Origin of the sequence: Pseudomonas sp. NFPP25, from assembly GCF_900116505.1 — a bacterium.
GTDB classification, from domain to species: domain Bacteria; phylum Pseudomonadota; class Gammaproteobacteria; order Pseudomonadales; family Pseudomonadaceae; genus Aquipseudomonas; species Aquipseudomonas protegens.
Genome location: NZ_FPBG01000006.1, coordinates 394,308 through 450,935 on the forward strand (window position 1 = coordinate 394,308; position 56,628 = coordinate 450,935).

Annotated in this window: 50 protein-coding genes (2 of these 50 running past the window's edge); 31 read left to right on the forward strand and 19 right to left on the reverse strand. The window is 61.2% G+C overall.

The window, feature by feature from the left end:
- Together rlmM and tusA are read left to right on the forward strand one after the other, a co-directional pair.
- On the forward strand, positions 1-814 hold the 3' portion of the coding sequence (gene rlmM / locus BM382_RS24960) for a 23S rRNA (cytidine(2498)-2'-O)-methyltransferase RlmM (protein WP_015634804.1). Its footprint begins 260 nt before the window's first position; only the last 814 of its 1,074 coding nucleotides appear in the window; the start codon falls outside the window, past its left edge; the stop codon is at positions 812-814.
- Positions 815-1,005: 191 nt separating this feature from the next.
- Positions 1,006-1,257: a sulfurtransferase TusA gene (tusA, locus tag BM382_RS24965; protein ID WP_011060251.1), complete on the forward strand. Its 252-nt coding sequence runs from the start codon at positions 1,006-1,008 to the stop codon at positions 1,255-1,257.
- On the opposite strand, the gene BM382_RS24970 is transcribed toward tusA, so the two are convergent.
- Positions 1,254-2,663 (reverse strand): MATE family efflux transporter, encoded by a 1,410-nt coding sequence (locus BM382_RS24970; protein WP_019093726.1) that lies wholly within the window; start codon positions 2,661-2,663, stop codon positions 1,254-1,256. The genes tusA and BM382_RS24970 overlap by 4 nt on opposite strands.
- A 190-nt stretch (positions 2,664-2,853) precedes the next feature.
- On the opposite strand from BM382_RS24970, the gene pdxB reads away from it, so the two are divergent.
- Positions 2,854-3,996: a 4-phosphoerythronate dehydrogenase PdxB gene (pdxB, locus tag BM382_RS24975; protein WP_072444155.1), complete on the forward strand. Its 1,143-nt coding sequence runs from the start codon at positions 2,854-2,856 to the stop codon at positions 3,994-3,996.
- Positions 3,997-4,053: 57 nt separating this feature from the next.
- On the opposite strand, the gene BM382_RS24980 is transcribed toward pdxB, so the two are convergent.
- Positions 4,054-4,233, reverse strand: coding sequence for a PA1571 family protein (locus BM382_RS24980; protein ID WP_011060254.1), 180 nt, complete (start codon positions 4,231-4,233; stop codon positions 4,054-4,056).
- A gap of 259 nt (positions 4,234-4,492) precedes the next feature.
- Between BM382_RS24980 and BM382_RS24985 the strand changes: the two genes are divergently transcribed.
- Positions 4,493-6,256 (forward strand): ABC transporter transmembrane domain-containing protein, encoded by a 1,764-nt coding sequence (locus BM382_RS24985; protein ID WP_162470467.1) that lies wholly within the window; start codon positions 4,493-4,495, stop codon positions 6,254-6,256.
- A 203-nt stretch (positions 6,257-6,459) separates the two neighbouring features.
- Here the strand turns inward: BM382_RS24985 and BM382_RS24990 are convergent, their stop codons facing one another.
- Positions 6,460-8,388 carry a transglycosylase SLT domain-containing protein gene (locus BM382_RS24990; protein ID WP_011060256.1) on the reverse strand — a complete coding sequence of 643 codons (1,929 nt, stop codon included), beginning with the start codon at positions 8,386-8,388 and terminating at the stop codon, positions 6,460-6,462.
- A 213-nt stretch (positions 8,389-8,601) separates the two neighbouring features.
- Here BM382_RS24990 and BM382_RS24995 point away from each other — a divergent pair, with 213 nt between their 5' ends.
- Positions 8,602-10,521 (forward strand): ATP-binding cassette domain-containing protein, encoded by a 1,920-nt coding sequence (locus BM382_RS24995; RefSeq protein ID WP_011060257.1) that lies wholly within the window; start codon positions 8,602-8,604, stop codon positions 10,519-10,521.
- A 95-nt stretch (positions 10,522-10,616) separates the two neighbouring features.
- Here BM382_RS24995 and BM382_RS25000 read toward each other — a convergent pair whose 3' ends face one another.
- Positions 10,617-11,054, reverse strand: coding sequence for a universal stress protein (locus tag BM382_RS25000; protein ID WP_011060258.1), 438 nt, complete (start codon positions 11,052-11,054; stop codon positions 10,617-10,619).
- Positions 11,055-11,154: 100 nt separating this feature from the next.
- Here BM382_RS25000 and BM382_RS25005 point away from each other — a divergent pair, with 100 nt between their 5' ends.
- The 10 genes from BM382_RS25005 (at position 11,155) to BM382_RS25055 (ending at position 22,304) form a co-directional block, all read left to right on the forward strand.
- Entirely contained in the window at positions 11,155-11,592 is a 438-nt protein-coding gene (locus tag BM382_RS25005; protein WP_015634809.1) for a hypothetical protein, read from the forward strand.
- Positions 11,593-12,147: 555 nt separating this feature from the next.
- Positions 12,148-14,295 (forward strand): fatty acid oxidation complex subunit alpha FadB, encoded by a 2,148-nt coding sequence (fadB, locus tag BM382_RS25015; RefSeq protein WP_011060260.1) that lies wholly within the window; start codon positions 12,148-12,150, stop codon positions 14,293-14,295.
- A 28-nt stretch (positions 14,296-14,323) separates the two neighbouring features.
- Positions 14,324-15,499, forward strand: coding sequence for an acetyl-CoA C-acyltransferase FadA (gene fadA / locus BM382_RS25020; RefSeq protein ID WP_011060261.1), 1,176 nt, complete (start codon positions 14,324-14,326; stop codon positions 15,497-15,499).
- A 98-nt stretch (positions 15,500-15,597) separates the two neighbouring features.
- The gene (locus BM382_RS25025) at positions 15,598-15,834 is read left to right on the forward strand and encodes a DUF1653 domain-containing protein (RefSeq protein WP_019093731.1); all 237 of its coding nucleotides are present in this window, start codon (positions 15,598-15,600) and stop codon (positions 15,832-15,834) included.
- A gap of 114 nt (positions 15,835-15,948) precedes the next feature.
- Positions 15,949-18,561 (forward strand): type I DNA topoisomerase, encoded by a 2,613-nt coding sequence (gene topA, locus BM382_RS25030; RefSeq protein ID WP_072444153.1) that lies wholly within the window; start codon positions 15,949-15,951, stop codon positions 18,559-18,561.
- 164 nt (positions 18,562-18,725) lie between these two features.
- Positions 18,726-19,250 (forward strand): DUF6586 family protein, encoded by a 525-nt coding sequence (locus BM382_RS25035; protein WP_072444151.1) that lies wholly within the window; start codon positions 18,726-18,728, stop codon positions 19,248-19,250.
- A gap of 50 nt (positions 19,251-19,300) precedes the next feature.
- Positions 19,301-20,335: a hypothetical protein gene (locus BM382_RS25040; RefSeq protein WP_015634812.1), complete on the forward strand. Its 1,035-nt coding sequence runs from the start codon at positions 19,301-19,303 to the stop codon at positions 20,333-20,335.
- Positions 20,335-21,351, forward strand: coding sequence for a hypothetical protein (locus tag BM382_RS25045; protein WP_019095698.1), 1,017 nt, complete (start codon positions 20,335-20,337; stop codon positions 21,349-21,351). Before BM382_RS25040 ends, BM382_RS25045 begins: the two co-directional genes overlap by 1 nt.
- 3 nt (positions 21,352-21,354) lie before the next feature.
- Positions 21,355-21,912 carry a LemA family protein gene (locus BM382_RS25050; RefSeq protein ID WP_072444149.1) on the forward strand — a complete coding sequence of 186 codons (558 nt, stop codon included), beginning with the start codon at positions 21,355-21,357 and terminating at the stop codon, positions 21,910-21,912.
- A gap of 158 nt (positions 21,913-22,070) precedes the next feature.
- The gene (locus BM382_RS25055; protein ID WP_011060267.1) at positions 22,071-22,304 is read left to right on the forward strand and encodes a hypothetical protein; all 234 of its coding nucleotides are present in this window, start codon (positions 22,071-22,073) and stop codon (positions 22,302-22,304) included.
- 106 nt (positions 22,305-22,410) lie between these two features.
- On the opposite strand, the gene sulA is transcribed toward BM382_RS25055, so the two are convergent.
- Together sulA and lexA are read right to left on the reverse strand one after the other, a co-directional pair.
- Complete coding sequence (sulA, locus tag BM382_RS25060; protein WP_011060268.1) at positions 22,411-22,884, reverse strand: SOS-induced cell division inhibitor SulA; 474 nt, start codon at positions 22,882-22,884, stop codon at positions 22,411-22,413.
- A 10-nt stretch (positions 22,885-22,894) separates the two neighbouring features.
- A complete protein-coding gene (lexA, locus tag BM382_RS25065; protein WP_011060269.1) occupies positions 22,895-23,500 on the reverse strand; it encodes a transcriptional repressor LexA in 606 nt (201 codons plus the stop codon).
- A gap of 251 nt (positions 23,501-23,751) precedes the next feature.
- Between lexA and BM382_RS25070 the strand changes: the two genes are divergently transcribed.
- Together BM382_RS25070 and nagZ are read left to right on the forward strand one after the other, a co-directional pair.
- A complete protein-coding gene (locus BM382_RS25070; RefSeq protein ID WP_011060270.1) occupies positions 23,752-24,459 on the forward strand; it encodes a TetR/AcrR family transcriptional regulator in 708 nt (235 codons plus the stop codon).
- Positions 24,460-24,640: 181 nt separating this feature from the next.
- Complete coding sequence (gene nagZ / locus BM382_RS25075; RefSeq protein WP_170866347.1) at positions 24,641-25,639, forward strand: beta-N-acetylhexosaminidase; 999 nt, start codon at positions 24,641-24,643, stop codon at positions 25,637-25,639.
- Positions 25,640-25,693: 54 nt separating this feature from the next.
- Here nagZ and BM382_RS25080 read toward each other — a convergent pair whose 3' ends face one another.
- Genes BM382_RS25080 through mfd form a run of 3 tightly spaced genes read right to left on the reverse strand, consistent with a single transcriptional unit; the run spans position 25,694 to position 32,422 of the window.
- Positions 25,694-28,384 carry a DEAD/DEAH box helicase gene (locus BM382_RS25080; RefSeq protein ID WP_072444145.1) on the reverse strand — a complete coding sequence of 897 codons (2,691 nt, stop codon included), beginning with the start codon at positions 28,382-28,384 and terminating at the stop codon, positions 25,694-25,696.
- Positions 28,385-28,395: 11 nt separating this feature from the next.
- A complete protein-coding gene (locus BM382_RS25085) occupies positions 28,396-28,962 on the reverse strand; it encodes a CsiV family protein (RefSeq protein ID WP_011060273.1) in 567 nt (188 codons plus the stop codon).
- A gap of 10 nt (positions 28,963-28,972) precedes the next feature.
- On the reverse strand, positions 28,973-32,422 hold the full coding sequence (gene mfd / locus BM382_RS25090; RefSeq protein ID WP_072444144.1) for a transcription-repair coupling factor: 3,450 nt from the start codon (positions 32,420-32,422) through the stop codon (positions 28,973-28,975).
- Positions 32,423-32,775: 353 nt separating this feature from the next.
- On the opposite strand from mfd, the gene BM382_RS25095 reads away from it, so the two are divergent.
- Entirely contained in the window at positions 32,776-34,239 is a 1,464-nt protein-coding gene (locus tag BM382_RS25095; protein WP_011060275.1) for a glyceraldehyde-3-phosphate dehydrogenase, read from the forward strand.
- Positions 34,240-34,355: 116 nt separating this feature from the next.
- Here BM382_RS25095 and BM382_RS25100 read toward each other — a convergent pair whose 3' ends face one another.
- Entirely contained in the window at positions 34,356-35,654 is a 1,299-nt protein-coding gene (locus BM382_RS25100) for an MFS transporter (protein WP_019093676.1), read from the reverse strand.
- Positions 35,655-36,036: 382 nt separating this feature from the next.
- Between BM382_RS25100 and BM382_RS25105 the strand changes: the two genes are divergently transcribed.
- Entirely contained in the window at positions 36,037-36,957 is a 921-nt protein-coding gene (locus tag BM382_RS25105) for an FAD:protein FMN transferase (protein ID WP_225368792.1), read from the forward strand.
- A 201-nt stretch (positions 36,958-37,158) separates the two neighbouring features.
- Positions 37,159-38,553 (forward strand): Si-specific NAD(P)(+) transhydrogenase, encoded by a 1,395-nt coding sequence (gene sthA / locus BM382_RS25110; protein ID WP_011060278.1) that lies wholly within the window; start codon positions 37,159-37,161, stop codon positions 38,551-38,553.
- A gap of 42 nt (positions 38,554-38,595) precedes the next feature.
- Here the strand turns inward: sthA and BM382_RS25115 are convergent, their stop codons facing one another.
- Positions 38,596-39,318 carry a glycerophosphodiester phosphodiesterase gene (locus BM382_RS25115; RefSeq protein WP_015634820.1) on the reverse strand — a complete coding sequence of 241 codons (723 nt, stop codon included), beginning with the start codon at positions 39,316-39,318 and terminating at the stop codon, positions 38,596-38,598.
- 50 nt (positions 39,319-39,368) lie between these two features.
- Complete coding sequence (locus BM382_RS25120; protein WP_011060280.1) at positions 39,369-39,956, reverse strand: PilZ domain-containing protein; 588 nt, start codon at positions 39,954-39,956, stop codon at positions 39,369-39,371.
- Positions 39,957-40,050: 94 nt separating this feature from the next.
- Here BM382_RS25120 and BM382_RS25125 point away from each other — a divergent pair, with 94 nt between their 5' ends.
- The 3 genes from BM382_RS25125 (at position 40,051) to BM382_RS25135 (ending at position 43,308) form a co-directional block, all read left to right on the forward strand.
- A complete protein-coding gene (locus BM382_RS25125; RefSeq protein WP_047336178.1) occupies positions 40,051-41,301 on the forward strand; it encodes a lipoprotein-releasing ABC transporter permease subunit in 1,251 nt (416 codons plus the stop codon).
- Positions 41,302-41,308: 7 nt separating this feature from the next.
- Complete coding sequence (gene lolD, locus BM382_RS25130; RefSeq protein ID WP_015634822.1) at positions 41,309-41,992, forward strand: lipoprotein-releasing ABC transporter ATP-binding protein LolD; 684 nt, start codon at positions 41,309-41,311, stop codon at positions 41,990-41,992.
- 71 nt (positions 41,993-42,063) lie between these two features.
- The gene (locus BM382_RS25135) at positions 42,064-43,308 is read left to right on the forward strand and encodes a lipoprotein-releasing ABC transporter permease subunit (RefSeq protein ID WP_011060283.1); all 1,245 of its coding nucleotides are present in this window, start codon (positions 42,064-42,066) and stop codon (positions 43,306-43,308) included.
- A 69-nt stretch (positions 43,309-43,377) separates the two neighbouring features.
- On the opposite strand, the gene BM382_RS25140 is transcribed toward BM382_RS25135, so the two are convergent.
- Both BM382_RS25140 and BM382_RS25145 read right to left on the reverse strand, forming a co-directional pair.
- Positions 43,378-44,739: a heavy metal sensor histidine kinase gene (locus BM382_RS25140; protein ID WP_072444142.1), complete on the reverse strand. Its 1,362-nt coding sequence runs from the start codon at positions 44,737-44,739 to the stop codon at positions 43,378-43,380.
- A complete protein-coding gene (locus BM382_RS25145) occupies positions 44,739-45,419 on the reverse strand; it encodes a heavy metal response regulator transcription factor (protein ID WP_041116967.1) in 681 nt (226 codons plus the stop codon). Before BM382_RS25145 ends, BM382_RS25140 begins: the two co-directional genes overlap by 1 nt.
- Before the next feature lie 157 nt (positions 45,420-45,576).
- On the opposite strand from BM382_RS25145, the gene BM382_RS25150 reads away from it, so the two are divergent.
- Both BM382_RS25150 and queF read left to right on the forward strand, forming a co-directional pair.
- The gene (locus tag BM382_RS25150) at positions 45,577-46,128 is read left to right on the forward strand and encodes a copper-resistant cuproprotein CopI (RefSeq protein ID WP_019093682.1); all 552 of its coding nucleotides are present in this window, start codon (positions 45,577-45,579) and stop codon (positions 46,126-46,128) included.
- Between the two features lie 68 nt (positions 46,129-46,196).
- Entirely contained in the window at positions 46,197-47,027 is an 831-nt protein-coding gene (gene queF, locus BM382_RS25155) for an NADPH-dependent 7-cyano-7-deazaguanine reductase QueF (protein ID WP_072444140.1), read from the forward strand.
- 61 nt (positions 47,028-47,088) lie between these two features.
- On the opposite strand, the gene BM382_RS25160 is transcribed toward queF, so the two are convergent.
- Together BM382_RS25160 and BM382_RS25165 are read right to left on the reverse strand one after the other, a co-directional pair.
- The gene (locus BM382_RS25160; RefSeq protein ID WP_011060288.1) at positions 47,089-47,352 is read right to left on the reverse strand and encodes a DUF4404 family protein; all 264 of its coding nucleotides are present in this window, start codon (positions 47,350-47,352) and stop codon (positions 47,089-47,091) included.
- 122 nt (positions 47,353-47,474) lie between these two features.
- The gene (locus tag BM382_RS25165; RefSeq protein WP_072444138.1) at positions 47,475-48,095 is read right to left on the reverse strand and encodes an HAD superfamily inactivated hydrolase PcrP; all 621 of its coding nucleotides are present in this window, start codon (positions 48,093-48,095) and stop codon (positions 47,475-47,477) included.
- A gap of 204 nt (positions 48,096-48,299) precedes the next feature.
- Here BM382_RS25165 and BM382_RS25170 point away from each other — a divergent pair, with 204 nt between their 5' ends.
- Positions 48,300-48,986 (forward strand): MlaA family lipoprotein, encoded by a 687-nt coding sequence (locus BM382_RS25170; protein ID WP_011060290.1) that lies wholly within the window; start codon positions 48,300-48,302, stop codon positions 48,984-48,986.
- A gap of 65 nt (positions 48,987-49,051) precedes the next feature.
- Here the strand turns inward: BM382_RS25170 and BM382_RS25175 are convergent, their stop codons facing one another.
- Positions 49,052-49,351, reverse strand: coding sequence for a PilZ domain-containing protein (locus BM382_RS25175; RefSeq protein ID WP_011060291.1), 300 nt, complete (start codon positions 49,349-49,351; stop codon positions 49,052-49,054).
- A gap of 276 nt (positions 49,352-49,627) precedes the next feature.
- Between BM382_RS25175 and rssB the strand changes: the two genes are divergently transcribed.
- Together rssB and rssC are read left to right on the forward strand one after the other, a co-directional pair.
- Positions 49,628-50,812, forward strand: a complete 1,185-nt coding sequence (gene rssB / locus BM382_RS25180) for a two-component system response regulator RssB (protein WP_026020041.1) — start codon at positions 49,628-49,630, stop codon at positions 50,810-50,812.
- Entirely contained in the window at positions 50,809-51,291 is a 483-nt protein-coding gene (gene rssC, locus BM382_RS25185) for an anti-sigma factor antagonist RssC (RefSeq protein ID WP_003218919.1), read from the forward strand. Before rssB ends, rssC begins: the two co-directional genes overlap by 4 nt.
- Before the next feature lie 73 nt (positions 51,292-51,364).
- On the opposite strand, the gene tal is transcribed toward rssC, so the two are convergent.
- Complete coding sequence (tal, locus tag BM382_RS25190) at positions 51,365-52,291, reverse strand: transaldolase (protein WP_011060293.1); 927 nt, start codon at positions 52,289-52,291, stop codon at positions 51,365-51,367.
- A 177-nt stretch (positions 52,292-52,468) separates the two neighbouring features.
- Positions 52,469-53,488 carry a tRNA dihydrouridine(20/20a) synthase DusA gene (gene dusA, locus BM382_RS25195; RefSeq protein ID WP_072444136.1) on the reverse strand — a complete coding sequence of 340 codons (1,020 nt, stop codon included), beginning with the start codon at positions 53,486-53,488 and terminating at the stop codon, positions 52,469-52,471.
- 102 nt (positions 53,489-53,590) lie between these two features.
- On the opposite strand from dusA, the gene BM382_RS25200 reads away from it, so the two are divergent.
- The 3 genes from BM382_RS25200 to BM382_RS25210 form a co-directional block, all read left to right on the forward strand.
- On the forward strand, positions 53,591-54,685 hold the full coding sequence (locus BM382_RS25200; RefSeq protein ID WP_072444133.1) for a site-specific integrase: 1,095 nt from the start codon (positions 53,591-53,593) through the stop codon (positions 54,683-54,685).
- Between the two features lie 85 nt (positions 54,686-54,770).
- A complete protein-coding gene (locus tag BM382_RS25205) occupies positions 54,771-55,823 on the forward strand; it encodes a DNA cytosine methyltransferase (protein ID WP_083541082.1) in 1,053 nt (350 codons plus the stop codon).
- Between the two features lie 12 nt (positions 55,824-55,835).
- On the forward strand, positions 55,836-56,628 hold the start of the coding sequence (locus BM382_RS25210; protein ID WP_072444129.1) for an ATP-binding protein. 1,193 nt of this gene lie beyond the right edge of the window; 793 of the gene's 1,986 nt are visible here — the first part of the coding sequence; its start codon is at positions 55,836-55,838; its stop codon lies off the right edge, out of view.

The window sequence follows — 56,628 nt, forward strand, 5'->3', positions numbered from 1 at the left end:
CCTTGCCTACCTGGCCAACTTCCCGCAGTGCGGCAGCCTGTGGCTGGAAGTGGTGGACACCAACGACGGCAAGGAGCTGTCCAACTTCTGCAAGAAGTTCGAAGCCCCCCTGCGCAAGGCCCTGACCGCGGCCGGCAAGCTGGTGGACGACGCGACCAAGCCACGCTTGTTGCTGACCTTCAAGAGCGGTCGGGAAGTCTTTGTCGGCCTGGCTGATGCCGGCAACTCGGCCATGTGGCCCATGGGCATTCCACGGCTGAAATTCCCCCGGGAAGCGCCGAGCCGCTCGACCCTGAAGCTGGAAGAGGCCTGGCACCATTTCATTCCTCGGGACCAGTGGGACGAGCGCCTGCATGGCGACATGACCGGCGTCGACCTGGGGGCTGCCCCGGGCGGCTGGACCTGGCAACTGGTCAACCGCGGCATGCTGGTGACCGCCGTGGACAACGGCCCCATGGCTGAAAGCCTGATGGACACCGGCCTGGTGCAGCACCTGATGGCGGACGGCTTTACCTACAAGCCCAGGCAGCCGGTGGACTGGATGGTCTGCGACATCGTCGAGAAACCGGCGCGCAACGCCGCGCTGCTGGAGACCTGGATCGGCGAGGGGCACTGCCGCGAGGCGGTGGTCAACCTCAAGCTGCCGATGAAGCAGCGCTATGCCGAGGTGAAGCGCTTGCTGGAGCGCATCGAAGAAGGCTTCAAGGCCCGGGGCATTCGCGTGGCCATTGGCTGCAAGCAGCTGTACCACGACCGCGAGGAAGTCACCTGCCACCTGCGGCGCCTGGATCTGAAAAAGCCCAAATCGGCGTAGTACCCGCAACACCGCCCGCTTCCTGGTCGGAGCCGGCTTGCCGGCAAAAAAGGCCCCGCACTGGTGCAAGGCGTGAGGATGCCTTCGCTGGCAGCCAGCTCCTACGGCAGGATCGGGGCCGTGGAACGACAGCAACAGATGAACCGATGGCGGTATTGCGCGACAATGCCGGCCAGTTTCAGGAGTGATTCATGAGCCAGATTATCGATACGCCGGTTGACGGCACCCTCGACGCCACCGGCCTCAACTGCCCGGAGCCGGTGATGATGCTGCACCAGCACATCCGCGACCTGCCGCCGGGCGGGCTGTTGAAGGTGATTGCCACCGATCCCTCCACCCGCCGCGACATTCCCAAGTTCTGCGTGTTTCTCGACCATGAACTGGTAGCGCAGCAGGAAGAGGCAGGTACCTACCTCTACTGGATCCGCAAGAAGCTCGATTAACCCGCCGAGCGGCTGATGCGGATCTGCTTGCGCGCGCTGCGGGTCAGGCGGATCGACAGCATCAGCGCCGCGCAGCTCAAGCCCACGATCAGGCCTTCCCACAGGCCACTCGGGCCCCGCGCCGGGCCGAACCAGTCGGTCAGGCCCAGGGCGTAGCCCACCGGCAAGCCAATCCCCCAGTAGGCGAACAGGGTCAGGATCATGGTCACCCGAGTGTCCTGGTAGCCGCGCAATGCGCCTGCCGCCGTGACCTGGATGCCATCGGAAAACTGGAACAGCGCCGCATACACAATCAGCATCGAAGCGACCTGAATCACCATCGGGTCGGTGGTGTAGATGGTGGCGATGGGCTCACGCAGGAAGAACATCAGGCTCGCCGAAAGGCAGGCGTAGGCCAGTGACGTGGCCATGCCGACGCCGGCGCTGAAGCGCGCATTGCGGGGTTGCTGGCGGCCCAGGGCCTGGCCGACCCGCACGGTCACCGCCATGGCCAGGGAGTAGGGAATCATGAACATCAGGGCGCTGACGTTGAGGGCGATCTGGTGCCCGGCCACCACCGTGGCCCCCAGGCTGCCGATCAGCAGGGCGATCACCGCGAAAATGCTCGATTCGGCGAACACTGCAATGCCGATGGGCAGGCCGATGCTCAGCAAGCGCCCGATCATCGCTCCTTGCGGCCAGTCGAAGCGGCTGAATAACTGGATCTTGCGGTAGGCCGGTGCCCAGAAAATCCAGCCGGCCATGCCCAGCATCATGGCCCACATCACGATGGCCGTGGCCCAGCCGCAACCGACGCCGCCCATGGCCGGTACACCGAAATGGCCATAGATGAAGATGTAGTTGATGGGGATGTTCAGGGCCAGGCCTCCCAGGCCGATGACCATGCTCGGCACCGTGCGGCCCAGGCCATCGCTGAGGCAGCGCAGCACGTAGTACAGCGCTACCGCCGGCAAGCCACTGGCGATGCCGTGCAGGTAGCCCATGCAGGGCTTGATCAGTTCCGGATCGACATTCATCAGGTGCAGCACCGGCTCGGCACTGATCAGTATCAGCAGGGCCGAGATCCCGGCCACCACGGCGAGCCACAGTGCCTGGCGCACCAGCGGGCCGATCTCGTGCAGGTTGCCGGCGCCGAAGCGCTGCGCCACCTTGGGCGTGGTGGCCAGCAGGGTGCCGGTCATCAGCAGGAACACCGGAATCCAGATCGAGTTGCCCAGGGCGACGGCTGCCAGATCCCGCGGGCCGACCCGGCCGGCCATCACGGCATCGACAAAGCCCATGGCGGTGGTGGCCACCTGGGCAATCATGATGGGCAGGGCCAGTACCAGCAGGTCATGCAGTTCACGGCCGACCCGGGCAGGGCGGCTGGTGGCGGTGGCGGCAGGGGAGTCAGTCACGGAATTCACGGGGCGTAGCGTCCATAGGTGGTGTTGCGCAGGACGCGACAGTCTACGCGTTGACATCTCAGTCAGGAAAACATCCCGTGTTGTGGATTTGTAAGCGCCGGGGGGGGTGAAAATGCCGGTTCGCGCGCATGCCGCGCTAGCCCGGCCTGGCATCTGCGCCTACACTGCGGCTCCGCCAGAGGAGCCTGCCATGTTGATTGTTGCCGACGAAAATATCCCCCTGATCGAAGAGTTCTTTGCCGGTTTCGGCGAGATCCGGCGTTTCCCCGGGCGCGCCATCGACCGGGCGACCGTGGAGCAGGCAGATGTGTTGCTGGTGCGCTCGGTGACCCAGGTCGACCGCCAGTTGCTGGAAGGCAGCCCGGTGCGGTTTGTCGGCACCTGCACCATCGGCACCGATCACCTGGACCTGGAATATTTCCAGCAGGCCGGGATCACCTGGTCCAGCGCCCCGGGCTGCAACGCCCGGGGCGTGGTGGACTATGTGTTGGGCAGCCTGCTGACCCTGGCCGAGATCGAAGGCGTGGACCTGGCGCAGCGTTGCTATGGCGTGGTCGGTGCCGGTGAAGTGGGCGGGCGCCTGATCCAGGTGCTGCGCGGCCTGGGCTGGAATGTGCTGGTCTGCGATCCGCAGCGGCAGGCGGCGGAAGGCGGTGACTATGTCAGCCTGGAGCAGTTGCTCGAGCGCTGCGATGTCATCAGCCTGCACACACCCCTGACCAAGAGCGGGCAAGACTCCACCTGGCACCTGCTGGATCGCCAGCGGCTGAACCGGCTCAGGCACGGCACCTGGCTGATCAACGCGGCCCGTGGCCCGGTGGTGGATAACCGGGCCCTGGCGGAGGTGCTGCGCCAGCGCGAGGACTTGCAGGCGGTGCTGGATGTCTGGGAAGAGGAGCCGACGGTGGATGCTTCCCTGGCGGACCTCTGCGTGCTGGCGACGCCGCATATCGCCGGTTACAGCCTGGACGGCAAGCAACGGGGCACGGCGCAGATCTATCAGGCCTACTGCCGTTTCCTCGGGCAGGCCGAGCAGGTCAGCCTGTCGGCCTTGCTGCCGGCGCCCTGGGTGCCTCAGGTCAGCCTGAATGCCAATGCGGACCCGGCCTGGGCCCTGGCGATGATCTGCCGTGCCGTGTATGACCCGCGTCGTGACGATGCGGATTTTCGCCGTAGCCTGTCGGATGATGTAGCTCAGCAGCGCAGCGCCTTCGATGGTCTGCGCAAGCATTATCCGGAGCGCCGCGAGATCGACGGCCTGGAAGTGCGCATCCAGGGCGAGTCCGCGGCCTTGAGCCGGATCGTCCGTGCCTTGGGTGCCAGGGAAGCCTGAAACCGCGCATAAAAAACCCGGCCGCAAGGCCGGGTCAAGAGGACGTGAGGCTGTGTGTCAATCTTGCCGAGCAGGCTTGACCAGTCGCTTTTCCAGTTCGCGGCAGGCGTTCTGGATCATGTCTTCAGTAATAGGTACTTCGCGACCCTGGGCGTCGATGATGGCACACCCCAGAGACTGGTTCGGCTGGGTACGGATCACTTGAATCTTGTCATTGCTGCTGTGTTGCAAGGACATGGCCTGTCTCCTCATCAGGTTGTGTGCTTACTCTAGAATGGCCGGGTGACCAAGCTGTTACAGACCGCCGCGAGGGCTGGCCCGGCGACTTCACTCCAACAGAAATGCCCGGGGAGTGCCAGCCACGGATTAGACCGATAATCTCTAGGCTCTAGTGTCAGCGGTCATAATCAACCTGACTCATTGTGATTTACCAAAGTTCCTGCGAATTCATCTCGTTGCCGTTGCTGCAACGAACGGCTCGCCGGTGCGTCAATGGATGAACAGCATGCTTTCTTCTCGTCACCGCCGGGCGCTGCATCTGGCCAGCCGCTTTGTCGCTCCCTACCGTTGGCAGGCGCTGGGCGCCTTGCTGGCACTGATAGTTACCGCCGGCATTACCCTGTCCATGGGGCAGGGCATTCGCCTGTTGGTGGACCAGGGCTTCATGACTCAATCGCCCCATCTGTTGAACCAGTCCATCGGCCTGTTCCTGCTGCTGGTGCTGGCGCTGGCGGTGGGTACCTTCGTGCGCTTTTACCTGGTGTCGTGGATTGGCGAGCGTTGCGTGGCGGATATCCGGCGCCAGGTGTTCAATCACCTGATCTACCTGCATCCCGGGTTCTACGAAAACAACCGCAGCTCGGAAATCCAGTCGCGCTTGACCGCGGACACCACCTTGCTGCAATCGGTGATCGGGTCTTCGCTGTCGCTGTTTTTGCGCAATGCGCTGATGGTGCTGGGGGGGATCGTGCTGCTGTTTGTCACCAACCCCAAGCTCACCAGCATTGTGGTCATCGCCTTGCCGCTGGTGCTGGCGCCAATCCTGATCTTCGGTCGGCGGGTGCGCAGCCTGTCGCGCCTGAGCCAGGACCGGATTGCCGATGTCGGCAGCTATGTCTCGGAAACCCTCGGCCAGATCAAGACGGTCCAGGCCTACAACCACCAACCTCAGGATGAACGGCGGTTTGCCGTGACCGTGGAGCAGGCGTTCGACACGGCGCGCAAGCGGATTGTCCAGCGTGCCTGGCTGATCACCCTGGTGATCGTCCTGGTGCTGGGGGCGGTGGGGGTGATGCTCTGGGTCGGTGGCATGGACGTGATTGCCGGGCGCATCTCCGGCGGCGAGCTGGCGGCATTCGTCTTCTACAGCCTGATTGTCGGCAGTGCCTTCGGCACCCTGAGCGAAGTGATCGGCGAGTTGCAGCGCGCGGCCGGCGCGGCGGAGCGGATTGCCGAATTGCTGCGGGCGGACAATATCATCCAGCCGCCCGCCGACGGGCTGGTAAGCCTGCCGGCGCGGGTGCGGGGTGATCTGGAGCTGGACGGGCTGCGGTTTTCCTATCCGTCGCGGCCCGACCGCTTCGCGATCGATGGTTTGAGCCTGAGCATCCGGGCCGGAGAGACTCTGGCCTTGGTGGGGCCTTCCGGGGCTGGTAAATCCACCCTTTATGATCTGTTGCTGCGCTTCTACGACCCGCAGCAGGGAAGGATCCTACTGGATGGCGTGGCCCTGACCCAGCTCGACCCGCTGGACTTGCGTCGCTGCTTCGCCCTGGTTTCGCAAAGCCCGGCGCTGTTCTACGGCAGCATCGAGGAGAACATTCGCTACGGCAATCCCGAGGCGACCCTGGCCCAGGTCCAGGAAGCGGCGAAGATCGCCTATGCCCATGAGTTCATCGAACAGATGCCCGAGGGTTACCAGACCCACCTGGGGGATGCCGGGCTTGGCCTTTCGGGCGGCCAGCGCCAGCGCCTGGCGATAGCTAGGGCCTTGCTGGTGGACGCGCCGATCCTGCTACTGGACGAAGCCACCAGCGCCCTGGACGCGCAAAGCGAGCACCTGATCCAGCAGGCCTTGCCCAGCCTGATGAAGAACCGCACCACCCTGGTGATCGCCCATCGCCTGGCCACGGTGAAGAATGCCGACCGGATCGCGGTCATGGACCAGGGCAGGCTGGTCGCGGTGGGTACCCATCAGCAACTGATTGCCAGCAACCCCTTGTATGCGCGCCTGGCGGCCCTGCAATTCAGCGATGGCTGAGCCCACGCACCCCTGAGCTCTGTAGTCGCTGCCGCGCCTGCGAGGCTGCGCACGAGCACGTAGTCCTCGCCAACGTAGCGAGCGCTTTACGGCCACTTCGCGCCCGGTCGCAGGCTCGGCATCGGCTACAGGTATTGGGGGGTGTTGGGGGAGATACAAAAATGCCCGCATTGCTGCGGGCATTTTTTGTTGTGGGTCGGTGCTTACTGATCGTCGAAATAGCGTTCGTGCCAGTCCACCAGGGGCTGCGGCGAATTGAGCTTCTGGCCGTAGATCACCGAGTAGGACAGTACGTTCTGCACGTACTGGCGGGTTTCGTCGAAAGGAATGCTTTCCACCCAGACATCGAAACTCAGGTGGTCGGCCCCCTTGAGCCACTGGCGCACCCGCCCGGGGCCGGCGTTGTAGGCGGCGGAAGCCAGTACCCGGTTGCCGTTGAACTGGCTGTGGACCTGGCTCAGGTAGGCGGCGCCCAACTGGATGTTCTTGTCCGGGTCCAGCACTTGCTGGGGCGAGGCCAGGGGAATGCTGAATTTGCGCGCGGTTTCCTTGGCGGTGCCGGGCATCAGTTGCATCAGGCCGCTGGCGCCGACGCCGGAACGGGCGTCGTCCATGAAGGCGCTTTCCTGGCGGGTAATGGCGAACACCCAGCTGGAATGCAGGCCGCGAACCTTGGCTTCGCGCACCAGGGTGTCGCGGTGGGCCATGGGGAAGCGGATGTCCAGGTCATCCCAGTACTGGGCCTGGCTGATGGTGCGAATGGCCGGGAAGTACCATTTCAGGTCGTAGGCCAGCTTGGCCTGGGCAACCATTTCGTCGCGGTTGAAATGCCGGCTGACGTGGTACCACTCGCGGCGGCCGTCGACGATCTGCCCGCGGGCATGCAGCTCCAGGGCGCGGCGTACACCCGGGGTGTTGCGTACCTTGTTGATCACGGCTTGGCTGAGCATCAGCGGCTGGTTGTTGAGCTGGTAGGGCGCCTTGGCGTGATCGGCGGCAAGGAAACCGTAGAAATCCCGCTCCCGGGCCAGGCCCTTGAACAATACCTGGGCCTGAGGGTTCTTCGGTTCGGCCAGTTCCAGGCTACGGGCCTGCCAGTAGCGCCAGCGGTTGGTGGTGGCCAGGTCCTGGGGCAGCTTGCGGGTCAGCTGGTAGGCGTCTTCCCAGCGCGCCAGGCGCAGCAGCAGGCGCAGGCGCCATTCGGAGACGGTGTTGTCCCGCAGCTCGGGATCGTACTTGGTCATCACGTCCAGGGCGCGGCTGTCGAAGCGCCGTGCCAGGGTCAGGCCGATCTCGCGGGCGATGGCCACTTTTTCGTCACGGGAAAAGTGCATGCTGCTGGCATAGCCATCCAGCAGGGCCATGGCCTTGTCCGGATCCTGGCGCGCCAGGCGGCGCAGGCCGAGGCCAACCACGTCGGACATGGCTTCATCGGCAGGCTGGAAGCGCGAGGGCTGGCTCAGCAGTTCGGGTTTTTGCGCCACGTCCACCAGCAGGCGGCCCTGGGGCGCCAGGGTGGTCATGCTCTTTACCAGGCTGTTGGCCAGGGGGTAGTTGCGGGCCTCGGCGGCCAGTTTGGCTCGCTGCCAGCGCTTCTGTTCGGTCAACTGGCCTTCGGCGGCCCACTGGGCGAACAACGCGTCGCAGGCAGCAGGTTGGGATTTGCCGGTCAGCCAGAGCTTCTCGGTGGCGGCGTAGCCTTCGGCCTTGAGGTTGTGCCCCAGCTGGTACTGGCCATTGAGGCAGTCCAGTTCGGTGAAGTTGAGTTTCGGATCGTAGTACTTGGTGAAGGTCGCCCAGTCGCCGCGTTCGGCCAGCCAGCGCAACCAGCGCAGTTTCATCCAGTTGGCCTGGGGCAGGTCGCCATGTTCGGCGAGGAACTTCTCGATCTCGGGATTGCTGGCGGATTTCAGCCGGGCGGTGAGCTCGTCGTAGGCCAGGTAGGGCTCCAGCGGATAGTCGCGCAGCGCATCGGCATAACGGAAATAGGGGCCGGAATCGCCTTTGGCCAGGGCGCGCTTGGCTTCATCGTAATACTGGCGCTGTAGAGTCAGGTCTGCCGCCTGGGCGCAGTGGACGGCTGTGGTGGAAAGAAGCAGGCAAGATAAAACACTGAAAAGGCGACTGCGCATGAGACATCCGGGCAGAGAAATCATGACAAGTGCCGACAGGGCCAACACTGATTGCTCACTAGCTTAGCCTTTTGCCAGCAACCGGTGAAAGCTTTGCCGGCCTGCTCGCATCAGTTGGCAACAAATGTGCCGCGAGCGCCCTCGTGGGCGAAATACCCGGCCTTCTGCGGGCTCAACTCAGGTAGAATGCGCGCCCGGTTTTTGGAGAAGAACATGACCCTGCTCAAATTCAGCGATGTGTCCCTTGCTTTCGGCGCCATGCCGTTGTTGGACAAGGTGTCCTGGCAGATCGCCCGTGGTGAGCGGGTGTGCATCATCGGCCGTAACGGTACTGGCAAATCCAGCATGATGAAGCTGGTCAAGGGCGATCAGAAGCCCGACGACGGCTCCGTATGGCGCGCACCCGGTCTGAAGATCGGCGAATTGCCCCAGGAATTGCCGGTGGCCGACGAGCGGACCGTGTTCGACGTGGTCGCCCAGGGCCTGGACGGTGTCGGCGAGTTGCTGGCCCAGTACCACCACCTGAGCCAGAACATCGTCACCGACGCCGATCTGGAAAAACTGATGCACGTCCAGCACGACCTCGAAGCCCGTGACGGCTGGCGCCTGCAACAATTGGTGGACAGCACCCTGAGCCGCCTGCAGCTGCCGGCCGACAAGACCCTCGCCGAGTTGTCCGGCGGCTGGCGTCGTCGCGTGCTGCTGGCCCAGGCCCTGGTGTCCGAGCCGGACCTGCTGCTGCTCGACGAGCCCACCAACCACCTGGACATTGGTGCCATCGCCTGGCTGGAAGAGGCGCTGAAGGATTTCCAGGGGGCGGTCCTCTTTATTACCCACGACCGTTCCTTCCTGCAGAACCTGGCCACCCGCATCCTCGAACTGGACCGCGGCGGCCTGATCGACTGGAACGGCGACTACGCCAGCTTCCTGGTGCACAAGGAAGCCATGCTGGCGGCGGAAGAAACCGCCAACGCGCTGTTCGACAAGCGCCTGGCCCAGGAGGAAGTCTGGATTCGCCAGGGCATCAAGGCCCGGCGCACCCGCAACGAAGGCCGCGTGCGCGCCCTCAAGGCGCTGCGTGTCGAGCGCAGCGAACGTCGCGAGCGTACCGGCAAGGCCAATATCCAGCTGGAAACCGCAGACAAGTCCGGCAAGCAGGTGATGGTGCTGGAGAACGTCAGCTTCGCTCACCCGGACGGTCCGTTCCTGGTCAAGGACTTCTCCATGGTCCTGCAGCGCGGCGATCGCATCGGCCTCTTGGGCGCCAACGGTACCGGCAAGACCACGCTGCTCAAGCTGATGCTCGGTGGCCTGGTGCCCAGCAGCGGTAAGGTGGAAGAGGGGACGCGTATCGACGTGGCCTACTTCGACCAGTTGCGCCATCAGCTGGATCTGGAAAAGACCGTGATCGACAACGTCGCCGAAGGTCGCGACTTCATCGAGATCGATGGCCAGAGCCGCCACGTGCTGAGCTACCTCGGCGACTTCCTGTTCAGCCCGCAGCGTGCTCGCACGCCGGTCAAGGCGTTGTCTGGCGGCGAACGTGCGCGGTTGCTGCTGGCCAAGCTGTTCAGTAAACCGGCCAACCTGCTGGTGCTCGATGAACCGACCAACGACCTGGATGTAGAAACCCTCGAACTGCTGGAAGAGGTGCTGCTGACCTTCCAGGGCACTGTGCTGATGGTCAGCCACGACCGGGCATTCCTCGACAACGTGGTGACCAGCACCCTGGTCTTCGAAGGCGAAGGCAAGGTGCGCGAGTACGTCGGCGGCTACCAGGACTGGTTGCGCCAGGGCGGTTCGCCGCGGTTGCTGGGGGTGACCGAGAACAAGTCCGGCAAGGCCGAGCTGAACTCTGCAGTGGTGGCACCGGTACAGGCGGCTCCGGCTCCTGCCCAGGAAGCGCCGGCGGCGAAAAAGAAGCTCAGCTACAAATTGCAGCGCGAGCTTGAGGCTTTGCCGGGGCAGATCGATGCCATGGAGCAGCAGATCGCCGGGGTCGAGGCGGAAATGGCAGACGCTGGTTTCTATCAGCGCCCGGCGGCGGAAACTGCAGCGGTAATTGCCCGCCTTGAGCAGTTGAATGCCGAACTGGAGCAGATGGTCGAGCGCTGGGCCGAACTGGATGCCTGAGTGACCGGTTGCTGATAAAAAAGCCCGACTGCAGAGTCGGGCTTTTTTTCAGTGCGCTTGCCAGCTTTTGGGAGCCGGCAACCCTCGGGGCGGGTTCAGCGTTTGACCAGGTGCACGGCCAGCACGTCGCAAGGCGCGCCGTGCAGGACGTCATTGGCGGTGGAGCCCAGTAGCAGGGCCAGGCCATGTCGGCCGTGGCTGCCGACCACGATCAGGTCGCATTCCTGTTCCTTGGCCAGGTGATGGATTTCCTGGCGCGGCTGGCCGTAGGTCAGGTGGCTGTATTCCTTGGTCAGCTCCGGGTACTTGTTGATCAGCCGATCAAGACGCTCCCGGGCCTGGTCGAACTGTTGCTGCTGCAATTGCGAAAGATCCATGGGGACGTCGCCCCCGAAGGCCATGGCCATGGGTTCGACAATGTGCACCAGGGACAGCTTGGCTCCATTGCTCACCGACAGTTCGCGAGCACGGTGGATAACAGGATCGCACTCTTCGGTTAGATCTACGGCGACCAGAATATGGTGGTAGGGCATGAGGTGCTCCTCCTGAGGGTTGCAATAGCTTCAAGTATGGCTGGTTTCAAGCGGGTTGGTTTGACCCAGGTCCCGCTCATCAAAAATCGAGAGTACAGATATGACGGTCTGGATAGTGGTGTCAATCCTTGCGGTAGTTCTCAGTCCGCTGGCGTGGTTGCGACCTTCTCGTCGCCAGAGCGGGTTGATCGCCTTGCGCATGGAGGCGCGACGCATGGGCCTGGCCATGCAACTGGCCCCTCAGGAGTGGCCGCACTGGCTGGGCCAGGAGCCGCCCAACCCTTGCCCGCAGTATCACCGGCCACGGCGCAGCGGGCAGCCTGTGTGTTGGAGTTATTGGCAGATCGCGCCGGGCAACTGGGTCAACCAGTGGCGCGAGCCCTGTGTCGATGAGCCACTGCTCAAGCACTTCCAGGCCTTGCCGGCAGGGGTGTTCAAGGTCGAGGCGGACAAGCAGATGATTGCCCTGTACTGGAACGAGCGTGGCGAGGTCAGTGTTTTGCAGGATATTGCCTCGGTGCTCAAGGCGTTGGCCTGAGTCATCCAGGGGAGGGTGCGCGCGGCAATCGCGGGCAGCCGGCAATAAAAAGCCCGATATCAGCATCGGGCGGGGATGGCCAGGCAGGCCGGTAATCTCGTGGCTGCCACCCGGGGTGGCCTCTTGCAGAACGGGGCGGTGCCCCTGTCGCACAAACTGTGCGGCTTCTTCAGATATTTTCCCAGCGTAGTCGCTCTTTCTCCCATTCAGTGGGAGATTTAGGGCGCATTTTCTAAATATAGATCCTATGAATGGTTATGAATGCAGGGGCGTGTTGATCGTCCAGGGAGCAATGGAGTGACCGCAAAGTCGCGTTTCAAACAGCATTTTGGACGATTGACAATTGCTGGATTTTCCCTGAATGTGGCGTACCCAAATCAAACGGGCGTATGAAATGAGCGTTTGCATCGCAGGCGGCTCTATACAGAATCCCGACTATCGCGTTGGCGGGTGTGCCTGGCGGATTGGCGTTAGCATCGACGGTGACGTTAGTGCCATGCCAGAAGTCAGCGTCCGACGTGTACTGTTCAGCTTCCATATCGTGGAGATCAGTTGATGATTTACGAAGGTAAAGCCATCACGGTTAAGGCTCTTGAAAGTGGCATCGTCGAATTGAATTTCGACCTCAAGGGTGAGTCCGTCAACAAGTTCAACCGTCTAACCCTGAACGAATTGCGTCAGGCTGTTGACACCATCAAGGCAGATGCTTCGATCAAGGGCGTGATCGTCAGCAGCGGCAAGGACGTGTTCATCGTCGGCGCCGACATCACCGAGTTTGTCGACAACTTCAAGCTGCCGGATGCCGAGCTGGTGGCAGGCAACCTCGAAGCCAACAAGATCTTCAGCGATTTCGAAGACCTCAACGTGCCAACCGTTGCCGCGATCAACGGCATCGCCCTGGGCGGCGGCCTGGAAATGTGCCTGGCGGCGGACTACCGCGTCATGGCTGCCAGTGCCAAGATCGGCCTGCCGGAAGTCAAGCTGGGCATCTACCCGGGCTTCGGCGGTACCGTGCGTCTGCCGCGCCTGATCGGTGCCGACAACGCCATCGAGTGGATTGCCGCCGGCAAGGAAAACCGTGCTGAAGACGCGCTGAAAGTCGGTGCCGTCGACGCCGTGGTTGCTCCCGACAAACTCAAGGACGCCGCTCTGGCCCTGGTCAAGCGCGCCATTTCCGGCGAGTTCGACTACAAGGCCAAGCGCCAGCCTAAGCTGGAAAAGCTCAAGCTCAACGCCATTGAGCAGATGATGGCTTTCGAAACCGCCAAAGGTTTCGTGGCCGGCCAGGCTGGCCCGAACTACCCGGCACCGGTCGAAGCGATCAAGACCATTCAGAAAGCCGCCAACTTTGGCCGCGACAAAGCCTTGGAAGTAGAGGCCGCCGGCTTCGTCAAACTGGCCAAGACCTCTGCTGCGCAAAGCCTGATCGGCCTGTTCCTGAACGATCAGGAACTGAAGAAAAAGGCCAAGGCCTACGACGAAATCGCCAAGGACGTGAAGCAGGCCGCCGTGCTCGGCGCCGGTATCATGGGTGGCGGCATCGCCTACCAGTCGGCCTCCAAAGGCACGCCGATCCTGATGAAGGACATCAACGAACACGGCATCGAGCAGGGTCTGGCGGAAGCCGCGAAACTGCTGGTGGGCCGCGTTGACAAAGGCCGCATGACCGCCGCGAAGATGGCTGAAGTGCTCAACGGCATTCGTCCGACCCTGTCCTACGGTGACTTCGGCAACGTCGACCTGGTGGTTGAAGCCGTGGTCGAGAACCCCAAGGTCAAGCAGATCGTGCTGGCTGAAGTGGAAGGCCAGGTCAAGGAGGACACCATCCTGGCGTCCAATACCTCGACCATTTCCATCAGCCTGCTGGCCAAGGCCCTCAAGCGTCCGGAAAACTTCGTCGGCATGCACTTCTTCAACCCGGTGCACATGATGCCGCTGGTGGAAGTGATCCGTGGCGAGAAGTCCAGCGAACTGGCGGTAGCGACCACCGTTGCCTACGCCAAGAAAATGGGCAAGAACCCGATCGTGGTCAACGACTGCCCGGGCTTTTTGGTCAACCGCGTGCTGTTCCCGTACTTCGGCGGTTTCGCCAAGCTGGTCAGCGCCGGTGTGGACTTCGTGCGCATCGACAAGATCATGGAGAAATTCGGCTGGCCAATGGGCCCGGCGTACCTGATGGACGTGGTCGGCATCGACACCGGCCACCACGGTCGTGACGTCATGGCCGAAGGCTTCCCGGATCGCATGAAGGACGATCGCCGCTCGGCCGTGGACGTGCTCTACGAAGCCAAGCGCCTGGGCCAGAAGAACGGCAAGGGCTTCTACGCCTACGAAACCGACAAGAAGGGCAAGCAGAAGAAGGTGGCCGATCCGTCGGTGCTGGAAGTGCTCAAGCCGATTGTCTACGAGCAGCGTGAAGTCACCGACGAAGACATCATCAACTGGATGATGATCCCGTTGTGCCTGGAAACCGTTCGTTGCCTGGAAGACGGCATCGTTGAAACCGCTGCCGAAGCTGACATGGGCCTGGTCTACGGCATTGGTTTCCCTCCATTCCGTGGCGGTGCGCTGCGCTACATCGACTCCATCGGTGTTGCCGAGTTCGTTGCCCTGGCCGACCAGTACGCCGATCTGGGCGCGCTGTACCACCCGACCGCGAAGCTGCGTGAAATGGCCAAGAACGGCCAGAGCTTCTTCGGTTAAGCGCCCACACTAGAGCGAGAGTGAACATATGAGCTTGAATCCTAGAGACGTCGTGATTGTCGACTTCGGTCGTACTCCGATGGGCCGCTCCAAGGGCGGCATGCACCGCAACACCCGCGCCGAAGACATGTCGGCGCACCTGATCAGCAAACTGCTGGAACGCAACGCCAAGGTCGACCCGGCGGAAGTCGAGGACGTGATCTGGGGCTGCGTCAACCAGACCCTGGAGCAGGGCTGGAACATCGCACGCATGGCGTCGCTGATGACCCAGATCCCGCACACCTCGGCCGGCCAGACCGTCAGCCGCCTGTGTGGCTCGTCCATGAGTGCTTTGCACACTGCCGCGCAAGCGATCATGACCGGCAACGGTGACGTGTTCGTGGTCGGCGGCGTCGAGCACATGGGCCACGTGAGCATGATGCACGGTGTCGATCCGAACCCGCACATGTCCCTGTACGCAGCCAAAGCCTCCGGCATGATGGGCCTGACCGCCGAGATGCTGGGCAAGATGCACGGCATCACCCGTGAGCAGCAGGACGCCTTTGGCGTGCGCTCCCACCAGCTCGCCCACAAGGCGACTGTGGAAGGCAAGTTCAAGGATGAAATCATCCCGATGCAGGGTTACGACGAGAACGGTTTCCTGAAACTGTTCGACTACGACGAAACCATCCGTCCCGAGACCACCCTGGAGAGCCTGGCGGCCCTGAAGCCGGCGTTCAACCCTAAAGGTGGTACCGTGACTGCCGGTACTTCGTCGCAGATCACCGACGGTGCCTCGTGCATGATCGTGATGTCGGCCCAGCGTGCCCAGGACCTGGGTATCCAGCCGATGGCGGTGATTCGTTCGATGGCCGTTGCAGGTGTGGATCCGGCCATCATGGGCTATGGTCCAGTACCGGCCACGCAGAAAGCCCTGAAGCGCGCGGGCCTGGGCATCAACGATATCGACTTCTTCGAGCTCAACGAAGCTTTCGCTGCACAGGCCCTGCCAGTGCTGAAAGATCTGAAAGTGCTCGACAAGATGAACGAGAAGGTTAACCTGCACGGCGGCGCGATCGCCCTGGGTCACCCGTTCGGTTGCTCCGGCGCACGTATCTCCGGGACCCTGCTCAACGTCATGAAGCAGAATGGCGGCACCTTCGGGGTGTCCACCATGTGCATCGGCCTTGGCCAGGGTATCTCGACCGTCTTCGAACGCGTTTAAGCGTTGGGTTGATGGAAGCCGGGGCCCAGTGCCCCGGTTTTTGTTTTTCTGAAGATTTGTTTGTCTTTATTTTGAAAAAATTGCACGAGGGCCAGAGCATGCAGTTACAACCCGGGCTCTATCAGCATTACAAGGGGCCGCAGTATCGCGTTTTCAGCGTGGCGCGGCACTCGGAAACGGAAGAAGAAGTGGTGTTCTACCAAGCCCTGTATGGGGATTACGGCTTTTGGGTGCGGCCCTTGAGCATGTTCCTGGAGTCGGTCGAAGTTGACGGCGAGCAGGTCCCGCGCTTTGCTTTGGTGCAGGCCGAACCCAGTCTTTTTTCACCGGCATGAGTACAGGTCGCGCAGTACCCTGCGCTTGACCTCACCCTGTTGCCACTATATATAGCGGTGCCGCGTCAGGCGCCAACCGCCTTTCACTTCTCGAATTCAGGAATTTTCTGATCCATGGGCAAATCGCTGGTCATTGTGGAATCCCCGGCTAAGGCCAAGACCATCAACAAGTACTTGGGTAACCAATACGTGGTGAAGTCGAGTATCGGCCATATCCGAGACCTGCCCACCAGCGGTTCGGCAAGTGCCGCCAAGGAGCCAGCCGCCAAGCGTGGCAAGGCCGCTGCTGGCGAAACCCCGGCTCTGTCGCCGAAGGAAAAGGCTCGCAAGCAGCTGGTGTCGCGCATGGGCGTCGATCCCGAGCACGGCTGGAAAGCCAAGTACGAAATCCTCCCTGGCAAGGAAAAGGTCATCGAAGAGCTGCGCCGCCTTGCCAAGGATGCCGACACCATCTATCTCGCAACGGACTTGGACCGCGAAGGGGAAGCCATTGCCTGGCACCTGCGGGAAGCCATCGGCGGTGATGACAGCCGCTACAAACGCGTGGTGTTCAACGAAATCACCAAGAAGGCGATCCAGGAAGCCTTCTCCCAGCCGGGCGAGCTGGACATTGATCGAGTCAATGCCCAGCAGGCGCGACGCTTCCTCGACCGCGTGGTGGGCTACATGGTTTCGCCGCTGCTGTGGGCGAAGATTGCCCGTGGCCTGTCTGCCGGTCGCGTGCAGTCGGTAGCCGTGAAGCTGGTGGTGGAGCGCGAGCGTGAGATTCGTGCCTTCATCCCGGAAGAATACTGGGAAGTACACGCTGACCTGGGCACTGCCAAGGGCTCGAATGTGCGTTTTGAAGTGGCCCGTGAAAACGGCGAAGCCTTCAAACCGCTCAACGAAGCACAGGCCATGGCCGCCCTGGAGAAGCTCAAGGCCTCGGCCTACAGCGTCGCCAAGCGTGAAGACAAGCCCACCAGCAGCAAGCCATCGGCGCCGTTCATCACCTCCACCCTGCAGCAGGCTGCGAGCAATCGCCTGGGCTTCGGCGTGAAGAAGACCATGATGATGGCCCAGCGTCTGTATGAAGCCGGCTACATCACCTATATGCGTACCGACTCCACCAACCTCTCGGCCGATGCCGTGGCGATGGCGCGTACCTATATCGAAGACGAGTTCGGCAACAAGTACCTGCCGGCTTCGCCCAATGTCTACAGCAGCAAGGAAGGGGCCCAGGAGGCGCACGAGGCGATTCGTCCGTCCGATGTGAACACCCACCCAAGCAAGCTGTCGGGCATGGAACGTGACGCTGAGCGCCTCTACGAGCTGATCTGGCGCCAGTTCGTCGCCTGCCAGATGCTGCCGGCGCAATACCTGTCCACCACCGTCAGCGTCGCCGCTGGCGACTTCGAGCTGCGTGCCAAGGGCCGCATCCTCAAGTTCGACGGTTACACCCGGGTCATGCCGCAGATGGCCAAGCCGGGCGATGACGATGTGCTGCCGGAAATGGCCCAGGGCGAAGTGCTGAAGCTGATCAAGCTCGATCCGAGCCAGCACTTCACCAAGCCCCCGGCGCGTTACTCCGAAGCCAGCCTGGTGAAGGAAATGGAAAAGCGCGGCATTGGTCGTCCTTCGACCTATGCGGCAATCATTTCGACCATCCAGGATCGCGGCTATGTGACCCTGCACAACCGTCGTTTCTATTCGGAAAAGATGGGCGACATCGTCACTGAGCGCCTTTCCGAGAGCTTCTCCAACCTTATGGACTACGGCTTCACCGCCGGCATGGAAGAGAACCTCGATGACGTGGCCCAGGGCGAGCGCGACTGGAAGAACGTCCTCGACGAATTCTACGGCGACTTCAAGAAGAAGCTCGAAGTGGCCGAGGGCGCCGAAAGCGGCATGCGCGCCAACCAGCCGGTAATGACCGATATCCCATGCCAGACCTGCGGCCGGCCGATGCAGATCCGTACCGCCTCCACTGGCGTGTTCCTCGGCTGCTCGGGCTACAGCCTGCCACCCAAGGAGCGTTGCAAGGCCACCGTCAACCTGGTGCCGGGCGACGAGATCGCCGCGGATGACGAAGGCGAGTCCGAATCCCTGGTGCTGCGCGGCAAGCATCGTTGCCCGATCTGCAGTACGGCGATGGATGCCTACCTGCTGGACGAAAAGCGCAAGCTGCACATCTGCGGTAACAACCCGGATTGCGCCGGCTACGAGATCGAAGAGGGCAGCTACCGGATCAAGGGGTATGAAGGCCCGAGCCTGGAGTGTGATAAGTGCGGCAGCGAGATGCAGCTCAAGACCGGCCGTTTCGGCAAGTTCTTCGGTTGCACCAACCCGACCTGCAAGAACACTCGCAAGCTGCTGAAAAGCGGTGACGCGGCGCCGCCGAAGATGGACCCGGTGAAGATGCCCGAGCTCAAGTGCGAGAAGGTCAACGACACCTACATCCTGCGCGATGGCGCTTCGGGCCTGTTCCTGGCGGCCAGTCAGTTCCCGAAAAACCGCGAGACCCGTGCGCCGTTGGTGCTGGAACTGATCCCGCACAAGGATGAGATCGATCCCAAGTACCACTTCCTCTGCGAAGCTCCGCAGAAGGACCCGGACGGCCGCCCTGCGGTGGTGCGCTACAGCCGCAAGACCAAGGAGCAGTACGTGCAGACCGAAGTCGACGGCAAGCCGACCGGCTGGCGTGCCTTCTACGACGGCGGTAAATGGAAGGTCGAAGACAAGCGCTAAGTGCTTGGCCTGCCGAGGGCTAGCTTCTCGGTGTAGCGACCAACAGGGCCGCATGACTCCTTCAAGGGGGCATGCGGCCTTTCTTTTGCTTGCGGCAAGCTGGAGTGATCCCTGAAACTGTGCCGTCTGCATCTGGTTCTCTTTTCGCAGTGGAGGCTGCCCATATGGCCCACGAGCTCTATACCCGTACCAATCAGAAAATCTACTTTGCCGGTCTGTCGCTCGAAGCCCTGGCACGCGCTGAGGAAGGGCGGGCCATGAATGCCCAGGCGCAGGTCCAGGCGGGGCGCGAGTCGGTGCTGTTCCACCTGTACGGGGCCTTGCTGGGGCTGTGCCATGAAATTGCCGGGTTCTATCGGCTGCCGCAGGCCAATGCGGCCCGGGTCGAGCAGATCCTCAATCGTGAAGTGCTGCAAAGCATTGCCATTCCCGAGCTGGCAGAGCTGGTGGAATTGGTGCACAGCCCGCAAACCTGGCTGGCGCAACTGCTGTCTGCTTACAGCGAGCTGTTTCAGCCGCCACAGGCGCCGCACAAGCCCAAGGGCGACGTAACCCAGCCACTGATTGTTGCGGTCAATCTGGATGAAGAGGAGCCCGAGCCGGCACTGAGTCGGGAAGAGCTGGAAAGCTGGCGGCAGAACCTCAAGGCCCTGGCCATTCGTTTCAGGGATGGCCTTAACGAGTGTTGATCCTGAGCGCTGCTTGATGGGTGGCGTGACTATTTGATCAAGGAAGATTCATGCTGTTCTTCTTGCGTGACCAGGCGCTGCTTCGCCTGCTGAACGATTGCCGGGTGCGAGTGGTTCGTGCCCAGTCCAATACTGACTTGCTGGAAGTGCTCGACAGGCTGGAGATATTCCCCGGCGGTCTGGAATTCGACCATGTGCAGGCAATAACGCTTCTGGTCCTGGCGTTTGCCTCCCTGGCTGTCGCGCTGCTGATGGACGGCATGGGCGGGATGTTCTGGGTGTTTCTGGCTCTGTGTTTCTTTAGCTATTACGTCAGCAAAGGGACCTCTGGTTCCTTGACTGATCTGGCGGCAAGCATCGTGCGCAAGTGCGTAATGTTTCATCATGGCTTGAGCGAGTCCGACAGCAGTGCCGACTGGCGCCTGAAAAGGCTGAACAACGAGTTCAGCGATTACCAGCGGGGTAATGAGCGACGCCATATCCAGGACTCGCTCCTGGGTGTCTACCAGGGGCCTCGCCAGTCCTTGGCGTTCGAGTATCACCATCTGCAGTACGTCAATTCTAGGCAAGAGCCTGGTGCCGGCGGCAGCTATCGCACTGTCTACGACACGTACAACCGCTACAGCCTGGTGCTGGATTTCCCGTGGGTGACAGAGATTACGGTTCGCTCCAGTCCCCTGGAAGTGTCATTGGCGGGGCAGCCGTTCAAGACCGGTCGCGAGGATTTCGACCAGGTCTTTGTACTGCGCGGTAATGATCAGGCCTGTTGCGAACACTTCGCCAGGCCAGCAACCCTGGACCTCCTGATGGAGCTTTCACGCCACCTTTACCGGGTCAATCTGGAGTTTTCCAGTCAAGGGCGGCTCTGTCTGAGCTTTGATAATGCGGACATCATTGCCCATGCCGATCCGGGCTCGCTGAGTGACCTGGCGGTCTTTCGCGAGCGGATCAAGGCGGGTATCGAGTTGCCGAAGCTGTATTCACTGCTGGAACTGGTGCATCGGTTGGCGCAGTTGCATGACAGCCATGCTCTTGCTGCTGTTCCAGATGTTCCTGAGGCTGGCAACTTGATCAAGGAAATGTAATGCAGTTTCTCAAGCACGATGCCGAGTTGGTGAAGTTGTTGGCCACTAGCAATGCAGAGGTGGCTCGAGCCAAGAGCAACGAGGATCTATTGAGGGTCATCGCCAGGCTCCAGTCCTTCAGGGGAGGGTTGGAGTTCGATCATGCCCAGTCCTGGCTGCTGTTGATGCTGGCTATTGTGTCGGCGATCCCGGCCATGGCGGGTGTGGAGCTGATGTGGTTTGCGACGGCCTGCCTGGGTTTTGCCACCTTGTATACCTGGATGGGTCGTAAAGCCGTGTTAGACGAGTTACCGCAGAAAATAGCCCGTAAGTGTTCATTCCTCAGTAACGGCCTTTGGGACCCGGGCGGAACCGCCGATGAGCGTTTCGCGCAACTGAGCAGTGAGTTCGACGACTATGATCGCGGCAATGACAGCCGACGTATCGAGGCTTCAGCCAGGGGGACCTACCAGGGCCCGCGGCATCAGTTGTCCTTTGTCTTCCACCATCTGCGTTACGTGAACTCCCACTACAAACGCAAATCCGATGGCGAGAGCGAGCGGGTCTATGAGAGTTTCGATCGCTTCAGCCTGGTGGTGGACTTTCCTTGGGTCAGAGGGGTGATGGTGCGCAGTGATCTGCCAAATACCAAGAGCAAGAAGCGCAAAGTCTTTGAGACCACTTCCGATGACTTCAACAGAAGCTTCAATTTCACCGGTGATAGTGAGCTGGCTTGCGCGAAGTTCGCAACGCCCACCACCCTGGCTTTCTTGCTGGAACTTCGTCGGCGGCTGAAAAAGGTGAATCTGGAATTCTCCAGCGAGGGCCATTTATGTCTGAGCTTCGATGATGCCGAGGTCATGGCCTACAAGGATCCGGGCACGTTTGACGATCTGCCGAGCTTCTACGCCAATATCGAGCAGGGCCTGCCGTTGCCTAACCTGTTTCCGGTGCTGGCCCTGGTGCATGAGTTGGCGGAGCTGCACGACAACAATTTCGATCTTCCGCTGAAGGTCACTGATGAAATGGAGCAGTAGAGTATGGAGTTGTTGCTGGTCATCGCGATTGCCTTGGGCGTTCTTGCCTATGTGCACTACAACAAGATTGTCGGTGCGCATAACCGTGCCCAGCGGGCCTGGTCGGATGTGCTGACCTACCAGCGCCAGAGGATCAGGGTGCTGGACATGCTGGAGCCGCAAGTGGCTGGCTTCCAGGCCTACGAAAGCCAGTTGCTGGAAAAGATCGTTGGGCTGCGTAGTGCCATTGGTAGCTTGCCATCCGCAGCCGACGGTGATGCGCTCAAGTCGGTAGACCAGGGCACCAAGGCTTTGCTGGGCGGTTTGAATCTTGCGTTTGAGGCCTACCCCGACCTCAAGTCCGTCGAGTTGTTGAGCAACCTGATGCGTGAGGTTGCCGAGCAGGAAGGCAATATCGGTGGGGCGATTACCCTGTTCAACCTGAATGTGGAGCACTTCAACAACTCCATTCAGATGTTTCCCGGCTCCCTGGTCAATCGGTTAGCCCTGAAGAAGTCGCTGATCACGCCGTTTTCCGACAGCCAGGCCTCGGCGGGTTTTGAATACAAGCCGAATTTTTGAAGGGGGCTGGCGCGGGCTTGGGGTCGGTGTGGCTAGGTGTTGATTGCAAGGATCGGGAAGTAATTCCTGGTGAGGGGGCACGACCCCCTTGCAAGATCCTGAGCGGGGCAGGGGTGATGACTGATATAATCCCGCCCTTTCGTGGAGACCAGACCTTTATGCCAACGTCCTTTCTAGAAATTGTCGAGTTGCCAGACGGCCGTATCGAGCTGCGCAGAGCTGAGGACGAGGGTTCTCTGGTTACTTTGGATTTCTCCGAGGATGCCAAAGCCTTTCTGCAAGGTCAGCACGTGGAAGTGGCCAAGGCCATGTTGAGCGTCGGCGTACAGATGGCCGGTCGATTGGTTGAAGGTGAAATTGACAAGGAAGATGGCCCGCGGGTTCTGCACTAAGCCCGTCTATCGGGTTTCTCCGGTCATCCGTCGCATTTGTTCCGGCTTCTCAATCCTGGAGAAGCCTTGTGTCATTCAAGCGTAAATCCCACGCTTTCCCGGTGTTTCATCCCAGGCGAATATTCAGGCTCTGCGCATCGCCAGTACGTGCGGCGCTGATCAGCTGTTGCCGGGCGCTGGCGCTCAACGGGTTCAACCAGCTGACTACGGTATGACTGCGACCCAGGCGCAGGGCCTCGCAGGCGAGCTGTTGCGGGCTTTGATTGCCCCGGGGGTGCAGCAGCAGGATCCCCTCGCGATTCAGGCCGGCGTCCCGTAGCCAGCTTTGGGTCAGGCTGGAGGGCGGGGCGATCAGTGTCAGCCAGCGCGCGTCCTGGTCCTGGCTGAGTTCCCGAAGGATCGGTGCCAATAGGTTCAGGCAGTTCCCGGCGGCGCCGCGTAACGACAGCTCGCTGAAGGCTTCTGGATCTTTGTTCCAGGGCGATTCGACCACTTCCTTGAGGGCGGGCGCCAATGGCTGGGCCAGGAACGCCTCGAACAGTGGCAGTTGTGCTTGCTGTGGTGTGTGGGGGAACTGCATGGAGCCTCCTTTAGCGGCGAATGACGCCGACACTCAAGCCTTCGATCACCAGATCCTGATCTTTCAGGTTGACTTCGATGGGGGCGAATTCAGGGTTCTCGGCAATCAGCCAGACCTTGCTGCCTTCGCGCTTGAAGCGCTTGACCGTGACCTCATCACCGATGCGCGCCACCACGACCTGGCCATTGCGGGCCTCGCGAGTGGTGTGTACCGCCAACAGGTCGCCGTCGAAGATGCCGATGTCCTTCATGCTCATGCCGTGGACGCGAAGCAGGTAGTCGGCGCGAGGGTGGAAGAAGGTCGGGTTGATATTGCAGGACTCTTCGATGTGCTGCTGGGCCAGGATCGGTGCACCGGCGGCGACACGGCCAATGATCGGCAGGGTATCGTCGGCCTTGGCTTCGAAGCCGGGAATGCGGATTCCGCGGGAGGCACCCGGGGTCATCTCGATGGCGCCTTTGCGGGCCAGGGCCTTGAGGTGTTCCTCAGCGGCGTTGGGCGATTTGAATCCCAGTTCCTGGGCAATTTCCGCACGGGTGGGCGGGTAGCCGTTGTCTTCGAGGCAGCGTTTGATAAAAGCCAGAATCTCAGCTTGGCGTGGCGTCAGTTTTAGCATGTCGATCGCTCTGTCTTTTTATACAGTGACTGGGATTATATACAGTGAACGTCGCTTGGCAATCCTCCTTTTGCCTGTGGCGGCCGAGCGGTTGTCATCCGGGGGCCGCAATCCTGCGCCGAAGGCTGGCTACAGTGGCCGGCAGGTGTGATTAAATAGCGCGCCGGACGGCTTGCGCAGAGGCCGGCAGGCTTGACATTGCAAAGCCTGAAACGTATGTTTCAAACAAGTGTTTGTCAGGCGGAGTAGCCATGGCCCAGTCGGAAACCGTTGAACGCATTCTCGATGCTGCCGAGCAGTTGTTCGCGGAAAAAGGTTTTGCCGAAACCTCATTGCGGCTGATCACCAGCAAGGCCGGGGTCAACCTGGCAGCGGTCAACTATCATTTCGGGTCCAAGAAGGCCTTGATCCAGGCGGTATTCTCGCGTTTCCTCGGCCCGTTCTGCATCAGTCTCGATCGTGAGCTTGAGCGCCGTCAGTCCAGGCCGGAGAACAAGCCGAGCCTGGAAGAGCTGCTGGAAATCCTCGTCGAGCAGGCCCTGGTAGTGCAGCCGCGCAGCGGTAACGACCTGTCGATCTTCATGCGTCTGCTGGGGCTGGCGTTCAGCCAGAGCCAGGGGCACTTGCGGCGTTATCTGGAGGACATGTACGGCAAGGTGTTCCGCCGCTACATGCTGCTGGTCAACGAAGCGGCGCCGCGTATTCCGCCCATCGAGCTGTTCTGGCGCGTGCACTTCATGCTCGGCGCTGCCGCGTTCAGCATGTCCGGGATCAAGGCGCTGCGGGCTATCGCCGAAACCGATTTCGGGGTCAATACCTCCATCGAGCAGGTGATGCGCCTGATGGTGCCGTTCCTCGCCGCCGGCATGCGTGCCGAAACCGGCGTCACCGACGAAGCCATGGCCAGCGCCCAGCTCAAGCCGCGCAGCAAATCGGCCCCGGCAGCCGCCAAGGCCTGACCCTCGGGTGGGCGCGACAGCTTACATCCGCTAAGCTAGCCGCCCATGCCGATTCTCGTTCTATATCCCGTGCCTTCCCTGCGCCGATGCTGCTCGGCCCGGCTGCATCCATGCGGATGCGGCTCGATCAGCGTTGCCTGGAAGCCATCGTAGTGCTTAAGGAATTTCTATGACTGCTGGCCTGCAAGGCTCTTTGATGGTGGACGTCGCCGGTACCTGGCTGACGGCCGAAGATCGCCAACTCCTGCGCCAGCCGCAGGTCGGTGGGTTGATCATCTTTGCCCGCAATATCGAACATCCGCGCCAGGTACGGGAGCTGTGCGCGGCGATTCGCGCGATTCGCCCGGACCTGTTGTTGGCCGTGGACCAGGAGGGCGGCCGGGTGCAGCGTCTGCGCCAGGGCTTTGTGCGCCTGCCGGCCATGCGTGCCCTGGCCGACAATCCGAATGCCGAGTACCTGGCCGAGCAGTGTGGCTGGGTCATGGCCACCGAGGTCCTGGCGGTGGGGCTGGACCTGAGCTTCGCCCCGGTACTGGACCTCGATCACCAGCGCAGCGCGGTGGTGGGCAGCCGGGCTTTCGAGGGCGACCCCGAGCAGGCGGCGTTGCTCGCCGGTGCGTTTATCCGCGGTATGAACAGCGCCGGCATGGCCGCTACCGGCAAGCACTTTCCCGGGCACGGCTGGGCCGAGGCCGACTCCCATGTGGCGATCCCCAATGACGAGCGCAGTCTGGATGAAATCCGTGCCAAGGACCTGCTGCCCTTTGCTCGTCTGAGCAAGCGGTTGGCGGCAGTGATGCCTGCGCACGTCATCTACCCGCAAGTCGACCCTCAACCGGCCGGCTTCTCGCGCTACTGGTTGCAGAACATCCTGCGTGGCGAGCTGCAATTTGACGGGGTGATCTTCAGCGATGACCTGTCCATGGCCGGCGCCCATGTCGTCGGGGACGCGGCAAGCCGGATCGAAGCGGCACTGACCGCCGGTTGCGACATGGGGCTGGTATGCAATGACCGTGCTGCCGCCGAGCTGGCCCTGAGTGCCGTGCAGCGCCTCAAGGTGCAGCCTTCGCCACGCATCGCGCGGATGCGTGGCCAGGCCTTCGCCAATATCGAGTACAAGCAGGATCCGCGTTGGTTGGCGGCGCTGGGTGCCCTCAAGGATGCCCAGTTGATCGACTGACGACTTCGCAAGGGGGCTCCGGGCAATTCTGGATGCCCCCGCACGTGGCCGGTCTCAGCGGCCGCCCTTGTTGTCCGGCAGTGGGGCGAACAAGGCTTCGATGTCGTCGCTCTGCAGCTTCCAGTCACCGGCCTTGCGCCCATCAAGCACGCCTGCCGCCAGGTCCGATTTTTCCTGCTGCAGGTGCTGGATCTTTTCTTCCACCGTACCTCGGGCAATCAGCTTGTAGACGAACACGGGCTTTTCCTGGCCGATGCGATAGGCGCGGTCGGTAGCCTGGCTCTCGGTGGCCGGGTTCCACCACGGGTCGTAGTGAATCACCGTATCGGCTTCGGTCAGGTTGAGGCCGACACCACCAGCCTTGAGGCTGATCAGGAAAATCTGCAGCTTGCCGCTCTGGAAGTCCCGTACCGGAGTGCGCCGGTCCCGGGTCTGGCCGGTGAGCAAGGCGTAGGCGATGTTGCGCCGCTTCAGCTCGGCCTCGATCAGGCTCAGCATCGAGGTGAACTGCGAGAACAGCAGAATCCGCCGGCCCTCTTCGAACAGTTCTTCAAGCATTTCCATCAGGCTGTCGAGCTTGCCTGAGGAGCTGCCCCGTGTGGGTGGCGAGTCGTTGACCAGGCGCAGGTCGCAACACACCTGGCGCAGTTTGAGCAGGGCTTCAAGAATGATGATCTGGCTGCGCGCCACACCTTTGCGGGTGATTTCGTCGCGTACTTTCTTGTCCATGGCCAGGCGCATGGTTTCGTAGACATCACGCTGCGCCTCGTTGAGCTCGACCCAGTGGATGATCTCGGTCTTGGGCGGCAGTTCGGTGGCCACTTGCTCCTTGGTACGGCGCAGCAGGAAGGGCTTGATCCGGCCGTTGAGGTGCTGCAGGCGCACTTCGCTGGCGTGCTTTTCAATCGGTACCCGGTAGTCACGGTTGAAGCTCTTGGCATCGCCGAGCCAGCCCGGCAAGAGGAAGTGGAACAGCGACCAGAGCTCCCCCAGATGGTTTTCCAGCGGCGTGCCGGACAGGCACAGGCGCTGCCGGGCATTGAGTTCCCGAGCAGCCTGGGCGGCCTTGCTCGACGGATTCTTGATGTACTGCGCCTCATCGAGGATCAGCACATGCAGGGGCTGGGCCGCCAGCAGTTCGATGTCCTTGGGCAGCAGCGCATAGGTGGTCAGCAGCAAGTCATGATCGCCCAGCTGGGCGAAGTGTTTCTTGCGCCCGGCGCCATACAGCGCCAGTACCTTGAGCTGCGGGGTGAAGTGCGCGGCCTCGTCCAGCCAGTTGGGAATCAGGCTGGTGGGCATTACCACCATGCAGGGGCGGTCCAGGCGCCCGGCGTTCTTCTCGCTGAGTATGTGCGCCAGGGTTTGCAGGGTCTTGCCCAGGCCCATGTCGTCGGCCAGGATGCCGCCCACTTCCAGCTGGCGCAGTGACTGCATCCAGCTCAGGCCTTCGAGCTGATAGGGGCGCAGGGTGGCGTTCAGGCCCTGGGGCGCCGGCGCCGAGTAGTCGCGGATGTCCCGCAGGCGCTGGGCGAAGGTGCGAATGTGTTCGCCGCCTTCCCATAGCAGTGGCAGGTCCTGCAACGGGTTGAGGCGGGTGGCGTCGGCGCTGCTCAAGCGCAGGGTGGTATCGCCGGGTTCTTGCAGATAGAACTCGCCCAGGGTTGCCAGTACCGGCTTCAGGCGGCCATAGGGCAGTGCCACTTGCAGCGGGCCATGCAGGGAGTTGGGCCGATTGGGAATGTTCACCAGGATCAGCTCGTCGTCGCGGCGCTTGGCCAGGCGCTCCGGATTGAGGATCTCGGTGTGCGAGCGCATCAGGTTGAGCAAAATCGGCAGCAGGCTCAAGCGCTCGCCGTTGACGATGATCCCCAGTTCCAGGTCGAACCAGTCGCGGCCCGGGGCCTCGTCGACACTGGCGTACCAGTCGTCCACCGCCGTCAGGTCGAAGCCGAAGCCTTCGTCGATCTGCAGCTCCCAGCCCTGGCTGCGCAGCTTGGGCAGTTCGTTGAGGGTGAAGGTCAGCCAGGCGCTGTCGTTGACCATCTCGAACAGCTCGCCGGCGCTTTCCGGCAGTGCCTTGCTCTGCCGGGTGGCGATCTTGAAGCTCAGGCCTCGCAATTGCTCGCGCCAGCCCTGTTCCAGCTCGGGCTGGCGCTTGATGCGCAGGCTCTGGTGTTCCTGGCGGATGATCACATCGGTGTTCTTCTGCCCGCTGGCGTATTCGCCCCTGTAGTTGAACGACAGTGCGGCGCGGTGCTGGATGTAGCGCTGCATCTTGCCGTTGCGCGGTTCGAAGGCGCTGAACTCGATGCTTGCCAGCCACAGCCGCGGCACCGGGTGCACATCCTCCAGCAGTACCTGGGGCAGGGCAGCGGGGCGACGGCTGTCGAGGACTGCGGAGAGCTTTTCCAGCAGTTCTGCGTCCTGGGCTGCCGCCGGGTAGGCCAGGGTTTCCTCCACTTGTAGCAGCACCGCAGCGATGTGCTTGCAGTTGCTGCGTACTGGGCAGGTGCAGTGGGCGTCGATCAGCAGCAGGTTGCCCTTGCTCGATTCGCGCAGGGTGATGGTCTGCCGGTACATAGTGCCACCGGAGCCTTCGCAACTGGCGGTGATAGCGCTGTCTCCGGCCGTGGCGATGCGCACGCGTTTTTCCAGGGCGTAGCGCCGGCCACGCTCCAAGGCTTGTTCCTTGAAGCGGTTGACCCAGGAGGGGGCCAGGGGTTTGGTCAGGGGCGGGGTCATAGGGACTTCGATCAGTCCGGAATTTCAGTTGGAGCGGGGCGCGGTGCCGGTGCGGTCAGCGAGGTGATCTTGATCAGTAGCGCCAGGTGGCCGTTGTCCAGGTAGTTGAGCTGGCCATTCTTGGTATGGCTCTGCTGTTTCAGGCGCTCGCTGCTGGTGACCAGGCCGTTGCTGTCGATCTGGTTGACCCAGAAGTCCGCGTCCACATCGGTGAAGCGCCCGAGCTTCAGGCTCAGGGTGCCTTCGATGGGGAACTGGCCGAACTGTTCCGGGCCATCGCTGAGGGCAACCTTCACCGGGGTTTCCCCCAGGGTCTGTTGCCAGGCCTTGTGCAACAGCACGCTGTAGCTGCCGCTGGCGCCGAGCTTTTCCACGATGCTGCCCAGGGCTGGGGTACGCAGGCTGTCCGGGCTCAGCCGTTGAGCGCCGGCGGCCCAGTCTTCGGGGGCTGCACGGCTGACGATCAGCGGCTCGGCGTTCTGCCGTACGAGGATCATTTCCACCTGGTACAGGTCATCGGCAAAGGCCGTTGGCGCGACCAGGGCCACGAGCAGGGTCAGGGAGCGGAACAGGCGCATGGGGCGTCCTTCAAGCAGATTTCGGGGTGAGGCGCTCAAACAGTGCCTCCAATGTATTAAAGCGCTCTTCCGGGCGCTCCATCGGCACCATGAACTTGAACAGGGTTGCGCCTTCGAATTTGTAGCGTTTGGGCTGGCCCTGGATCAGTTTGATCAAGGCCAGTGGGTCCACTGGTGTATCTGCGGCGAACTCGATGCGGCCGCCTTGTGGGCCGCCGTCGACCTTCTTGATCCCCAGTTGCTCGGCCTGGAGTTTGAGCAGGGTCAGGCGGATCAGGTTCTTGGTCGGCTCCGGCAGCAGGCCGAAGCGGTCGATCATCTCCACTTGCAGGTCCTTCAGGCCGTCCTCGTCGGTGGCCGACGCGATGCGCTTGTAGAGGATCAGGCGCGCGTGCACGTCCGGCAGGTAGTCCTCGGGAATCAGTGCCGGCAGGCGCAGGTTGATTTCCGGGCCGCCACCCAGGGGTTGGTCGAGGTTCGGCTGTTCGCCCTTGCGGATGGCTTTCACCGCGCGCTCGAGCATCTCCATATAAAGGGTGAAGCCCACAGCCTGGATCTGCCCGCTCTGGCCGTCGCCCAGCAGCTCGCCGGCGCCACGAATTTCCAGGTCGTTGGTGGCCAGCACGAAACCGGCCCCCAGGTCCTGGGTGTTGGCGATAGCTTCCAGGCGCTTTTCGGCGTCCGGGGTGATTTGCTGGCGCGGCGGTGTCAGCAGGTAGGCGTAGGCCTGGTGGTGACTACGGCCGACCCGGCCACGCAACTGGTGCAACTGGGCCAGGCCGAACTTGTCGGCGCGCTCGATGATGATGGTGTTGGCGCTCGGTACGTCGATCCCGGTCTCGATGATGGTCGAGGCGATCAGCACGTTGAAGCGCTTGTGGTAGAAGTCGCTCATCACCTGTTCGAGTTCGCGTTCGCGCATCTGCCCATGGCCGATGCCGATCCGCGCCTCGGGTACCAGTTCCGCCAGGTCGGCGGCGCATTTCTCGATGGTCTTCACGTCGTTGTGCAGGTAGTACACCTGGCCGCCACGCAGCAGTTCGCGCAGCAGGGCCTCTTTGACCGTGCTCTTGTTCTGCTCCATGACGAAGGTGCGCACCGACAGGCGCCGAGCCGGCGGGGTGGCGATGATCGACAGATCGCGCATGCCCGAGACGGCCATGTTCAGGGTCCGCGGGATCGGCGTGGCGGTCAGGGTCAGGATGTCGACTTCGCTGCGCAGCGCCTTGAGCTGCTCTTTCTGGCGGACACCGAAACGGTGTTCTTCGTCGATGATCACCAGCCCCAGGTTCTTGATCTTCACATCGTCCTGCAACAGCTTGTGGGTGCCGATGACGATGTCGATCTTGCCTTCGGCGAGGTCGGCTACCGCAGCATTCACTTCCTTGGTGGACTTGAAGCGGCTCATCACTTCCACGGTCACCGGCCAGTCGGCGAAGCGGTCGCGGAAGCTGTTGTAGTGCTGCTGGGCGAGCAGGGTGGTGGGCACCAGGATCGCCACTTGCTTGCCGCCGTGGACCGCGATGAAGGCAGCGCGCATGGCCACTTCGGTCTTGCCGAAGCCCACGTCGCCGCATACCAGGCGGTCCATGGGCTTGCCCGACAGCATGTCCTCGCGCACCGCTTCGATGGTGCTCTGCTGGTCCGGGGTTTCCTCGAAGGGGAAGCCGGCACTGAAGGTGGCGTAGTCGGCCTTCGGGTCAGCAAAGGCATAGCCTTCGCGGGCGGCGCGGCGGGCATAGATGTCCAGCAGTTCGGCAGCCACATCGCGCACCTGTTCGGCGGCCTTGCGCTTGGCCTTCTGCCAGGCTTCCGAGCCCAGGCGATGCAGGGGCGCGAGGGCGTCGTCGCTGCCGGTGTAGCGGGCGATCAGGTGCAGGTTGGCCACGGGCACATAAAGCTTGGCGCCCTCGGCGTATTCCAGGGTCAGGAACTCGGCGGCCTGGTTGTCGATTTCCAGGGTCGCCAGGCCCAGGTAGCGACCGACGCCATGGTCGATATGCACCACCGGCGCACCTTCACGCAGCTCGGTGAGGTTCTTGATCACCGCGTCGTTGTTGGCATCGGCGCGCTTTTCCCGGCGCCGACGCTGCATTACTCGCTGGCCGAACAATGGGCTTTCGGCCACCAGGGCCAGGGCCGGATCGTCCAGCACCAGGCCTTCGTCCAGCGGGGCGATGGTGATTGCCAGGCGTTCCTTGCTGGCGACGAAGTCCGGCCAGCTGTCGACGGTCTTGGGCCGCAGCTTGAGGCGCTCCAGCAGCTCCAGCAGCACTTCCCGGCGGCCGGCGGATTCGGCGGTGAACAGCACTCGCCCGGGGAAGTCGTCGAGAAAGCCCGAAAGTGCTGCCAGCGGCTGGTTGGCCTTGGCTTCGATGGCCAGGTTCGGCAGCTCGTGGGCCGGGAAGCGTTCGCGGCCGACACCGGTCTCGATGTCCTGCTGGCTGGCCACCACTCGCGGCCAGTTCTTCAGCCGGGCGAAGCAGTCTTCCACTGGCAGGAACAGTTCGGCCGGGGGCAGGAGCGGGCGCGAAGGGTCGACGCGGCGCTCTTCATAGCGGTTGCGTACATCGTTCCAGAAGTTTTCCGCGGCCTGTTCGATGCCCGGCAGGGAAAACACCTGGGTGTCCTGGGGCAGGTAGTCGAACAGGGTCGAGGTCTCTTCGAAGAACAGCGGCAGGTAGTACTCGATACCGGCCGGGGTAATCCCGCTGCTCAGGTCCTGGAAGATCGGGCAGCGGCGGAAGTCCACATCGAAGCGTTCGCGAAAGCGCGCCTTGAAGCGGGTCACCGCTTCTTTCTGCAGCGGGAACTCCTTGGCCGGCAGCAGGCGCACCGAGTCGACCTTGTCGATGGAGCGCTGGTTCTCCGGATCGAAGGTGCGCAGGGTCTCGATTTCGTCGTCGAACAGGTCGATGCGATAGGGCAGCTTGCTGCCCATGGGAAACAGATCGATCAGTGCGCCGCGCACGGTGAATTCGCCGTGTTCGTAGACGGTGTCCACGTAGCGGTAACCACTGGCTTCCAGGCGGGTGCGCATCTGTTCCACATCGAGCTTCTGGCCGACGTCCAGCACCAGGCTGCTGCCCAGCAGGAACTGGGTGGGCGCCAGGCGGTGCAGGGCAGTGGTGATCGGCACCACCAGCACGCCATGTTCCAGCTCCGGCAGCCGATAGAGGCTGGCGATGCGCTGGGAAATGATGTCCTGGTGCGGCGAGAACAGGTCGTAGGGCAGGGTTTCCCAGTCAGGAAAATGCAGCACCGGCAGATCCGGGGCGAAGAAGCTCAGCTCCTGTTCCAGCCGGTCAGCGCTTTGGCTGTCGGCAGTCAGCAGGAGGGTGAAGCGCTTGGCAGCGCTGGCGGCTTCGGCGATGGCCAGGCTCAGGGCGGCACCGGGCAAGTTGCCCCAATGCTGTTTGCCGGCGGCGGCAGGGAGTAGCGGTAGACGCAGGACGGGCACGGACGGTCAAGCTCCAAGCGTTGCGACAAAGTCGGTAATTGTAACGGCCCCGGGCAGCCACTGTCAGTGGCTGATGCGTCTAATACGCTGGTTGGGGCAAATGTAGTGGCTATGACAACAAAATGCGCTTCTTGACCTGAAATGTAGTGCCGATTGTGGCTGGTGTTACGGAGGGTTACAGACAGGCTGGTGTGATGTCCAAAAAATTGACGCTGCTGGAAGCCGCGGTTTTACTGGTCTCCAGCACAGTGGTGTTTTTTTGCAAGGGCTTTTTGTTACGTTCCGCACGACAGGCGCGCATTGCTACGACAGGAACTGGGCGGCATAATGTAGCCCCTTTTTTCTGCCCCTACATGTGGAAGGTTCCCGTGACTCAGAAGCCCGACCAGTGTCTTGGTGAATGGATCGACCGTGAAGCACTCGCAGAAGCGATGATTCCGCTTATCGGTCAGCTCTACCGCAATAACAACGTGGTGAGCTCGATCTATGGCCGCAGCCTGATCAACCAGTCTGTCATCGCGATTCTCAAAGCTCACCGCTTTGCTCGCCACCGTTCCTCCGACGATAGCGAACTCTCCGTCCACGAAACATTCCCTCTGCTTAAAGCCATGAGCGAGCTCAAGCTCGGCGCGGCATCGGTAGACCTGGGCAAGTTGGCGTTCAAATTCCGTAACGAAGGCAATGGCCGCAGCGCCGAGCAGTTCGTTCGCGAAGAAATGGCTGATGTGGTTGGCCAGCAAAATGCTTCGGCCCGCAAAGGCACTGACGTAGTCCTGTACGGCTTCGGTCGTATCGGCCGTCTGCTGGCGCGCATCCTGATCGAGAAAACCGGTGGTGGCGACGGCCTGCGTCTGCGCGCCATCGTGGTGCGCAAGGGCGCCGAAAACGACCTGACCAAGCGCGCCAGCCTGCTGCGTCGCGACTCGGTGCACGGTTCGTTCAACGGCACCATCACCATCGACGAAGAAAACAACACCATCACCGCCAACGGTAACCTGATCCAGGTCATCTACGCGAAGAACCCGACCGAGGTGGACTACACCCAGTACGGCATCAAGGACGCTCTGCTGGTGGACAACACCGGTGTATGGCGTGACGCCGACGGTCTGGGCCAGCACCTGGCCTGCCCGGGTATCGATCGCGTTGTTCTGACCGCGCCAGGCAAAGGCAAGCTGAAGAACATCGTTCACGGTATCAACCACAACGAAATCACCGCTGACGACAAGATCGTGTCCGCCGCTTCCTGCACCACCAACGCCATCGTGCCGGTGCTGAAGGCTGTGAATGACAAGTTCGGCATCATCAACGGTCACGTCGAAACCGTTCACTCGTACACCAACGACCAGAACCTGATCGACAACTTCCACAAGGGCGATCGCCGTGGCCGTAGCGCCGCGCTGAACATGGTGATCACCGAGACCGGTGCTGCTACTGCTGCTGCCAAGGCCCTGCCTGAGCTGGCCGGCAAGCTGACCGGTAACGCGATCCGCGTTCCGACGCCAAACGTGTCGATGGCCATTCTCAACCTGAACCTCGAGAAAGCCGCCACCCGTGAAGAGATGAACGAGTACCTGCGCTACATGGCGCTGCACTCCGACCTGCACAAGCAGATCGACTTCGTCAACTCGCAGGAAGTGGTGTCCACCGACTTCGTGGGCTCGCGTCACGCCGGTGTGGTCGACGCTGAAGCGACCATCGTTCAGGACAACCGCGTTGTTCTGTACGTCTGGTACGACAACGAGTTCGGTTACAGCTGCCAGGTAGTGCGCGTGATGGAAGACATGGCCGGGGTCAACCCGCCAGCGTTCCCACGCTAAGCGACTGCTGAAATGAAAACGCCCCGACTTGTCGGGGCGTTTTTGTTTGTGGCTTGCGCCGGCAAGCCAGGTCGGCGCAAGCCCGTAGGAGCTGGCTTGCCAGCGAAGCTTTTGTCTCAGGCGCCGCGCGCTGTTGCCGCTTGCGCGGTACGCAGTTCGTGGCGATTGCCGCGGAACAGCACCAGGGTGGCGATCAGCCCCAGCACCGCCGCGCCACTGAGCCAGATGCCCGGAGCCGCCTGATTGCCCAGGACGTGGATCAGGTAGGTGCAGGCCGCCGGGGTAAAGCCGCCGAAGGTCGCGGTGGCCAGGCTGTAGGCCAGGGAGAAACCCGTGGTGCGCACTTCCACCGGCATGATTTCAGTCAGGGCCACCACCATCGCGCCGTTATACGAGCCATAGAGGAAAGACAGCCACAGCTCGACGATCAGCAGGTGGCTGAAGCTGGGGTTGGCCACCAGCCAGGACAGTGCCGGATAAGCCGTGAAGATGGCCAGGATGGTCGCCCCCAGCAGCAGCGGCTTGCGGCCGATCTTGTCCGACAGCGACCCCATGACCGGCAGCCAGAAGAAGTTCGACAGACCGATGCACACGGTTACCAGCAGGGCGTCGAAGTCCGACAGGTGCAGTTCGGCCTTGCCGAAGGTCGGGGTGTAGGCGGTGATCAGGTAGAAGGACACGGTGGTCATCACCACCAGAGCCATGCCGGCGATGACGATGCCGAAGTTCTGGCCGATGGAACGGACGATTTCCTGCAGCGAAGGGCGATGCTTGCGGGCCTGGAACTCAGGGGTCTCTTCCAGGGAGCGACGGATCATGAAGATCGCCGGAACAATCATGCAGCCCACCAGGAACGGCACGCGCCAGCCCCAGTCACCCATTTGCTCGGGGCTCAGCCAGTGGTTCAGGCCTACGCCCAGCAGGCCGGCGAAGACCACTGCGGCCTGTTGGCTGGCCGACTGCCAGCTGACGAAGAAGCCCTTGCGGCCCGGCGTGGAGATTTCGGCCAGGTACACCGACACCCCGCCCAGCTCGACGCCGGCGGAAAAGCCCTGCAGCAGGCGACCCAGCAGCACCAGCAAGGGCGCGGCGACGCCAAGGGTGGCGTAGCCCGGCACGCAGGCAATCAGCACGGTGCCCGCGGCCATCAGTGCCAGGGTAATGATCAGGCCTTGGCGACGGCCGTGACGGTCAATGTAGGCACCGAGGAAAACCGCTCCCAGGGGGCGCATCAGGAAGCCCGCGCCAAAGGTCGCCAGGGACAGCATCAACGAGGCGAAGGCGCTGTCCGCAGGAAAGAAGGTCTTGGCAATCGCCGTGGCGTAGAAGCCGTAGACCATGAAGTCGAACATCTCGAGAAAGTTGCCGCTGACAACGCGAAAGATCGCCTTGCCTTTGCCCGTGGTCGTGGACATTTTTTTCACTCACTTTGGCTGTCTTGTTAGCAATCCCTGGTCGTTATGCGTCCCTTACTGCAAAGTCGGGGCTCGAGGCTGCACGCTGAACAGTTTTGTAACGATATGTGTATGAAAGCCATCCGGCAACAAAAACTCTTGGGGTGGCAGGGCGGCTCTAGATCAAGGTTCTGCCCGTAGCCAAGGCGGTGGGACGCCGGGCAGGCGGCCTCCGTCTGTCGCATAATGGCCATTTGCACTGTCAGCTGGCCCAGCAGGGCGGTTGATCGGGAGGAACACCTTGTCGGGTAAGCAACGATCGCGATGGAGCGCTTTGTACGCCGCGCTGGTGCTGTTGGCCGGTTGTGGCGGTGAGCGCCTGGAAAGCCTCTCCGGGCCGACCATGGGCAGCACCTGGTCGGTGCAGTATGTGCGTCACGCCCAGGGGCCGGCGCCGTCGCTGGTACAGGCTGAGGTCGAGGGGATTCTGGCCGAGGTCGACGGGCAGATGTCCACCTATCGCAGCGATTCGGACATCGAGCGTTTCAACGCCTTGCCCGCTGATAGCTGCCAGCCGATGCCGGAGCCGGTGTTGCAGTTGGTGCGAGTGGGTGAGCAGTTGTCCCGGGACAGCGACGGCGCCTTCGACCTGACGGTGGAACCGCTGCTGGATCTCTGGGGTTTTGGCCCTCAGGGGCGAGAGGAAAAGGTTCCCGGCGCGTCAGCCCTGGCTGAGGTGCGGCAGCGGGTAGGGCACGCTCACCTGCGTATCGAAGGGCAGGAGCTGTGCAAGGATGCGCCGGTGGAGGTGGATTTCAACAGCATCGCCGCAGGCTATGCGGTGGACCGCATCGCTGCCCGGCTCACGCAACTGGGGATTGACAGCTTCCTTGCCGAAGCCACCGGTGAGCTCAAGGCCGTGGGTCGCAAGCCCGACGGCTCACCATGGCGGATAGCCTTGGAGGAGCCGCGTGATGACCAGCAGGTAGCCCAGCGGGTGATCGCCCTGGATGGTTTTGGCGTTTCCACTTCCGGCGACTACCGTAATTACTTCGAGCAGGACGGCCAGCGTTACTCCCATACCTTCGATGCCCGGCTCGGCCAACCCATCGCCCACCCGTTGGCCTCGGTAACGGTGATTCATCCTTCGGCGTTGATGGCCGATGGCCTGTCGACGCTGTTGCTGATACTCGGCCCGGAGGCGGGCTGGGACTACGCGGAAAAACACGGCATCGCCGGATTTTTTGTGATGCGCAGCGCTACAGGTTTCGTCACACGCAGCAACCCGGCTTTCGATGCGCTGCTGGCCGGGCAAAAACAATAACCTGGTGCGCTGTTGCGCAGCCTGTAGTGCAGGCAAAAGTAGCCTACGACGCGACCAAGGGTTAATGTGCGCGGCGTTGACGCTTCTATAGACTGTGCCCGGGTTCGTAACCGAGCCAAATTGATCCTTCATGCCGCTGGCCGCGGCATGATTTAGCCGGAGACGCCAGAAGGGTGTCTCGGCCTGTTCTGAGGAGTACGCATGGCTGTCTACAACTACGACGTAGTGGTGCTGGGCTCAGGCCCCGCTGGAGAAGGTGCGGCGATGAACGCCGCGAAAGCAGGACGCAAAGTGGCGATGGTCGATAGCCGTCGCCAGGTCGGCGGCAACTGCACCCACCTGGGTACCATCCCGTCCAAGGCCCTGCGTCACTCGGTCCGGCAGATCATGCAGTTCAACACCAACCCGATGTTCCGGGCCATTGGCGAGCCGCGCTGGTTCTCCTTCCCGGACGTGCTCAAGAGCGCCGAGAAGGTCATCTCCAAGCAAGTGGCCTCGCGTACTGGCTACTACGCCCGCAACCGGGTCGATGTGTTCTTCGGCACTGGCAGCTTCGCCGACGAGCAGACCGTGGAAGTGGTCTGCGCCAACGGCGTGGTGGAAAAGCTGGTAGCCAAGCACATCATCATCGCCACCGGTTCGCGCCCCTATCGCCCCGCGGATATCGATTTCAGCCACCCGCGTATCTACGATAGCGACACCATCCTCAGCCTCGGCCACACCCCGCGCAAACTCATCGTCTACGGCGCCGGGGTCATCGGTTGCGAATACGCCTCGATCTTCAGTGGCCTGGGGGTTCTGGTGGAGCTGGTGGACAACCGCGGCCAGTTGCTGAGCTTCCTGGATTCTGAAATTTCCCAGGCCCTGAGCTACCACTTCAGCAACAACAACATCACCGTGCGCCACAACGAGGAATACGACCGCGTTGAAGGTGTGGACAACGGCGTGATCCTGCACCTCAAGTCCGGCAAGAAGATCAAGGCCGACGCCTTGCTCTGGTGCAACGGCCGTACCGGTAATACCGACAAGCTGGGCATGGAGAACATCGGGGTCAAGGTCAACAGCCGCGGCCAGATCGAAGTCGACGAGAACTACCGCACCTGCGTGCCGAACATCTACGGGGCCGGTGACGTGATCGGCTGGCCGAGCCTGGCCAGTGCCGCCCACGACCAGGGTCGTTCCGCGGCCGGCAGCATTGTCGACAACGGCAGCTGGCGCTTCGTCAACGACGTGCCGACCGGGATCTACACCATTCCCGAGATCAGCTCCATCGGCAAGAACGAGCAGGAACTGACCCAGGCCAAGGTGCCTTACGAGGTGGGCAAGGCGTTCTTCAAGGGCATGGCCCGTGCGCAGATCGCCGGCGAGCCTCAAGGCATGCTGAAGATCCTGTTCCACCGGGAAACCCTGGAAGTCCTCGGCGTCCATTGCTTCGGCTACCAGGCTTCGGAGATCGTGCACATCGGCCAGGCGATCATGAGCCAGCCGGGCGAGCTCAACACCCTGAAGTACTTCGTCAACACCACCTTCAACTACCCGACCATGGCCGAAGCCTATCGGGTAGCGGCATACGATGGCCTCAACCGGCTTTTTTGAGCGGCTCCGGCCGGTGGCCTGAGCCGGCCGGGGAGACCGATTTCAGCGATTCTCGAGGGTGGCGCTGGCCAAACCGGGAAAGTCTGTAATCAGGCTATCTACGCCGAAGTCGGCGAGCCTGCGCATCAGCGCAGGCTCGTTGACCGTCCATACCGACACATGCAAGCCCTGGCGCTGCGCCCGTTGCAGACGCTCTGGGGTGCACAGCGTCCAGTTCAACGCCAGAATCTCGCAGCCATAGCTCTGGGCGACCTTCAATGGGTCGAGCCAGGCGTATTCGGCGACTAGTCCGCGGGACAGGTCCGGGGTCAGCTCCACGGCGGCCTTCAATACTTCCCGAGAACTTGAGGTCACGGTGACCTTGTCCAGCAGGCCGAAACGCTGGGCCATTTCGCGAATCGCCAGCACCGTGGTGGCGGCGCGGGTGCGTGAGGCGCTCTTGACCTCCAGCTGCCAGTGCTCGAAGTCGCATTTCTCGAACAGCTCTTCCAGGCGCGGAATGGGGCAGGGGTTGACCCAGCCCGGGCCGCCCTTGCGCGCGTCGTAGGTCACCAGCTCGGCGGCGGAATGCTCCACCACTTTGCCGCGCCGGTCTGTGGTGCGCTTGAGGGTCGGGTCGTGGATCACCATCAACTCGCCGTCCATGGACAGGTGCAAGTCGAGCTCGCAACGGCGCACGCCGTGCTTGAGGCACTCCTGAAAGCTGGTCAGGGTATTTTCCGGTGCTTCGCCTTTAGCGCCGCGATGGCCATAGATCAGGGTCACAATTGCTCCTTCACGGATGTTGTTCCTTAAGAGAGGGTCGGGCGTACTGCTCAGCCGGCGGCGGGGTCGCTCTGCTCCCGGGCCTGGCGGCGTTGCTGGGCCTGTTTCTGCAGGATATAGCGCGCCAGCAGCTGGCGTTGGGCATCGGTCAATGCTTCGAACTCGGTGCCGATCTCGAAGGTGCCAAAGCTCTGGGGCTCGCAGTGGGTGACCTTGGCCCGCAGCAGCAGGCCCAGGGCCTGCGGCATCAGCAACAGCTTCACCGCCAGATGGCTGCCGGTTGGGTAGCACTGGTGATGGCTGAATTCGATGCCGCCCTCGGACAGAATGACCCGCTGCGGCTCGCCGAACTTGCCGAACACCGTTTGCGCCACCACCTGGCTGAGCAGGTCGATGCGTTTGTTCATGGCCTTGAGGTAGCTGGCCAGGGTGCGATCGCGCTCGCTGACCTGGCGCAGCAGATGCTGGGATTCGAATTCGCTCAGGTGCAGTTCACTGAGCAGATTGAACAGTGGGGACTCATCCTGCAACACTTCCTTGCTCGCCGCGTCGAGGGCGGACAAGGGGCTAATTTCCAGTGCGATCGTGTCCTCGATACGGTAGTATTCGCGGCGATCTTCTTCATCTAATGTCGACATGGCGAACCCATGGTAGAGGCAGTGGTCTGAGTGTAAAGCTGCTTACCAGGCCCCGCCACAAGGACGTCTTCTTTTCCTCTGCACAAGCCCCGACATGTTCAGACCTCTGTTTGCTTTTATCGGCACGCGTTACACCCGTGCAAAGCGTCGCAATCATTTTGTGTCATTCATTTCCCTGACTTCGATGATCGGACTCGCCCTTGGCGTGATCGTGATGATCGTGGTGCTGTCGGTGATGAACGGCTTCGATCATGAGATGCGCACCCGCGTGCTGGGCATGGTGCCCCACGCCACCATCGAATCCGGCGAACCCATCAGCGACTGGCAAAGCCTGGCCGACAAGGTCAGGCAGAACCCCAAAGTGCTGGCGGTGGCGCCGTTCACCCAGATGCAGGGCCTGTTGACCAACAATGGCCAGGTGCAGAAGGTGCTGCTCAATGCCATCGACCCTGAGCAGGAGCGGCAGGTGTCGATCATCGACCACTTCATGCAGCAGGGGCAGTTGGACGCGCTGGCGCCCGGTAGCTTCGGCATTGTCATTGGTGACAAGGCGGCAACCAAGCTGGGTGTCGGCCTGGGAGACAAGCTGACCTTCGTCGCCCCGGAAGTCACGGTGACCCCGGCCGGGATGTTCCCACGGATGAAGCGTTTTACCGTGGTGGGCATCTTCCATGTCGGCGCCGGCGAGATCGACGGCTACCTGGGCCTGACCAACCTCCAGGACCTGGGTCGCCTGCACCGCTGGAAGGCGGATCAGGTACAAGGCCTGCGGCTGAAGTTCGACGACCTGTTCCAGGCCCCGCGCACCGCCTGGGAAATCGCCCAGCAGCTGGGTGAGAACCACTATTACGCCCGCGACTGGACCCGTACCCACGGCAACCTGTACCAGGCCATCCGCATGGAAAAAGCCATGATCGGCCTGTTGCTGCTGCTGATCGTCGCGGTGGCCGCGTTCAACATCATCTCGACCCTGGTGATGGTGGTGAACGACAAGAAGGGCGATATCGCCATTCTCCGCACCCTGGGGGCGACGCCGGGAACCATCATGGCAATCTTCATGGTCCAGGGCACGGTGATCGGCGTGGTCGGCACCTTGATCGGTGCTGTGCTGGGGATGCTGGCGGCGCTGAACGTGAGTGCCGCGATTTCTGCCCTTGAAGGCCTGATCGGCCACAAATTCCTGAATGCCGACGTGTATTTCATCGACTACCTGCCGTCGCAACTGATGGCCGAGGATGTGTTGATGGTCTGCGGCGCGGCATTGGTCCTGAGTTTCCTCGCCACCCTGTATCCAGCCTGGCGTGCGGCGCGCACCCAGCCTGCGGAGGCGCTACGTTATGAGTGAGTTGGGCATGAGTGAAAAAGCAATCCTGAGCTGCCGCGACCTGGGCAAGTCCTATGAGGAAGGCCCGGAATCGGTGGTGGTCCTGTCTGGCCTGCAACTGGAGCTGCACCCGGGTGAGCGAGTGGCCATCGTCGGCACTTCCGGCTCGGGCAAGAGTACCTTGCTCAACCTGCTGGGCGGCCTGGATACGCCATCCAAGGGCAGCGTCTGGCTGGCGGGCGAGGAGCTTTCGGCGCTGGGCGAGAAGGCCCGCGGCCAGTTGCGCAACCGCGCCCTGGGTTTCGTCTACCAGTTCCACCACCTGCTGCCGGAGTTCACCGCGCTGGAGAACGTCTGCATGCCGCTGCTGATTGGCCGCACGCCGATCCCGGAAGCCCGTCAGCGTGCCACCGCGCTGCTGGAGCGGGTCGGGCTCGGCCATCGGCTGGAGCACAAACCGGCCGAGTTGTCCGGTGGCGAGCGCCAGAGGGTGGCCATTGCCCGGGCGCTGGTGAACAAGCCGGGGCTGGTGATGCTCGATGAGCCCACCGGCAACCTCGACTCGCACACGGCCCAGGGAATTCAGGACCTGATGCTGGAGCTCAGTACCTCGATGCGCACCGCCTTCCTGGTGGTGACCCACGACATGAACCTGGCTCGACAGATGGACCGCGTACTGCACCTGCAAGAAGGTCACCTGGTCGCCATCTGATGCGCCCGCACACGGCGTCGGCGGCTGGGCTGTCGATGCCGGGTCATTAATCTTTCCAGGGTGCCTTGCCCATGTTCAGACCTTTATCGATCTTTATCGGCACGCGCTACACCCGCGCCAAGCGGCGCAATCGTTTTGTCTCGTTCATTTCCATGACCTCGATGATCGGCCTCGCCCTGGGCGTGTTGGCGATGATCGTGGTGCTGTCGGTGATGAACGGCTTCCAGCGGGAAATGAGCTCGCGCATCCTCGGCATGGTGCCCCACGCCACTATCGTTGGGGTCAAGCCCATCGATGACTGGCAGCCGGTGGCCGCGGCGGCCCTGAAGAATCCGGAAGTCACCGCCGCGGTGCCCTTTACCGAGATGGAGGGCATGCTCTCCTACAAGGGGGCGATGCAGCCGATCCAGATCAGCGGCATCGATCCGGCCCAGGAAGGCAAGGTGTCCATCGTTGCCCAGCATATTGTCCAGGGCAGCCTGCAAGACCTGAAACCTGGCGAGTTCGGCGTGGTGATCGGCGAGATCACGGCCCGGCGCTTTCGCCTGAACGTCGGCGACAAGCTGACCCTGATCGTGCCTGAAGTGAGCACTGCACCGGGGGGGATCACCCCGCGCATGCAACGCCTCAACGTGGTTGGGGTGTTCAAGGTGGGGGCCGAGCTGGATGGCTCCATGGGCCTGATCCATGTGGCCGATGCTGCAGAAATGCAGCACTGGCAGCCGAACCAGGTGCAGAGCGTGCGCCTGGCGGTCAAGGACCTGTATGCCGCGCCAAAGGTCTCGGCGGATATCGCCAAGGGCCTGGGGGCGGACTTCCGCGCCGATGACTGGACCCACACCCAGGGCAGCCTGTTCAGCGCGATGAAGATGGAAAAGACCATGATCGGCCTGTTGCTGCTGATGATCGTGGCGGTGGCGGCGTTCAACATCATCGCCACCTTGATCATGGTGGTGAATGACAAGGGGGCGGACATCGCGATCCTGCGCACCATCGGCGCCACACCACGGCAGATCATGGCGATCTTCATGGTCCAGGGGACGGTGATCGGTATCGTCGGCACCCTGATCGGCGGGGTGCTGGGGGTAATCGCGGCGCTGAACGTGAGTGAGCTGGTGGGCTGGCTGGAAAGAATCAGCGGCCAGCAGATCTTCAGCTCCGATGTGTATTTCGTCAGTAACCTGCCTTCTGAACTGCAGGGCGGCGACGTGGTGCTTATCTGTGGTGCCGGCTTCGTTCTGAGCTTCCTGGCGACCGTGTATCCGGCCTGGCGCGCGTCCAAGGTCGAGCCGGCCCACGCTTTGCGCTACTCCTGAGACCCGCCTTCGCCGGCCGCCGGCTCCTGTCCGATTGGTGCAGGAGCCGGCTGGCCGGCGAACAGTCCTTCAATCCTGCCTTGGCAACTCGATCACGAAACGGGTCCAGCCCGCTGCCGATTCGCATCGGATCTGCCCGCCGTGGGCACGAATGATCGACTGAGTGATCGCCAGCCCCAACCCCGCATGTTCACTGCTGCCTTCGCGCCGTGCCGGGTCGGCCCGGTAGAAACGGTCGAACAGGCGTGGCAGTACATCCTGGGCGATCCCTTCGCCGGTATTCTCGATGCTCAGGCTCAGGTGCTCGGCACTTTCGTTGATGCGCACCTTGACCGCGCCCCCGGCCGGAGTGAAGCGCAGGGCATTGTCCAGCAGGTTGGACAACGCCCGGCGCAGCATGCTGCGGTCCCCGGCAAAGCCGGCCTGGCCTTCACGGGTTAGTTCGATCTGTGCGTCTTCGGCCAGGGGGCCATAGAACTCCAGCAGCATGTCGGTTTCCTGGGCCAGCTCCAGCGCTTCGCGCCTGGGTGTAAGCAAGCCGTGGTCGGCCTTGGCCAGGTACAGCATGTCGTTGACCAGTTGCGCCATCCATTGCAGCTCCTCCAGGTTGCTGTGCAGGGCTTCGCGATAGTCCTCCAGCGGCCGGGGGCGGGTCAGGGTGACCTGGGTGTGGGTCAGCAGGTTCGACAAAGGGGTGCGCAGTTCGTGGGCGATGTCGGCGGAAAATGCCGAGAGGCGCTGAAACGACTCTTCAAGACGGCCCAGCATGGCGTTGAAGCTGCTGGCCAGTTCCGCCAGCTCGGCGGGCATCTGTTCCTGGGGCAGGCGCTGGGTCAGGGAACTGGCGGAGACCCCGGCGGCCACCGCGCCCATGCGCCGCAACGGGCGCAGGCCGCTGCGGGCGGCCCAGGCGCCGAGCAGGGCAGTGGCCAGGGCCGAGAGGCCCACGGTGAGCCAGATCAGGTGTTGCATGCGCTGCAGAAAGTGCTGGTGATGGGTGATGTCGAGGATCAGGGTCAATTGCGGCGAGGCCGCCTGGCCGGGGTTCAGCGCTGCTGTGTAGAGCCGGTAGGCGGTGCCGGCCTGCTCCAGGCTGCGCAGGCCGGCACCGCCAGGCAGAGAGGCGGGCAGGCCGGGGGCGCTGTCGAACCAGAGCTGGCCATTGACGTCGCCGACTCGTAGCTGCAGGTCCGGCTGGTGGCTCAGTTCGTCCTGCAGCCTGGCCTGGCGCGGGGGGAAGTCCCCGGCCTCGTTGACATCCTGCAAGGCGCTGCGCAGGGCCAGCAGCTTGCCGTCCAGCAGTTGCTGATCCAGTTCGATGAAATGGGCTTCGCTGGCGCGGCTGAACAACACCCCCGCCAACAATGAGACCACTGCGGTGCAGGCGGCGAACAGCAGCGCCAGGCGCCCGCTCAGGGACAGGCGGCGCATCAGGCCTGGCGCTCTTCGAGCACGTAGCCCATGCCGCGTACGGTATGGATCAGTTTGTTCGGGAAATCGTCGTCGATCTTCAGGCGCAGGCGGCGGATGGCTACTTCGATGACGTTGGTATCGCTGTCGAAATTCATGTCCCAGACCTGGGAGGCAATCAGCGACTTGGGCAGGACTTCGCCCTGGCGCCGCAGGAGCATTTCCAGCAGGGCGAATTCCTTGGCGGTCAGGTCGATGCGCTGGCTGCCGCGTTCTACCCGGCGGCGGATCAGGTCCAGGCGCAGGTCTGCCAGTTGCAGGCTGGTTTCCTGGGCCACGGCGCTGCCCCGGCGCAGCAGGCTGCGGACCCGGGCCAGCAGTTCGGAGAAGGCAAAAGGCTTGACCAGGTAGTCGTCGGCCCCCAGTTCCAGGCCGTGCACCCGGTCTTGCACGGCATCCCGGGCGGTGAGGAACAGTACCGGCATCTCCAGCCCGGCGCTGCGCACCGCCTGGAGGATCTGCCAGCCGTCGCGACCCGGCAGCATCACGTCGAGAATCAGCAGAGCGTAGTCGCCGGTCAGGGCCAGGTGCTGGCCGGTGCTGCCGTCGGCCACCAGTTCGGCGTTGAAGCCGGCCTCGCTCAGGCCCTGGCGCAGGTAGTGGCCGGTTTTGGGTTGGTCTTCGACGATCAGCAGTTTCATGGTGGGACTCGTGGCGGTTGGAACCCGGGCTTTATACCGTGCAGCAGGCCAGGGCAGTGCAAGCTGACAAAGTTGTAATCTGCATGTCAGCTGGCTGGCAGCGGCAGGGCTCTAGAGTGTGCCACAGGCTGAATCCCGATCTTGTTGGAGTCTGATGATGAGTATGCAAAACCTGTTGTGGCGAAGCCGGTCGATCCTGGGGGGCTGCCTGATGCTGTTGAGCGCACCGCTCTGGGCCTCGCCGGCCGGCTCTTACGATTTTGGCCAGCCGGCGCCTGCGGCCAAGGCCACTCGCAGTGTCGAGGTGGTGATGGGGGACATGTCGTTCAATCCCAAGGCCCTGGAGATCAAGGCCGGCGAGACGGTGCGATTCGTGCTGATCAACAAGGGGCAGTTGCTGCACGAGTTCAATCTGGGCAACGCGGCCATGCATGCCGAGCACCAGCAGGAAATGCTCAAGATGCAGCAGAGCGGCATGCTCACCCCGACCGGCATGAAGGCGATGGATCATGGAGCCATGGGCCACGGCTCAATGGCAGGCATGGACCATGGCATGCAGCATGACGATCCCAACAGCGTGCTAGTGGAGCCGGGCAAGCAGGCCGAACTGACCTGGACCTTCAGCAAGAGCGGCAACCTGGAGTTCGCCTGCAACATTCCAGGGCACTACCAGGCCGGGATGGTGGGCAAGCTGACGGTCACCCCATAGGCATCCGGGGCTCAAAGGCGGGAGCAAAGGCTGATAGAATCCGCTGATTCTTCAGTCAGGTTTCCGCCATGCATCCCGCAGCCGAACATTCGCCGCTGGGCAAGTCCAGTGAATACGTCTCCACTTACACCCCGTCCTTGCTGTTCCCGATTCCCCGGGCGGCAAAATGGGCCGAGCTGGGCTTGAGTGCCGATACCCTTCCTTATAAGGGCGTGGACTACTGGAACTGCTTCGAGTTGTCCTGGCTGCTGCCGTCGGGTAAGCCGGTAGTGGCTATCGGTGAGTTCAGCATTCCCGCCGATTCGCCGAACATCATCGAATCCAAGTCGTTCAAGCTGTACCTCAATTCGCTGAACCAGACGCCGTTCGATGATCGGGCGACCGTTGAGGCCACCTTGCGCACTGATCTGTCGGCTGCTGCCGGCAAGCCGGTAGGCGTGCGGATCCGCAGCCTGCAGGAGGTCGAGGCCGAAGGCGTGGTGGCGCTGCCTGGGGTGTGTATCGATGATCTGGATATCAGTGTCGACAGCTATGAGTACCCGCGCCCCGAACTGCTGCGCTGCGATGCTTCGCGCGTGGTGGAGGAGAGCGTGCACAGTCATCTGCTCAAGTCCAACTGCCCGGTAACCAGCCAGCCGGACTGGGGCAGCGTGGTGGTGCAATACCGGGGCGCGGCTCTGGATCACGCCAGCCTGCTGGCCTATCTGGTGAGCTTCCGCCAGCACTCGGACTTTCACGAACAGTGCGTGGAGCGGATCTTTCTCGACCTGCAACGCTTGCTCAAGCCGGAGAGACTCACCGTGTATGCGCGTTATGTGCGCCGCGGTGGGTTGGATATCAACCCTTACCGCAGTACCGAAACCGCGGATTTCGCCAATCACCGGTTGGTACGCCAGTAAAAGCAAAGCCCCGCTCCGAGAGCGGGGCTTTTGCTTTGTGGGGTTGGCTACTGGGGGTTGCTCAGATGCCGATGTTGCCCAGGGTCTGGACGATATTGCGCAGGGTTCCGGCAATCGCCGGGTGTTCCAGTTCGAAGCGTTCCACGGCCAGATTGACGCCGTCGGCGAGGCTGGCGTCCTGGGTGCCGGTCTCCAGTTTGAGTTGCAGTTCGATCTGCTGCATCAGTTCTTGCAGATTGTTGCGCTCGGCTTCGGAAAGCGGTGGGTTCTGTTCCAATTGCTCGCGCAGGGTGTCGAGTTGTTCTTGCAGTTCGCGGGCAGGCATGGCGTTCTCCCTTTATTGATAGGCACAGGGATGGACCGCGCTGTCGAGCCAAAGGTCCATGCCCACGGCTTAGAGTAATCCACTCCCAGGCGCTGTGCATGATCCTGATCAACAGGCTTATGTCAGGGTTTTTCACCCTTGAGCCGGCGCAGTTCGATGTCCGCCAGGCAGGTGTTCAACTCCCCCAGATGGTCGATGACCGAATGCACCCCCAGGCCGAAGAGCTGCACCGTGGCCTTGCCACGCTTGAATTCCCGTTCTTGCTGGCTCAGGGTCTGCCATTCGCTGGGGGTCATGCCGCACAGGGAGCCGCAAGAGGCCAGGCCGATGGTCCAGAGGCCGGCATTGAGGCCCGACTGCAGCAGTTGGGGTTCGCCGCTGACTAGGACACAGCCGTCGATGCCTTTAACGTTGAGCGCCATCAGCGCCTGCCAGCAGGCATCGGGTGCGGGCCAGGGGGCGGGGGAGTGAGGTGCCGGCGTGATCCAGTCCGGCAGGACGGCAGCCAATTGGCGGCTACTGGCGGGGAGCAGTTGCTCCAGCCAGGCGCAGGGGATGCCTTGCTGATGCAGGCGCCGCAGCGTTTCCAGTGCGCCAGGTGTGGCTTGGGCTTGCTCCGGATCAGGTTTGTCCGTGGCTTGCTGGCGCATCCGCGCGCCGAAATCCACCAGGCAGCCACTGAGGCCGAAGAGTACGGCAGTCAATGGGCGGGCGGGTTGCACTGAGGCGTCGGCGTGGGGCATGTCAGCGTCCTTGAAATACCCTTGGAGGCTAGCGGCAGAACATGACATGCAGGTGACAGTACGGTGAATGGCAGCAAGGTTGGCTGAACCCTGACTGAAGACGGTTTGCGGTGATGCTGCCTAAACCGGCATATCCGCTTTATACTCCTGAACTTATCCTCAGGGCATAGCCCCACGAGAGAACAATCGAAGGAGTTTCCTGCTATGCGCTGGAGCCGTTATCTAGTTCCACTATGTATGAGTGCCGGTGTGACGCTGGCTCCCCTGGTTGCCCAGGCGGCCGAAGATGATCCATGGGAAAGCATCAACCGTCCCATCTTCACCTTCAACGATACGCTGGATACTTATGCCCTGAAGCCTCTGGCACAGGGCTATCAGGCCGTCACTCCGCAGTTTCTGGAAGATGGCATCCACAACATGTTTCGCAACATCGGTGATGTCGGCAACCTCGCCAATGACATCCTCCAGGCCAAACCTGGTGCTGCCGGTGTCGACACTGCGCGACTGTTGATGAACACCACCCTGGGCCTGGCGGGCTTCTTTGATGTCGGTACCAAGATGGGCCTGCAGCGCAATGACGAAGACTTCGGCCAGACCCTCGGTCATTGGGGCGTGGGCAGCGGTCCCTACGTGATGCTGCCGTTGCTGGGGCCAAGCACCCTGCGTGATGCGCCGGCCAAGTATGTCGACAGCTACACCGAACCCTACCGCTACATGAATGACATCCCCGCGCGCAACATCACCATGGGTGTGGATGTCGTCGATACCCGTGCCAGCCTGCTCTCGGCGGACAAGCTGATTCGCGGTGACAAATACACCTTCATTCGCAATGCCTATCTGCAAAATCGCGAATTCAAGATCAAGGACGGCAAGGTCGAAGACGACTTCTAAGCTCGACTGTCCTGCACAAACTGAAAAGGCGGCCTGATGGCCGCCTTTTTCATGGGTTGGAATCTTTACTTCATTTTAAGGATTGTAAGTCCAAGTTTCTGGCCGCCACCTTCTTGTGGGTTGACCCATACCACTTCTGTCTCTGCTTCCAGCCCCCTGAGGGCTGCGTGCTCTGAGTCGATACGTACACTCAACTGATCGCCGACCTGGAACGAACGTGGTGCCTGTACCTGCATGCCGCTGCTGGAAAGATCGATGCAGACCGCTTCGATCACCTGCCCCTGATGGATCAGCGTGACCTCTGCATCCACCCGCATGCGGATGTAATCGCGCTTTTCGCTGTAGTCACGCTGGTTTTGGTTCATGGGTTCCATCCTGCGATTGAGTTGCGGTTTTAGCGGTTTTTATAACTCCCGGTGATTTGCGGTGTAAAGACGTCAGGCGACCATCGGCATGAGCTTGAAACGCCCCGCGGATGGGAGTACCGTCTGCGCCTTAGAAGGGCACCTCTGATGGTCGGGCGTGCAGGGCTCAAGGTCCTGGCCGGGCTTGCAGAGTGGCTAGAAAGCGAATCCAGTAGCGTGCCTCAGGCCCCAGGCCAGAGCACCTACGCCAACCTAATTCTGGCGCCGTTTGCCCACATGCAAAAAACCAGTGCCACGCTGCTGATAATCGATGACGACGAAGTAGTGCGCGCGAGCCTCGCGGCCTATTTGGAAGACAGTGGCTTCAGCGTACTGCAGGCCGCTAACGGCCAGCAGGGTCTTCAGGTATTCGAGCGCGACAACCCCGATCTGGTGATCTGCGATCTGCGCATGCCGCAGATGGGCGGTCTCGAGCTTATCCGTCAAGTGACCGAACTGTCCCCGCAAACCCCGGTGATCGTGGTTTCGGGTGCGGGCGTCATGAACGATGCGGTTGAAGCCCTGCGCCTGGGCGCGGCGGACTACCTGATCAAGCCACTGGAAGATCTGGCCGTGCTCGAGCACTCGGTGCGCCGCGCCCTGGATCGTGCTCGCCTGTTGCTGGAAAACCAGCGTTACAGAGAGAAGCTTGAAGCCGCCAACCGCGAGCTCGAAGCCAGCCTCAATCTGCTCCAGGAAGACCAGAACGCCGGTCGACAGGTGCAGATGAACATGCTGCCGACCAGCCCCTGGTCGATTGACGAATTCAACTTTGCCCACCAGATCATCCCGTCGTTGTACCTGTCGGGTGATTTTGTCGACTATTTCCGTGTCGACGAGCGCCGGGTGGCCTTCTACCTGGCGGATGTTTCCGGTCATGGTGCGTCGTCGGCCTTTGTCACCGTGCTGTTGAAGTTCATGACCACCCGTTTGCTGTTCGAGTCCAAGCGCAATGGCACCTTGCCGGAGTTCAAGCCTTCGGAAGTGCTAGGCCATATCAACCGTGGCCTGATCAGTTGTAAGCTGGGCAAACACGTCACGATGGTCGGTGGAGTCATCGACGAGGAGACTGGCTTGTTGACCTATAGCATTGGCGGGCACTTGCCGTTGCCGGTGTTGTACACCCCCGACAGTGTGCGTTATCTGGAAGGGCGTGGTTTGCCGGTGGGCCTGTTCAACGAGGCCACCTACGAAGACCACATTCTGGAGCTGCCGCCGGTGTTCAGCCTGACGCTGATGTCCGATGGCATCCTGGACCTTTTGCCCGAGCCTACACTCAAAGAGAAAGAAGCAGCCTTGCCCGAACGGGTGAGGGCAGCGGGCGGCAGCCTGGATGGCTTGCGGCAAGTTTTTGGATTGGCCACGCTAGGGGAGATGCCGGATGATATCGCCCTGTTAGTGTTGAGCAGGAATCTTCAATGAGTACCGGTAGAATCCAGTTCGCCGAGCAGGATGGCACCTTCGTCCTGAAGTTCGTCGGTGAAGTGCGCCTGACCCTGTGTTCGGCGCTGGATGCGACTATTGAGCGGATTTTCACCGCGCTGAATTTTTCGGCGATCGTGATCGATCTGACAGAAACCCGCAGCATCGACAGCACCACCCTGGGCCTGCTGGCCAAGCTCTCGATCCTGTCGCGGCAGAAAGTCGGTCTGTTGCCCACCGTCGTCACCACCCACGAAGACATTACCAGGCTGTTGCAGTCCATGGGCTTCGATCAGGTGTTCAACATTGTCGATCGCCCGATTCCCTGCCCGGAATGCCTGACCGACCTGCCGTCCCAGGACCAGTCGGAAGAAGTGGTACGGGTCAAGGTCCTGGAGGCGCACAAGATCCTCATGGGCCTTAATGACTCCAACCGTGAAGCCTTTCACGATCTGGTGAATGCCCTGGAGCGTCACTGATCGACTGAAACGCTAGCGCACAAAAAAGGGCGAACCTGTGAGGGTTCGCCCTTTTTGCGTTGACGCGAAGCGATCAGAGCTTGGCAGCCAGCAGGGCTTCGAGCTTTTCCTGGTCGCGGGCGAACTGGCGGATGCCTTCAGCCAGCTTTTCGGTGGCCATGGCGTCTTCGTTGGAAGCCCAGCGGAACTGTGCTTCGTTCAGGCTCTGGCGAGCTTCACCGGTCTTGCCCGGGCTCAGCTTGCGTTCCAGCTTGCCGGTGTCGGCGGCCAGCTTCTCAATCAGATCCGGGCTGATGGTCAGGCGATCGCAGCCGGCCAGTTGCTCGATCTGGTTGAGGTTGCGGAAGCTTGCCCCCATGACCACGGTCTTGTAGTCATTGGCCTTGTAGTAGTTGTAGATGCGGGTAACCGACTGCACGCCCGGATCGTCAGCGCCCTGATAGTCGTTGCCGGTAGCCTTCTTGTACCAGTCGTAGATCCGCCCTACGAATGGCGAAATCAGAAACACCCCGGCTTCGGCGCAGGCCACGGCCTGGGCGAAGGAAAACAGCAGGGTGAGGTTGGTCTGGATGCCTTCGCGCTCCAGCTTTTCGGCGGCGCGGATGCCTTCCCAGGTAGAGGCGATCTTGATCAGCACCCGATCACGGCCGATGCCGGCCTTGTCATACAGCTCGATCAGCCGATGGGCGCGCTTGAGCATGGCTTCGGTATCGAACGACAGGCGGGCATCCACCTCAGTGGAAATACGGCCCGGAATGACCTTGAGAATCTCCTGGCCGACAGCCACGCCGAAACGGTCGCTGGCCAGGCCGACATCGCCTTTGCAGTCGTTGACGCAGGCATTCAGCAGATCGGCATAACCCGGGATGGCCGCAGCCTTGAGCAGCAGCGAAGGGTTGGTGGTGGCATCCACCGGCTTGACCCGGGCGATGGCGTCGAAGTCACCGGTATCGGCCACTACGGTGGTGATTTTCTTCAGTTGTTCCAGCTTGGAAGTCATGAGCGTGCTCTGTCCTATGGGTCTGACGACATTACCCGAGCGCTGTCAGGCGCTCAAGGGCGCGGAATGCTAACTACGGCCCCAAAGTCCGTGACCTGAAAACAGTCGTTTGAATGGTGGGGCACTGTCCAGTAGATACGATGCCAAAAGCCCGGCCAGGTTCAACCCGGCCGACGCTTAACGTCCTTCCAGCAACTGTCCGGCCTGATCCAGCAGGGCCAGCGGATCCTGGGTCTTGTGGATATCCACCGACAACAGCTGGCGGAACTTACGAGCACCGGGGAAGCCCGTGCCCAGCCCTAGGACATGGCGCGTGATGTGGTGCATGGCGCCACCGGCAGCCAGGTGCTCGGCAATATAGGGGCGCAACCGGGCCAGCGCCTCGGCCCGGGAAATCACCGGCTCAGTGCTGCCAAACAGCTGCTGGTCTACCTCGGCCAGCAGATAGGGGTTGTGATAGGCCTCACGGCCCAGCATCACCCCATCGAAAGTCTGCAGATGTTCATGACAGTCCTCGAGGGTCTTGATCCCACCGTTGAGGATGATTTCCAGCTGTGGGAAATCCGCCTTCAATTGCGCCGCCACGTCGTAGCGCAGCGGGGGAATGTCCCGGTTCTCCTTGGGCGAGAGGCCTTCGAGAATGGCGATTCGTGCGTGCACGGTAAAGCTGCTGCACCCGGCTTCCATGACCTGGCCGACGAAATCGCATAGCTCGGCATAACTGTCGCGCCCGTTGATACCGATCCGATGCTTGACCGTCACGGGAATCGACACCGCATCGCGCATGGCTTTCACGCAATCGGCCACCAGCGCCGGATGGCCCATCAGGCAGGCACCGATCATGTTGTTCTGCACCCGGTCGCTGGGGCAACCGACGTTGAGGTTGACCTCATCGTAGCCATGCTCCTGGGCCATGCGCGCGCACGCCGCGAGATCCGCCGGCGTGCTGCCCCCCAGTTGCAACGCCAGAGGGTGCTCGGACGGGTGGTAGCGCAGGAAGCGCTCGTGATCACCATTGAGCAGCGCACCCGTGGTGACCATTTCGGTGTAGAGCAAGGTGTGCTTGGACAGTAGGCGCAGGAAGAATCGGCAGTGACGGTCCGTCCAATCCATCATCGGCGCCACACTGAAGCGGCGAGACGGCTCGGAACGGTAAGAGCTAATATTTACGGGTGCTTCAGGTTTTTCGAGGTTCATTGATACTGATCTTTTATACAACGGTTTTTGCCCATTTTTCCTTGTTTTTCGGGGTTGGTTACTACAATGTAGCAATCGATATCGGCAATGTAGCAACTGGAAATGGGCACGATCACAGCACGTAAGCGCAAGGACAACTCGACAGCCTACACGGCGCAAATTCGGATCAATCGGGATGGCAAGACAGTTTATCAGGAAAGCCAAACCTTCGACCGTAAGCAGGTCGCTCAGGCATGGATCAAGCGCCGGGAGACTGAGTTAGCCCAGCCGGGTGCTATTGAGCGAGCCAGTAGGAAAGGGATGACTATCAGAAGGATGATCGAGCAGTACCTGGATGAGTACGAGAAGATCCGGCCGTTAGGGAAGACAAAGCGTGCCACCTTGAATGCAATCAAGGATACCTGGCTGGGCGATCTCGACGATTCGGTACTCACCAGTCAGAAGTTGGTGGAGTTTGCTCAGTGGCGGATGGGGCATGAGGGTGGTGGCGTGCAGGCGCAGACGGTTGGTAACGACTTGTCGCATTTGGGGGCAGTGTTATCCGTAGCGCGGCCGGCTTGGGGCTATCAGGTAGATCCGCTGGCTATGCCTGACGCTCGTAAAGTGCTACGCAAGCTCGGCATGGTCAGCAAGAGTAAGGAGCGCAACCGTCGGCCTACGCTGGAAGAGCTGGATAAGCTTATGGCACATTTCTTCGAAATGCAGGCGCGTCGCAAGGCTCACATCAATATGCCGAAGATGATCGCTTTCGCCATCTTCTCGACACGCCGGCAGGAAGAAATCACGCGGATTCGCTGGGACGATCTCGATGAGTCTCGACAGGCCGTCCTGGTGCGGGACATGAAAAACCCCGGACAGAAGATTGGTAATGACGTGTGGTGTCATCTACCTGATGAGGCCAGGGCGATTCTGCACAGCATGCCCAGAGTTGCGAGGGAGATTTTTCCTTATAACGCCAAGTCGGTCTCGGCGTCCTTTACGCGAGCGTGCCCGATGCTTGGGATTGAAGATCTGCATTTCCATGATTTGCGACACGAAGGGGTGAGTCGGCTCTTTGAGATGGGCTGGGACATTCCGCGGGTGTCGAGTGTGTCGGGGCATCGAGACTGGAACTCGCTCCGAAGGTATACGCATTTACGCGGCCGGGGTGACGTTTACAAAGACTGGGCCTGGCTTAAAGCAATAATTCAGTCGTGATTTTAAGTGCATAGATCTCAATGTGTTGAATTGAGTGCCTCTGCTGAATGTGGTATAAGTCCATAATTTTTGAGTAGGTTTTTTAATGGAAGCTTCAGTCGCTGATATGGCTATAGTAAAAAAGAAGACTGAAGGCAATGGTCCCTCATCTAATTCACATAAAGTTGTCAGTTTATTTTGTGGCGCGGGTGGCCTCGATCTAGGATTTACCAACGCTGGTTTTGAAGTTTGCTATGCGGCTGATTATGACGTAGCGGCAATCAAAACATACAATAGAAATCATCCTGGCAATCTTGGGCGCGTCGTTGATTTGTTGGCCACAACTGTAGAGCAGCTATGCGATTCTATCGTTGAAGCATGTGGTGAGAATCCGGAAATTTCCGGAATTATTGGCGGGCCTCCTTGTCAGGGCTTTTCTCGCGGCAATGTTGGGCGTCATGCAGAAGATCCACGAAATCAATTGGCGCTCAAATATGCAGCTATCGTAAATTCGTTTTATGAAAAATTTGGCTTGAAGTTTTTCGTGTTTGAAAACGTGCCGGAGATACGGGCTCAGAAGAATAAAAGTTTTTTGGAAGGGTTGCGTAAAGAACTTTCGCAAAACTTTAATATTTATGAGCAAGAACTGAATGCCAGTAACTACCAAGTGGCTCAAGCTCGCCGGCGTCTATTTATAGTTGGTGTGTGTAAGAGCTCTAGTGTTAGTGAATTTAAATTTCCAGCGCCATCTCCTTTGAAGGAGAAAGTCGTTGGTGACGTCATTAGGGATTTGCCCGATCCCGTTTATCTGTCTAGCAAGTTGGTTGCAGAGTCGATTCCGTATCATCAGAATCATTGGACATCCCAGCCGAAATCAAAGCGATTTGAAACTGGTGTGATGCCCGTCGGCGGACGTTCATTTATTCAATTGGATTGGAGGAAACCAAGTAGAACCGTGGCCTATGGAAATCGTGAGATACACGTGCATCCAAATGGTAAGCGTCGTCTAAGTATTTATGAGGCTATGCGGCTGCAAGGTTTCCCTTTCAAATATGTCCTGGAGGGAAACATGAGTCAGCAAGTCAAACAGGTTTCCAATGCTGTACCACCTCCGGTCGCGGAAAGAATAGCACAATCCATCATGGAACAAGTATTGTAGGACGAGACGGTTATGGAAGACCTCGGTAGAAAAAGTAACTTTTCCGAAGAAGAGTTAGAGCTTCGGGAGCAATTATCGAAAACGAAGTTTTACGACGAGCCTGTTGTGGCGACGTTAAAAACTAATGAGCGTGTTTTTGCTAGAATCACAGACGGCATCTATCGAGAGCCCGCTTCAGCGCTGCGCGAGTTAATCGCGAACTCATATGATGCAGATGCGACAGAGGTCAGGGTTTTTACTGATGCTCCACGATTTTCAAAAATAGTTGTTCGAGACAATGGTCATGGTTTAGATGAAAATACCTTGGCGCACATTATCTGTAATATCGGCGGTAGTTTAAAGCGTAGTAAAGATGGTAAGTTTCACGATGTAACTAGTGAGGCTGATAAGAATTTAAGCCCCGGCGGGCGGCGATTGATCGGTAAACTAGGCATCGGTTTGTTTTCTGTATCGCAAATTACCCATCATATTGTCATCGTTTCGAAGATCAAAGGTGCTAATAAGCGCCTGGTTTGCGACATTATTCTACGTCCTCAGTCCGAGGTTGTTGCTGATATCGATGAAGATACCTATGTAACGGGTAAGGCTGAAATTACATACGTACCGGCCGAAGATATTGAGCATTCTGGAACGGAAATTACGTTACTTAAAGTGCGTCCTTTTGTTCGAGAAAGCTTGCAGTCTAAACTACTTTGGAATGCAATACAGTATGAGCGTCAAGCAGGTGAGGGCGAAGACGAGGCTGAGGAAGTAGAGTTTGACCTTGAGGAAGAGTTAAAAGAGTTGCCTCGGGTTCCAGACTTTC

Excerpts from the sequence above, each read along its gene's own strand:
- tusA (WP_011060251.1), top strand. The coding sequence starts at position 1,006 with ATGAGCCAGATTATCGATACGCCGGTTGACGGCACCCTCGACGCCACC.
- pdxB (WP_072444155.1), top strand. The coding sequence starts at position 2,854 with ATGTTGATTGTTGCCGACGAAAATATCCCCCTGATCGAAGAGTTCTTT.
- BM382_RS24980 (WP_011060254.1), bottom strand. The coding sequence starts at position 4,233 with ATGTCCTTGCAACACAGCAGCAATGACAAGATTCAAGTGATCCGTACC.
- BM382_RS24985 (WP_162470467.1), top strand. The coding sequence starts at position 4,493 with ATGAACAGCATGCTTTCTTCTCGTCACCGCCGGGCGCTGCATCTGGCC.
- BM382_RS24990 (WP_011060256.1), bottom strand. The coding sequence starts at position 8,388 with ATGCGCAGTCGCCTTTTCAGTGTTTTATCTTGCCTGCTTCTTTCCACC.
- BM382_RS24995 (WP_011060257.1), top strand. The coding sequence starts at position 8,602 with ATGACCCTGCTCAAATTCAGCGATGTGTCCCTTGCTTTCGGCGCCATG.
- BM382_RS25000 (WP_011060258.1), bottom strand. The coding sequence starts at position 11,054 with ATGCCCTACCACCATATTCTGGTCGCCGTAGATCTAACCGAAGAGTGC.
- BM382_RS25005 (WP_015634809.1), top strand. The coding sequence starts at position 11,155 with ATGACGGTCTGGATAGTGGTGTCAATCCTTGCGGTAGTTCTCAGTCCG.
- fadB (WP_011060260.1), top strand. The coding sequence starts at position 12,148 with ATGATTTACGAAGGTAAAGCCATCACGGTTAAGGCTCTTGAAAGTGGC.
- fadA (WP_011060261.1), top strand. The coding sequence starts at position 14,324 with ATGAGCTTGAATCCTAGAGACGTCGTGATTGTCGACTTCGGTCGTACT.
- BM382_RS25025 (WP_019093731.1), top strand. The coding sequence starts at position 15,598 with ATGCAGTTACAACCCGGGCTCTATCAGCATTACAAGGGGCCGCAGTAT.
- topA (WP_072444153.1), top strand. The coding sequence starts at position 15,949 with ATGGGCAAATCGCTGGTCATTGTGGAATCCCCGGCTAAGGCCAAGACC.
- BM382_RS25035 (WP_072444151.1), top strand. The coding sequence starts at position 18,726 with ATGGCCCACGAGCTCTATACCCGTACCAATCAGAAAATCTACTTTGCC.
- BM382_RS25040 (WP_015634812.1), top strand. The coding sequence starts at position 19,301 with ATGCTGTTCTTCTTGCGTGACCAGGCGCTGCTTCGCCTGCTGAACGAT.
- BM382_RS25045 (WP_019095698.1), top strand. The coding sequence starts at position 20,335 with ATGCAGTTTCTCAAGCACGATGCCGAGTTGGTGAAGTTGTTGGCCACT.
- BM382_RS25050 (WP_072444149.1), top strand. The coding sequence starts at position 21,355 with ATGGAGTTGTTGCTGGTCATCGCGATTGCCTTGGGCGTTCTTGCCTAT.
- BM382_RS25055 (WP_011060267.1), top strand. The coding sequence starts at position 22,071 with ATGCCAACGTCCTTTCTAGAAATTGTCGAGTTGCCAGACGGCCGTATC.
- sulA (WP_011060268.1), bottom strand. The coding sequence starts at position 22,884 with ATGCAGTTCCCCCACACACCACAGCAAGCACAACTGCCACTGTTCGAG.
- lexA (WP_011060269.1), bottom strand. The coding sequence starts at position 23,500 with ATGCTAAAACTGACGCCACGCCAAGCTGAGATTCTGGCTTTTATCAAA.
- BM382_RS25070 (WP_011060270.1), top strand. The coding sequence starts at position 23,752 with ATGGCCCAGTCGGAAACCGTTGAACGCATTCTCGATGCTGCCGAGCAG.
- BM382_RS25080 (WP_072444145.1), bottom strand. The coding sequence starts at position 28,384 with ATGACCCCGCCCCTGACCAAACCCCTGGCCCCCTCCTGGGTCAACCGC.
- BM382_RS25085 (WP_011060273.1), bottom strand. The coding sequence starts at position 28,962 with ATGCGCCTGTTCCGCTCCCTGACCCTGCTCGTGGCCCTGGTCGCGCCA.
- BM382_RS25095 (WP_011060275.1), top strand. The coding sequence starts at position 32,776 with ATGTGGAAGGTTCCCGTGACTCAGAAGCCCGACCAGTGTCTTGGTGAA.
- BM382_RS25100 (WP_019093676.1), bottom strand. The coding sequence starts at position 35,654 with ATGTCCACGACCACGGGCAAAGGCAAGGCGATCTTTCGCGTTGTCAGC.
- BM382_RS25105 (WP_225368792.1), top strand. The coding sequence starts at position 36,037 with ATGGGCAGCACCTGGTCGGTGCAGTATGTGCGTCACGCCCAGGGGCCG.
- sthA (WP_011060278.1), top strand. The coding sequence starts at position 37,159 with ATGGCTGTCTACAACTACGACGTAGTGGTGCTGGGCTCAGGCCCCGCT.
- BM382_RS25120 (WP_011060280.1), bottom strand. The coding sequence starts at position 39,956 with ATGTCGACATTAGATGAAGAAGATCGCCGCGAATACTACCGTATCGAG.
- BM382_RS25125 (WP_047336178.1), top strand. The coding sequence starts at position 40,051 with ATGTTCAGACCTCTGTTTGCTTTTATCGGCACGCGTTACACCCGTGCA.
- lolD (WP_015634822.1), top strand. The coding sequence starts at position 41,309 with ATGAGTGAAAAAGCAATCCTGAGCTGCCGCGACCTGGGCAAGTCCTAT.
- BM382_RS25135 (WP_011060283.1), top strand. The coding sequence starts at position 42,064 with ATGTTCAGACCTTTATCGATCTTTATCGGCACGCGCTACACCCGCGCC.
- BM382_RS25140 (WP_072444142.1), bottom strand. The coding sequence starts at position 44,739 with ATGCGCCGCCTGTCCCTGAGCGGGCGCCTGGCGCTGCTGTTCGCCGCC.
- BM382_RS25145 (WP_041116967.1), bottom strand. The coding sequence starts at position 45,419 with ATGAAACTGCTGATCGTCGAAGACCAACCCAAAACCGGCCACTACCTG.
- BM382_RS25150 (WP_019093682.1), top strand. The coding sequence starts at position 45,577 with ATGAGTATGCAAAACCTGTTGTGGCGAAGCCGGTCGATCCTGGGGGGC.
- queF (WP_072444140.1), top strand. The coding sequence starts at position 46,197 with ATGCATCCCGCAGCCGAACATTCGCCGCTGGGCAAGTCCAGTGAATAC.
- BM382_RS25160 (WP_011060288.1), bottom strand. The coding sequence starts at position 47,352 with ATGCCTGCCCGCGAACTGCAAGAACAACTCGACACCCTGCGCGAGCAA.
- BM382_RS25165 (WP_072444138.1), bottom strand. The coding sequence starts at position 48,095 with ATGCCCCACGCCGACGCCTCAGTGCAACCCGCCCGCCCATTGACTGCC.
- BM382_RS25170 (WP_011060290.1), top strand. The coding sequence starts at position 48,300 with ATGCGCTGGAGCCGTTATCTAGTTCCACTATGTATGAGTGCCGGTGTG.
- BM382_RS25175 (WP_011060291.1), bottom strand. The coding sequence starts at position 49,351 with ATGAACCAAAACCAGCGTGACTACAGCGAAAAGCGCGATTACATCCGC.
- rssB (WP_026020041.1), top strand. The coding sequence starts at position 49,628 with ATGCAAAAAACCAGTGCCACGCTGCTGATAATCGATGACGACGAAGTA.
- rssC (WP_003218919.1), top strand. The coding sequence starts at position 50,809 with ATGAGTACCGGTAGAATCCAGTTCGCCGAGCAGGATGGCACCTTCGTC.
- tal (WP_011060293.1), bottom strand. The coding sequence starts at position 52,291 with ATGACTTCCAAGCTGGAACAACTGAAGAAAATCACCACCGTAGTGGCC.
- dusA (WP_072444136.1), bottom strand. The coding sequence starts at position 53,488 with ATGAACCTCGAAAAACCTGAAGCACCCGTAAATATTAGCTCTTACCGT.
- BM382_RS25200 (WP_072444133.1), top strand. The coding sequence starts at position 53,591 with ATGGGCACGATCACAGCACGTAAGCGCAAGGACAACTCGACAGCCTAC.
- BM382_RS25205 (WP_083541082.1), top strand. The coding sequence starts at position 54,771 with ATGGAAGCTTCAGTCGCTGATATGGCTATAGTAAAAAAGAAGACTGAA.